Annotated in this window: 54 protein-coding genes and 2 pseudogenes (1 of these 56 cut by a window edge); 36 read left to right on the top strand and 20 right to left on the bottom strand. The window is 70.3% G+C overall.

Annotated elements, in window-relative coordinates; all coding sequences use genetic code 11:
* Positions 1–513, top strand: the 3' portion of a protein-coding gene (locus tag OH735_RS16615; RefSeq protein WP_406382325.1) for a DUF2786 domain-containing protein. It extends 714 nt beyond the left edge of the window; the window shows 513 of its 1227 coding nt (coding positions 715–1227); its start codon lies off the left edge, out of view; its stop codon occupies positions 511–513.
* Positions 514–578: 65 nt separating this feature from the next.
* Positions 579–2747 (top strand): FUSC family protein, encoded by a 2169-nt coding sequence (locus OH735_RS16610; RefSeq protein WP_406382323.1) that lies wholly within the window; start codon positions 579–581, stop codon positions 2745–2747.
* 97 nt (positions 2748–2844) lie between these two features.
* Here OH735_RS16610 and OH735_RS16605 read toward each other — a convergent pair whose 3' ends face one another.
* A complete protein-coding gene (locus OH735_RS16605; protein WP_406382322.1) occupies positions 2845–3333 on the bottom strand; it encodes a hypothetical protein in 489 nt (162 codons plus the stop codon).
* A 276-nt stretch (positions 3334–3609) separates the two neighbouring features.
* Between OH735_RS16605 and OH735_RS16600 the strand changes: the two genes are divergently transcribed.
* A complete protein-coding gene (locus tag OH735_RS16600) occupies positions 3610–3852 on the top strand; it encodes a DUF397 domain-containing protein (protein WP_266746995.1) in 243 nt (80 codons plus the stop codon).
* 71 nt (positions 3853–3923) lie between these two features.
* Here OH735_RS16600 and OH735_RS16595 read toward each other — a convergent pair whose 3' ends face one another.
* Complete coding sequence (locus tag OH735_RS16595) at positions 3924–4424, bottom strand: ATP-binding protein (RefSeq protein ID WP_406382320.1); 501 nt, start codon at positions 4422–4424, stop codon at positions 3924–3926.
* A gap of 325 nt (positions 4425–4749) precedes the next feature.
* Here OH735_RS16595 and OH735_RS16590 point away from each other — a divergent pair, with 325 nt between their 5' ends.
* The 6 genes from OH735_RS16590 (at position 4750) to OH735_RS16565 (ending at position 10286) form a co-directional block, all read left to right on the top strand.
* Entirely contained in the window at positions 4750–5631 is an 882-nt protein-coding gene (locus tag OH735_RS16590) for a helix-turn-helix domain-containing protein (protein WP_406386595.1), read from the top strand.
* Positions 5632–5685: 54 nt separating this feature from the next.
* On the top strand, positions 5686–7143 hold the full coding sequence (locus OH735_RS16585) for an aldehyde dehydrogenase family protein (RefSeq protein ID WP_406382319.1): 1458 nt from the start codon (positions 5686–5688) through the stop codon (positions 7141–7143).
* Between the two features lie 123 nt (positions 7144–7266).
* Positions 7267–7818 (top strand): DinB family protein, encoded by a 552-nt coding sequence (locus OH735_RS16580; RefSeq protein WP_406382318.1) that lies wholly within the window; start codon positions 7267–7269, stop codon positions 7816–7818.
* Between the two features lie 18 nt (positions 7819–7836).
* Positions 7837–8478 carry a PadR family transcriptional regulator gene (locus OH735_RS16575; protein ID WP_406382316.1) on the top strand — a complete coding sequence of 214 codons (642 nt, stop codon included), beginning with the start codon at positions 7837–7839 and terminating at the stop codon, positions 8476–8478.
* Positions 8479–8556: 78 nt separating this feature from the next.
* A complete protein-coding gene (locus OH735_RS16570) occupies positions 8557–9504 on the top strand; it encodes an ATP-binding cassette domain-containing protein (RefSeq protein ID WP_406386593.1) in 948 nt (315 codons plus the stop codon).
* Positions 9501–10286: an ABC transporter permease gene (locus OH735_RS16565; protein WP_406382315.1), complete on the top strand. Its 786-nt coding sequence runs from the start codon at positions 9501–9503 to the stop codon at positions 10284–10286. Before OH735_RS16570 ends, OH735_RS16565 begins: the two co-directional genes overlap by 4 nt.
* A gap of 15 nt (positions 10287–10301) precedes the next feature.
* On the opposite strand, the gene OH735_RS16560 is transcribed toward OH735_RS16565, so the two are convergent.
* The 3 genes from OH735_RS16560 to OH735_RS16550 all read right to left on the bottom strand — a co-directional run bounded on the left by OH735_RS16560 (position 10302) and on the right by OH735_RS16550 (position 13908).
* On the bottom strand, positions 10302–11726 hold the full coding sequence (locus tag OH735_RS16560; RefSeq protein WP_406382314.1) for a glutamate decarboxylase: 1425 nt from the start codon (positions 11724–11726) through the stop codon (positions 10302–10304).
* Between the two features lie 71 nt (positions 11727–11797).
* Positions 11798–12421, bottom strand: coding sequence for an NAD(P)H:quinone oxidoreductase (wrbA, locus tag OH735_RS16555; protein WP_406386592.1), 624 nt, complete (start codon positions 12419–12421; stop codon positions 11798–11800).
* A 200-nt stretch (positions 12422–12621) separates the two neighbouring features.
* Positions 12622–13908, bottom strand: a complete 1287-nt coding sequence (locus OH735_RS16550) for an ion channel protein (protein WP_406382313.1) — start codon at positions 13906–13908, stop codon at positions 12622–12624.
* Positions 13909–14045: 137 nt separating this feature from the next.
* Between OH735_RS16550 and OH735_RS16545 the strand changes: the two genes are divergently transcribed.
* Positions 14046–14804: a MerR family transcriptional regulator gene (locus tag OH735_RS16545; protein ID WP_406382311.1), complete on the top strand. Its 759-nt coding sequence runs from the start codon at positions 14046–14048 to the stop codon at positions 14802–14804.
* Between the two features lie 56 nt (positions 14805–14860).
* Here the strand turns inward: OH735_RS16545 and OH735_RS16540 are convergent, their stop codons facing one another.
* Positions 14861–15226 (bottom strand): YbjQ family protein, encoded by a 366-nt coding sequence (locus OH735_RS16540; RefSeq protein WP_406382310.1) that lies wholly within the window; start codon positions 15224–15226, stop codon positions 14861–14863.
* Positions 15227–15372: 146 nt separating this feature from the next.
* Between OH735_RS16540 and OH735_RS16535 the strand changes: the two genes are divergently transcribed.
* On the top strand, positions 15373–16068 hold the full coding sequence (locus OH735_RS16535) for a DedA family protein (protein ID WP_406382309.1): 696 nt from the start codon (positions 15373–15375) through the stop codon (positions 16066–16068).
* Between the two features lie 24 nt (positions 16069–16092).
* Here OH735_RS16535 and OH735_RS16530 read toward each other — a convergent pair whose 3' ends face one another.
* Together OH735_RS16530 and OH735_RS16525 are read right to left on the bottom strand one after the other, a co-directional pair.
* Positions 16093–17802, bottom strand: coding sequence for a threonine/serine exporter ThrE family protein (locus tag OH735_RS16530; protein ID WP_406382308.1), 1710 nt, complete (start codon positions 17800–17802; stop codon positions 16093–16095).
* Between the two features lie 187 nt (positions 17803–17989).
* Complete coding sequence (locus tag OH735_RS16525) at positions 17990–18484, bottom strand: inorganic diphosphatase (RefSeq protein WP_003968257.1); 495 nt, start codon at positions 18482–18484, stop codon at positions 17990–17992.
* Between the two features lie 86 nt (positions 18485–18570).
* Here OH735_RS16525 and dacB point away from each other — a divergent pair, with 86 nt between their 5' ends.
* From dacB to folE, 6 genes are all read left to right on the top strand, one after another.
* Positions 18571–20076: a D-alanyl-D-alanine carboxypeptidase/D-alanyl-D-alanine-endopeptidase gene (gene dacB / locus OH735_RS16520; RefSeq protein ID WP_406382307.1), complete on the top strand. Its 1506-nt coding sequence runs from the start codon at positions 18571–18573 to the stop codon at positions 20074–20076.
* Positions 20077–20125: 49 nt separating this feature from the next.
* Complete coding sequence (locus OH735_RS16515; RefSeq protein WP_406382306.1) at positions 20126–21259, top strand: zinc-dependent metalloprotease; 1134 nt, start codon at positions 20126–20128, stop codon at positions 21257–21259.
* 199 nt (positions 21260–21458) lie between these two features.
* Complete coding sequence (gene tilS, locus OH735_RS16510) at positions 21459–22541, top strand: tRNA lysidine(34) synthetase TilS (RefSeq protein ID WP_406382304.1); 1083 nt, start codon at positions 21459–21461, stop codon at positions 22539–22541.
* A 100-nt stretch (positions 22542–22641) separates the two neighbouring features.
* On the top strand, positions 22642–23181 hold the full coding sequence (gene hpt / locus OH735_RS16505; RefSeq protein ID WP_406386591.1) for a hypoxanthine phosphoribosyltransferase: 540 nt from the start codon (positions 22642–22644) through the stop codon (positions 23179–23181).
* Between the two features lie 212 nt (positions 23182–23393).
* Positions 23394–25424 carry an ATP-dependent zinc metalloprotease FtsH gene (gene ftsH / locus OH735_RS16500; protein WP_406382302.1) on the top strand — a complete coding sequence of 677 codons (2031 nt, stop codon included), beginning with the start codon at positions 23394–23396 and terminating at the stop codon, positions 25422–25424.
* A 148-nt stretch (positions 25425–25572) separates the two neighbouring features.
* Positions 25573–26178 carry a GTP cyclohydrolase I FolE gene (gene folE, locus OH735_RS16495; RefSeq protein ID WP_406382300.1) on the top strand — a complete coding sequence of 202 codons (606 nt, stop codon included), beginning with the start codon at positions 25573–25575 and terminating at the stop codon, positions 26176–26178.
* 200 nt (positions 26179–26378) lie between these two features.
* Here the strand turns inward: folE and OH735_RS16490 are convergent, their stop codons facing one another.
* The 6 genes from OH735_RS16490 to OH735_RS16465 all read right to left on the bottom strand — a co-directional run bounded on the left by OH735_RS16490 (position 26379) and on the right by OH735_RS16465 (position 31339).
* A complete protein-coding gene (locus OH735_RS16490) occupies positions 26379–26861 on the bottom strand; it encodes a DUF3180 domain-containing protein (RefSeq protein WP_406382298.1) in 483 nt (160 codons plus the stop codon).
* A gap of 109 nt (positions 26862–26970) precedes the next feature.
* Positions 26971–27582, bottom strand: a complete 612-nt coding sequence (gene folK / locus OH735_RS16485; RefSeq protein ID WP_406382297.1) for a 2-amino-4-hydroxy-6-hydroxymethyldihydropteridine diphosphokinase — start codon at positions 27580–27582, stop codon at positions 26971–26973.
* Complete coding sequence (gene folB / locus OH735_RS16480; protein WP_189546133.1) at positions 27579–27938, bottom strand: dihydroneopterin aldolase; 360 nt, start codon at positions 27936–27938, stop codon at positions 27579–27581. The genes folK and folB overlap by 4 nt, the downstream gene beginning before the upstream one ends.
* 192 nt (positions 27939–28130) lie before the next feature.
* On the bottom strand, positions 28131–28610 hold the full coding sequence (locus tag OH735_RS16475; protein WP_406382295.1) for a nuclear transport factor 2 family protein: 480 nt from the start codon (positions 28608–28610) through the stop codon (positions 28131–28133).
* Positions 28607–29404 (bottom strand): dihydropteroate synthase, encoded by a 798-nt coding sequence (folP, locus tag OH735_RS16470; RefSeq protein WP_406386590.1) that lies wholly within the window; start codon positions 29402–29404, stop codon positions 28607–28609. The genes OH735_RS16475 and folP overlap by 4 nt, the downstream gene beginning before the upstream one ends.
* 93 nt (positions 29405–29497) lie before the next feature.
* Positions 29498–31339 carry a phosphatidylglycerol lysyltransferase domain-containing protein gene (locus OH735_RS16465; protein ID WP_406382294.1) on the bottom strand — a complete coding sequence of 614 codons (1842 nt, stop codon included), beginning with the start codon at positions 31337–31339 and terminating at the stop codon, positions 29498–29500.
* A gap of 139 nt (positions 31340–31478) precedes the next feature.
* Between OH735_RS16465 and OH735_RS16460 the strand changes: the two genes are divergently transcribed.
* A complete protein-coding gene (locus OH735_RS16460) occupies positions 31479–32600 on the top strand; it encodes an alpha/beta hydrolase (RefSeq protein WP_406382292.1) in 1122 nt (373 codons plus the stop codon).
* A 35-nt stretch (positions 32601–32635) separates the two neighbouring features.
* Here the strand turns inward: OH735_RS16460 and OH735_RS16455 are convergent, their stop codons facing one another.
* Positions 32636–33829, bottom strand: coding sequence for an ABC transporter ATP-binding protein (locus OH735_RS16455; protein ID WP_406382291.1), 1194 nt, complete (start codon positions 33827–33829; stop codon positions 32636–32638).
* A gap of 161 nt (positions 33830–33990) precedes the next feature.
* Here OH735_RS16455 and OH735_RS16450 point away from each other — a divergent pair, with 161 nt between their 5' ends.
* From OH735_RS16450 to OH735_RS16435, 4 genes are all read left to right on the top strand, one after another.
* Positions 33991–34713, top strand: a complete 723-nt coding sequence (locus OH735_RS16450) for an ABC transporter permease (RefSeq protein WP_406382290.1) — start codon at positions 33991–33993, stop codon at positions 34711–34713.
* Between the two features lie 3 nt (positions 34714–34716).
* Positions 34717–35391, top strand: coding sequence for an ABC transporter permease (locus OH735_RS16445; protein WP_406382289.1), 675 nt, complete (start codon positions 34717–34719; stop codon positions 35389–35391).
* 69 nt (positions 35392–35460) lie between these two features.
* Positions 35461–36447 (top strand): ABC transporter substrate-binding protein, encoded by a 987-nt coding sequence (locus tag OH735_RS16440; RefSeq protein WP_406382288.1) that lies wholly within the window; start codon positions 35461–35463, stop codon positions 36445–36447.
* Positions 36448–36539: 92 nt separating this feature from the next.
* Positions 36540–37550, top strand: coding sequence for a hypothetical protein (locus tag OH735_RS16435; protein ID WP_406382287.1), 1011 nt, complete (start codon positions 36540–36542; stop codon positions 37548–37550).
* 32 nt (positions 37551–37582) lie between these two features.
* Here the strand turns inward: OH735_RS16435 and OH735_RS16430 are convergent, their stop codons facing one another.
* A complete protein-coding gene (locus OH735_RS16430; protein ID WP_406382286.1) occupies positions 37583–38725 on the bottom strand; it encodes an NADH-quinone oxidoreductase subunit D in 1143 nt (380 codons plus the stop codon).
* 48 nt (positions 38726–38773) lie between these two features.
* The gene (locus OH735_RS16425) at positions 38774–39751 is read right to left on the bottom strand and encodes an SAM-dependent methyltransferase (RefSeq protein WP_406382285.1); all 978 of its coding nucleotides are present in this window, start codon (positions 39749–39751) and stop codon (positions 38774–38776) included.
* Positions 39752–39847: 96 nt separating this feature from the next.
* Here OH735_RS16425 and OH735_RS16420 point away from each other — a divergent pair, with 96 nt between their 5' ends.
* From OH735_RS16420 to OH735_RS16410, 3 genes and pseudogenes are all read left to right on the top strand, one after another.
* Positions 39848–41050, top strand: a complete 1203-nt coding sequence (locus OH735_RS16420; protein WP_406382284.1) for a sensor histidine kinase — start codon at positions 39848–39850, stop codon at positions 41048–41050.
* A 144-nt stretch (positions 41051–41194) separates the two neighbouring features.
* Positions 41195–41878 (top strand): response regulator, encoded by a 684-nt coding sequence (locus OH735_RS16415; protein ID WP_406382283.1) that lies wholly within the window; start codon positions 41195–41197, stop codon positions 41876–41878.
* A gap of 12 nt (positions 41879–41890) precedes the next feature.
* Positions 41891–41995: pseudogene (locus tag OH735_RS16410) on the top strand (ATP-binding protein); the annotation flags it as partial.
* Here the strand turns inward: OH735_RS16410 and OH735_RS16405 are convergent.
* A pseudogene (locus tag OH735_RS16405) lies at positions 41996–42129 on the bottom strand (DUF5937 family protein); the annotation flags it as partial.
* A 639-nt stretch (positions 42130–42768) separates the two neighbouring features.
* Positions 42769–44040 (bottom strand): threonine aldolase family protein, encoded by a 1272-nt coding sequence (locus tag OH735_RS16400; protein WP_406382282.1) that lies wholly within the window; start codon positions 44038–44040, stop codon positions 42769–42771.
* A 190-nt stretch (positions 44041–44230) separates the two neighbouring features.
* Here OH735_RS16400 and OH735_RS16395 point away from each other — a divergent pair, with 190 nt between their 5' ends.
* From OH735_RS16395 to OH735_RS16350, 10 genes are all read left to right on the top strand, one after another.
* Positions 44231–45181, top strand: a complete 951-nt coding sequence (locus OH735_RS16395) for a Rossmann-like and DUF2520 domain-containing protein (RefSeq protein WP_406382281.1) — start codon at positions 44231–44233, stop codon at positions 45179–45181.
* Between the two features lie 131 nt (positions 45182–45312).
* Positions 45313–46356: a pantoate--beta-alanine ligase gene (gene panC, locus OH735_RS16390; RefSeq protein ID WP_406382280.1), complete on the top strand. Its 1044-nt coding sequence runs from the start codon at positions 45313–45315 to the stop codon at positions 46354–46356.
* Complete coding sequence (locus OH735_RS16385; RefSeq protein WP_406382279.1) at positions 46353–48095, top strand: L-aspartate oxidase; 1743 nt, start codon at positions 46353–46355, stop codon at positions 48093–48095. Before panC ends, OH735_RS16385 begins: the two co-directional genes overlap by 4 nt.
* A gap of 2 nt (positions 48096–48097) precedes the next feature.
* The gene (gene nadC, locus OH735_RS16380) at positions 48098–49141 is read left to right on the top strand and encodes a carboxylating nicotinate-nucleotide diphosphorylase (protein ID WP_406382278.1); all 1044 of its coding nucleotides are present in this window, start codon (positions 48098–48100) and stop codon (positions 49139–49141) included.
* On the top strand, positions 49141–49938 hold the full coding sequence (locus OH735_RS16375) for a type III pantothenate kinase (protein ID WP_389994719.1): 798 nt from the start codon (positions 49141–49143) through the stop codon (positions 49936–49938). The genes nadC and OH735_RS16375 overlap by 1 nt, the downstream gene beginning before the upstream one ends.
* A gap of 140 nt (positions 49939–50078) precedes the next feature.
* Complete coding sequence (locus OH735_RS16370; protein ID WP_406386589.1) at positions 50079–50666, top strand: hypothetical protein; 588 nt, start codon at positions 50079–50081, stop codon at positions 50664–50666.
* 59 nt (positions 50667–50725) lie between these two features.
* Positions 50726–50905 carry a hypothetical protein gene (locus OH735_RS16365; protein ID WP_406382277.1) on the top strand — a complete coding sequence of 60 codons (180 nt, stop codon included), beginning with the start codon at positions 50726–50728 and terminating at the stop codon, positions 50903–50905.
* 145 nt (positions 50906–51050) lie between these two features.
* The gene (locus OH735_RS16360) at positions 51051–51611 is read left to right on the top strand and encodes a BlaI/MecI/CopY family transcriptional regulator (RefSeq protein ID WP_406386588.1); all 561 of its coding nucleotides are present in this window, start codon (positions 51051–51053) and stop codon (positions 51609–51611) included.
* Between the two features lie 9 nt (positions 51612–51620).
* Positions 51621–52178 (top strand): amino-acid N-acetyltransferase, encoded by a 558-nt coding sequence (locus OH735_RS16355; protein WP_406382276.1) that lies wholly within the window; start codon positions 51621–51623, stop codon positions 52176–52178.
* A 144-nt stretch (positions 52179–52322) separates the two neighbouring features.
* Positions 52323–52658, top strand: a complete 336-nt coding sequence (locus tag OH735_RS16350) for an Lsr2 family protein (RefSeq protein WP_266746953.1) — start codon at positions 52323–52325, stop codon at positions 52656–52658.
* Here OH735_RS16350 and OH735_RS16345 read toward each other — a convergent pair.
* Positions 52637–53245, bottom strand: a complete 609-nt coding sequence (locus tag OH735_RS16345) for an SCO3374 family protein (protein WP_406382275.1) — start codon at positions 53243–53245, stop codon at positions 52637–52639. The genes OH735_RS16350 and OH735_RS16345 overlap by 22 nt on opposite strands.
* 428 nt (positions 53246–53673) lie before the next feature.
* Here OH735_RS16345 and OH735_RS16340 point away from each other — a divergent pair, with 428 nt between their 5' ends.
* On the top strand, positions 53674–56202 hold the full coding sequence (locus OH735_RS16340; protein WP_406382274.1) for an ATP-dependent Clp protease ATP-binding subunit: 2529 nt from the start codon (positions 53674–53676) through the stop codon (positions 56200–56202).
* Positions 56203–56373: the final 171 nt, after the last annotated feature.

The following is a 56373-nucleotide window of genomic DNA, read 5'->3' as shown; positions in this document are numbered from 1 at the left end:
TGGAACAGCGACCTCGGCTTCTCCACGGTGGTCGGCTTCGAGCCGGACCTGGAGGCCGCGGAGCTGCTGTACACCTCCCTGCTGATCCAGGGCACGGCGGCGATGACGAAGGCGGAGGCGGGCCAGCGCGCCGGCGGACGCAAGCGGACCAAGACGTTCCGGCAGTCCTTCCTGATGGCGTACGCCCAGCGCCTGGGCAGCCGGCTCGCCGCCGACACCGCCCGTGTCACCGCCGCCGCCGAAGCGGGGACGGAATCCGTGGCCGGGATCGAATCCGGGATCGAATCCGGCGCCGAATCCGGGGGATCCGCCATCCCGCATCTGCTCCCGGTCCTCGCCGCCCGCGACCTGGCCGTCACGGACGCCGCCGAACGGATGTTCCCCGAGACCGCGACCACACGCGTCCGGGGCGCCACCGACCTCGACGGCTGGACCCATGGAACGGCCGCCGCGGACCGGGCGAGGACGGGTGGCCTGGGGCCGGGGATCCCCGGCAGGCGCGGGCAACGGTAGAAACGTCGAAAGCCCTGAAACTCCCGCAACTCGGGCTTATCGGTGATTCCGGCTAGGCTCTGGGCATGAGCTGGCTCCGGGCGCTGAAGGAGACGGCCCGCTCGGGGCTGAGGATCGAGCGACGGCGTCTCGAACCGCTCATCGCCATCCGCGGTGCGGCCGGGCTCGCCCTCGTCATCGGGATCGGCCTCGCGTTCTTCGGGCCCGTCGTCGCCGCGAGTTCCGCGTTCGGCGCGTTCCAGGCGGCCATCGCCACGTTCCAGCGCAGTTGGCGCCCCCGGCCCGTCCTCGCCCTGGTCTCCGGGGCGAGTCTCGCCGTATCGACGTTCCTCGGCTATCTGACCGGCTCCCGCCTGCCGCTGTTCCTGGCCCTGCTGGTGATCTGGACGTTCCTCGCGGGCCTCGCCTGGGCGGCGGGGCCGACGGGCGGCATCATCGCGTCGTCCAACGTGGCGATCATGCTGGTGACGGTCACGCTGCCCACCTCCGTCGCGAACTCGGCCGTGCACGCCGCGATGATCCTGTTCGGCGGTGTGGTGCAGGCGGTGCTGATCGTGCTGTTCCCGGTACGGAGATGGGGCGCCCAGCGCGACGCCCTCGCCGACGCTCTGGCCGCGGAGGCGGACTACGCCCGGCGGCTGCGCCACGACCCGCTCGCCGCCTTCGACCCGGTGCCGCTGATGACGGCCCGCAGCGCGGCAGCGGTCACCCCGCGTCAGGCCCGGCGCCGGCCGCCCGAACTGCGTGGCTCGCGCGGTGTCGCCGAGCGGATCAGGCCGGTGCTCGCCTCGCTCGCGGACCCGGCGATGGGTGTTTTGTCCGAAGGGCCGGAGCGGGACCGGGTCCGCGAGCTGCTCGCGGCCGCCGGGTCCGTGCTCGACTCGGCGGCCCGCGCGATCCGCAACGGCGATCCGGTGAAGCTCTCCCCGGCCGCCGTCGCCGTGCTGCGGACCCCCGACACCGGCACCCTCCTCACCGGCCCGCCGCGCCGCGCCGCCGACCGGCTCGGCGCGCTGCTCTGCGACGTCATCGAGACGGCCGAGGGCGAGGGGACGAAGGAGGAACAGGCCAAGGCCGAGGCGGCGGAGGCCATCAAGACCACCGGGGAGGAGCCGCCCGCCGCCCCGCACCGCCGAAGGCCCACCCTCCCGCGGATGATCCCCGTCGTCATGAAGGCGATGCGCGCCGAACTGCGCCCCGGTTCACCGATCCTGCGGCACGCCGTCCGGGTCTCCGCCGTCGCCGCCGTCGGCTATCTCATCGGCACCGCGCTGCCGTTCGGCCACGGCTACTGGGCGCCGATGGCGGCGGTGATGGTGATGCGGCCGGAGTTCTCCAAGACGTACGCGCGTTCCGTGGCCCGCTTCGGCGGCACGATCGTCGGCGTCTCGCTCGCCACCGCGATCGTCCAGACCGCCCACCCCGGCGTGACCTCGTCCGCGATGATCTCCGTGCTCTGCGCCCTGCTGATGTTTCTGCTGATGCGCACCGGGTACGTGGTCGGCCAGGCGTGCGTCTCCGCGTACGTCGTCTTCCTGCTCGGCATGGCGGGCGACAACTGGTCGCAGACCGTGCTCGAACGCGTCGTCCTCACCCTCGTAGGCGGCCTCCTCGCGATGATCTCGTACGCCGCCTACCCGGCCTGGGAGACCCCGAGGCTTCCCGGCAGGCTCGGCGACTGGCTGAAGGCGGACGGGCGGTACGCCGCCACGGTCGTCGATCAGTACGCCGACCCGGCCGAGCGCGGCCGCGACGACGTCCGTGCCGCCCTGCTCTACACCCGCGAGGCTCGCGTCGCCTGGCAGGAGGCGCTGGCCACCGCCCAGTACGAACCGGTGCGCAACCGCGGCCTCTCCCGGACCGCGGCCGCCGACACCCAGCACGCCCTCGCGCAGTTCGGCCGGGCCGCGATGCTGCTGGAGGCCCACCTCCCGTGCGGCGGTGCCACCCCCGTACCGGCCGCCGCGCGCCTGGCCGAGGCGCTGCGCCGGGCCACCGAACAGGGCGCGAAGGAGGTGCGGCAGCGGCGCGTACCGGACTGGGCGGAGGTGCGCGAGGTGCTGGCGCAGTGGGACGCGCGGCAGCGGACGGACGCGGGGGAGGCGGCCCCGTTCGTACGGAACGGGGCCGGCCTCCTCCTCGAAGCCCTGGACGAGTTCTCCCGCGGGCTGGACGGCACGCCGAAACCAAAACCGAAACGGAAGCCGAACCCGCCCTCGGGCCGAGCGGCTTGAGGAACGAGCGGCTCGAGGTGCGAGCGGCTCGAGGTGCGAGCGGCTCGAGGTGCGAGTGCTCGAGGTTCGAGCGGAAGAAGGCGGCGCAGCCGTGCCGTCAGCGGGTCGGCAGGTCCGGGAGCCCTGACGGGAGTGCTCCCGGGGCGGTCTTGGCCAGGGTGTCCTTCGTCCCGCTGTCCCAGGACACGACGACGGTCTTGCCGTCGTTGGACTCGATGGCCCCCGTCGTGCGCCGGGTGTCACCGTCGGCGCACTTCAGCGTCAGCATCACCTTGCCGGTGTCCTGCACCGTGCCGGTGCAGGCCTGCTGCTCGGTGACGAGCACGGCCTTCCCGGATGCGACGGAAAGGATCACCGCCTTGCCGTCGGTCTTCCCGGCCCAACCGCCTTCCAGCGCCGCGGTGCCGGCCCCGGAATCGCCGCCCCCACCACTGCTGCCGCTGTCGCCGGGAGCCTGGCTGGACTTCGAGGCATCGGCACCCTTGCCCGAGTCACTCTTCTCGCTGTCACTGCTGCAGCCGGTCAGTGCGACGGCGGTGACGAGTCCGGCGACGGCCACGACGCCGGCACGTAGGACTTTGCGCATGTGGAATTCCCCCTTGTCGATGAAAGACCGCGCCAAGTTACCAGCGCGCGGTCCCGGGATGGAGGGCCCGACTCGGGGTGGACGCAGCCCGATGGAGCCGAACGGACAACCCGTACGTCCATCTCTGCGTCCAAAGCTGTAATCGCACAGCTGTAACCACGGGAACACCCCGCGTGCACGTGCATCAGCGCATGCATCTGCTCATGCAGGGATATTTGAACAGAGCTATGATCCGAGACAGTTGACACTTGCACCTTGCAACTCGGGGAGCGTCCTGTGCACCACGTGTACAACGGCATGGCGGCCACAGAGCTTCGCGGAGTCGTCTGGCAGAAGAGCAGACACAGCAACTCCCAAGGTTCCTGCGTGGAGTTCGCGAAACTGCCCGGCGGGGATGTGGCGATGCGGAATTCGCGCCACCCCGACGGGCCGGCCCTGGTCTATACGCCGGCCGAGATAGAGGCGTTGTTGCTCGGGGTGAAGGACGGGGAGTTCGACCACCTCATAGCAGGCGGCTGATCACAACCCACGGGTCGGCGACCGGCCGGCCCATCCCTCTCCGCCCGCCGCTCACCGTCGGGCCGCGCGGGTCACGCGTAGTCGGACAGCCGGAACAGCGCCCAGACCACTTTGCCGCGCGGTGCCGCCACGCCGTCCGGGCTCTCCGCCCCCATGGCGGGGGTGGGATGCCAGCCCCAGGAGTCGCTGAAGGACTCCACCAGGAAGAGGCCGCGGCCCGACTCCGCGGAGTCGGGAGCCTCGGAGGCGATGGGGCTCCTCCGGCTGGGGTCGCGCACGGCGCACACCAGGCGCGAGCTCCAGCGCATCAAGTGCAGCCGTACGGGCGGTATCTGAGGATCCGGCGCCATGTCGGAAGGCAGCGCGTGCCGCAGGGCGTTGGTGACGAGTTCGGAGACGACGAGCGCGACATCGTCGAAACGCTCGTCCAGACCCCAGCCGTTCAGCGTCGTCCTGGTGAACCGCCTTGCCCCGCCAACGGCTTCGTACTGGGCGGGCAGCGTGCAGGTCGCCGATCCGGAGACGGCCGAGGGATCGATGGGGGGAAGCCCCTGCCGTAACGGCTCGAGCATCGTCGATCCATTCGTCCCCATGCGAGGCACTCCCGGGATTCGCGGCTGTATCGGCACTACGGGTACAGCGGCACAACACGAACGAGCACGCAGGTGCGCGAGGACCATGGTTCCGAATGCGCAGGGCAGATGCAAGGGCAGATGCACGTGCACGCGCCGGACCTGTCCGAACCCGTGCCGGTTCTTGGTCATTTCTTCCTGCGGGTATTTTTGTAGCTTTACGGGAGTCTTCTCATTTCCGTAATCGAATGAGTACGGGCTGAAGCGTTTTGATGGCAGAATCCGGCACTTGGGGTTCAGGGGGAGCCCCGGTGTCCAGGAAGCGATGGGGAGGACCGGACCAGTGGCGGCAGGCGAGTCGAGTGGATCTGTGGTGCGGCGCATCCTGCTGGGCTCGCAGCTCAGGCGGCTGCGCGACTCACGTGGCATCACCCGTGAGGCGGCCGGCTACTCCATCCGGGCTTCCGAATCGAAGATCAGCCGCATGGAGTTGGGACGGGTGAGCTTCAAGGCCAGGGACGTCGAGGACCTGCTCACGCTCTACGGTGTCACGGACGAAGCGGAGCGCGACGCCCTGCTCGGCCTCGCCCGCGAGGCCAATGTGGCGGGCTGGTGGCACAGTTACGGAGACGTACTGCCCGGCTGGTTCCAGACGTACATCGGTCTGGAGGGTGCGGCGTCACTCATCCGTGTATATGAAGTCCAGTTCGTACACGGCCTGTTGCAGACCGAGTCCTACGCGCACGCGGTCGTCACCCGGGGCATGGGCGACGCGCCCGCCGCCGAGATCGACCGCCGCGTGGCGCTGCGGCTGGAGCGGCAGAAGGCCCTCGTCTCCGAACGCGCACCCCAATTCCACGCCGTACTGGACGAGGCGGCGCTGCGCCGGCCGTACGGCGACCGTGACGTCATGCGCGGGCAACTGCGGCACCTGATCGAGATGTCCGAGCAGCCCAACATCACTCTTCAAGTGATGCCCTTCAGTTTCGGCGGGCATGCCGGTGAGAGCGGTTCTTTTACGATGCTCCGATTCCCGGAATCCGATCTGTCGGACATTGTCTATTTGGAACAGCTGACAAGTGCGCTCTATCTGGACAAGGCCGAAGAAGTCGCTCAGTACGAAAAGGCCATGAGGCGACTTCACGAGGACAGTCCTGGTCCGGAGGAGAGTCGCGATCTGCTCCGCGGTCTGCTCCAACTGACGTGATTTATCAGTACGATGACGGTTCGACGGGAGTCTGCACCTGAGTTAAGGGATCGCATGTCCTTCTTCTACGAGCTGGCCGACCAGTACATCGACGGTGAGTGGCGGACCGGAACCGGCTCGTGGGACATCATCGATTTCAATCCCTACAACGGAGAGAAACTCGCCGCGATCACCATCGCGACCGCGCAGGAGGTCGACCTCGCCTACCACGCCGCGGAACGCGCCCAGCAATCCTGGGCTGCCACCGGCCCGTACGAACGCCGCGGCGTTCTGGAACGTGCCCTGCGCATCATCGAGGAACTGCACGACGGCATCGTCGAGGCGATCGTCGACGAACTGGGTGGCACCCGCCTCAAGGCGGAGTACGAGGTCCGGGTCGCCAAGGAGTTCCTGCGCGACGCGATCAATTGGGCGCTGCGCCCCGCGGGCCGCGTCCTGCCCTCCGCGGTGGACGGCAAGGAGAACCGTGTCTACCGGCAGCCCGTCGGCGTCATAGGGGTGATCAGCCCCTTCAACTTCCCCTTCCTGGTGACGATGAAGTCCGTCGCGCCGGCCCTCGCGCTCGGCAACGCGGTCGTCATCAAGCCCAATCAGAACGCCCCGGTCGTCGGCGGCGGGCTGATCGCCAAGATCTTCGAGGACGCCGGGCTGCCCGCGGGACTCCTCAACATCGTGATCACCGACGTCGCCGAAATAGGGGACGCGTTCATCGAACACCCCGTACCCAAGGTGATCTCCTTCGCGGGCACGGACCGGGTCGGCCGCCACGTCGGTGCGACGGCGGCCGGGCACTTCAAGCGGACGGTCCTCGAACTCAGTGGCAACAGCGCCCTGGTGGTGCTGGAGGACGCGGACATCGACTACGCGGTCGACTCGGCCGTCTTCAGCCGCTTCGTGTACCAGGGGCAGGTCGGCATGGCCGCCAACCGCATCCTGGTGGACCGCCGGGTGGAACGGGAGTTCACCGAGAAGTTCACCGCCAGGGTGGCCGCGCTGAGGACCGGCGACCCGCGCGACCCGGAGACCCAGATCGGCCCGGTCATCAACACCTTCCAGGCCGACGCCCTGACCGCCCTGGTCGACCAGGCGCTCGCCGAGGGGGCCACCGCGCTCGTACGGGGCCGGACCCGCGGCAACCTCGTGGAGCCGACCGTGCTCACCGGGCTCCCCGAGGACTCCCCGCTGCTGTCCCAGGAGATATTCGGCCCGGTGGCGCTGCTGGTGCCGTTCGACGGCGAGGACGAAGCCGTACGGATCGCCAACGACACTCCGTACGGGCTGAGCGGCGCCGTGCACACCCGAGGCGCCGAACGCGGGGTGCGGTTCGCGCGGCGCGTCGTCAGCGGGATGTTCCACGTCAACGACTCCACCGTCCAGGACGATCCGCTGGTGGCCTTCGGCGGCGAGAAGTCCTCCGGGATCGGCCGGCTGAACGGCGAGGCGACCGTGGACGCCTTCACCACCCAGAAGTGGATCTCCATCCAGCACGGCCGGAGCGCGTTCCCCTTCTGACAGCTCTGCTGCCGGGTCTTCTCTGCTGCTGGTCCTCCGGAATCGAGGACAGAAGCTGACCGCAAGGGTCCGTAGCTTGGTCGGTGTCAGGAAGAAACCGGCACAGCCACAAGGGCGGACACCATGGTCACTCACGTTCCCGCGGAAGCCACCGGCGACGAGCGCGGCGCGCTCCTCTCCTTCGTCGAGGCGCAGCGCGGCGCGATCCGGCGCTCACTGATCGGACTGACCGAGGAGCAGGCGGCGAGCCGGCCCAGCGCCAGCGAACTCTCCCTCTCCGGACTGCTCAAGCATGTCGCCGAGACCGAGCTGAACTGGCTGCGGATGGCCCAGCAGCGGCCGAACGAAGCCGCCCGCACCGAGGAGACCTGGGCGGAGAGCTTCCGGCTCGTCGGCGACGAGACCGTGGAGCAGATGCTGGAGTTCTGGGACGGCATCGCGGTCGAGGTCGAGAAGTTCATCCGCTCGGTGCCCAGCATGGACGACACCTTCCCGCTGCCGGAAGCGCCCTGGTTCCCGAAGGGCGAGCGGTGCTCGATGCGGTGGCTGCTGGTCCACCTCGTCGAGGAGATCGCGCGGCACGCCGGGCACGCCGACATCATCCGGGAGTCCCTGGACGGCCGCACCGCGTTCGAGCTGATCGCCGACGCGGCCCGCTACGCTGATCAAAGTTGAATAGAAAGGGTGCGTGACATGTCCGCGATCCGGCTGCTGGTCCTCTGCGCCGTGCGCCAGCACGGCCGGGCGCACGGCTATCAGGTCCGCAACGACCTGGAGTACTGGGGCGCCCACGAGTGGTCCAATGCCAAGCCCGGGTCGATCTATCACGCGCTGAAACAGATGGCGAAGCAGGGGCTGCTGGTCGCCCACGAGACCGCTCCGAGCGCGGCGGGCGGCCCGCCCCGTACCGAGTACGAGATCACCGCGCGCGGCAACGAGGAGTACCTCGCGCTGCTGCGCGCGGCGCTGACCTCGTACGACCAGAAGCTGGACGTGCTGTCCGCGGGCCTCGGCGGCATCGTCGACCTGGAGCGGGCCGAGGTGATCGCGCTGCTCAAGGAGCGGGTGGCCGGTCTGGCGGCCTGGCGGGCCTCGGTCACCGGCTACTACACGCCGGAGGCCGGGCCCGAATCGCTCGGCCACATCGGCGAGATCATGAACATGTGGGTCCATTCGGCGGACGCCGGGGCGGATTGGACGCGCGGGCTGATCGCCCGCATCGAGGGCGGGGCGTACACCTTCGCGGGGGAGGGTGAACCCTTCGTCGGCGTGCTCGCCGAGGGGCAGGAGAACCCGTACGCGACGGGTGTCCCGGATCCCGGCGACGACGAGTAATCAAGTTTGACGAATAGGGACGGTGGGGTTACCTTCGAGCCTGCTAGTCAAGTTTGACTACGGGAGGGTGTGGCGATTTTGACCGACGCGATCGTTGTCGAAGGTGTGCACAAGCGGTACGGGGAGAAGCGCGCCCTGGACGGTCTGGACCTCAGGGTCGCCCGCGCCACCGTCCATGCCGTGCTCGGCCCGAACGGTGCGGGCAAGACCACGGCCGTACGCATCCTGTCGACGCTGCTGCGGCACGACGAGGGACGAGCCGAGGTGGCGGGTTTCGACGTACGGGACCGGGCCGGCGAGGTCCGGCGCCGCATCGGGCTGCTCGGGCAGCACGCGGCGGTCGACGAGGAGCTCGGCGGCCGGCAGAACCTGGAGATGTTCGGCCGGCTGTACCACCTGGGCGCACGCCGGGCGGGTGTCCGGGCGGACGAACTGCTGGCCCGCTTCGGGCTCGCGGACACCGGCCGGAAACCGGTCAAGCAGTACAGCGGCGGCATGCGGCGACGGCTCGACCTGGCCGCCTCGCTGATCACCGACCCGGAGGTGCTCTTCCTGGACGAGCCCACCACCGGACTCGACCCGCGCGGCCGGGCCGAGGTGTGGGCGGCGGTGCGGTCACTGGTGGGCGGCGGCACGACCGTCCTGCTGACCACGCAGTATCTGGAGGAGGCCGATCAGCTCGCGGACCGGATCTCGGTGATCGACGCGGGACGGGTGGCCGCCGAGGGGACGCCCGACGCGCTGAAGGCGATGGTGGCCGGGGACCGCATCGATGTCGTCGTCCGGGACGGGGCCCGACTGGCGGCGGCGGCACGGCTGCTGGGCGACGACGTGGTGGTCGACACGGACCGGCGGCTGATCGGGGCACCGGCCCCGGACCGGATGGCGGCCCTGACCCGGACCGTACGGGCGCTGGAGGAGGCGGGCATCGAGGCGGAGGACATCGCGGTGCGGCGCCCGACGCTGGACGAGGTCTTCCTCGCGCTGACCGACCGGAAGCCCGAGCCCGCGGAGGTGCCGGCATGAGCGCGATGAGCTGGGCGGTTTCCGACTCCTGGACGATGACCCGGCGCGAACTGGCGCACTGGGCGCGGCAGCCGGTGCGGATCGTCGTCGGCCTGGTCTTCCCCGTGATGCTGCTGCTGATGTTCAACTACCTGGTCGGCGGCGGACAGGGCGTCGACGGCGACAACACCGAGTTCCTGGTGCCCGGCATGCTCGCGCTCACCATGGCCTTCGGCCTGGAGTCGACCATGCTCGCGGTCACCCAGGACCTCGACAAGGGCGTCATCGACCGGTTCCGCGCCATGCCGATGGTCTCCGGTTCGGTGCTGGTCGGCCGGAGTGCCGCGGACATGCTCCAGTCGGCGGCCGCACTCGCCGTGCTGACCGGCGTCGGCTACGCGGTCGGCTGGCGCTGGCACCATGGGCCGGCCGCGGCGCTGGGGGCGGTGGGGCTTCTGCTGCTGTTGCGGTTCGCGATGCTGTGGATCGGCATCCACCTGGCGCTGGTGGCCGGGAAGCCGGAGCTGGTGCAGGCGGTGCAGATCCTGGTCTGGCCGGTCGGCTTCCTCTCCAACGTCTTCGCCACCCCCGAGTCGATGCCGGGGTGGCTGGGTGCGGTCGTCGAATGGAACCCGATGTCGGCCACGGCCACGGCGGTACGCGGCCTGTTCGGCAACCCCGGCGCGGCCGGCGGCACCTGGGCGTCCGGCCATGCCGAACTGCTCGCGGTGGTCTGGCCGTTGGTGCTGCTCGCGGTGTTCTTCCCGCTGGCGGTACGGAGGTTCGCCCGGATCGGCCGCTGAGGTCTTCCCCGGCCCTCAGTGGTGGAAGGACGTCGCCGCCTGTTTGTCGTGGCTCAACGGGTGCGGCTGGCGGCGCAGGTCGGGCAGGATCAGCCGGAGGTCCTCCAGCAGCAGCTCGGCGAGGTCCGACGAGAAGCCGTTGCGGCACACCACCCGCAGCACCGACAGGTCCTGCCGGTTGGCGGGGAAGGTGTACGCGGGCACCAGCCAGCCCTGCTCGCGCAGCCGGCGGGACACGTCGAAGACGTCGTACGCCTCCACGTCCGGCGCGGTCGTGAGCGCGAAGACGGGCAACTGGTCGCCTTGGGTGAGGAGCTGGAAGTCGCCGAGCTTCCCGATCTGCTGCGCCAGTCCGGTCGCGACGTCCCGAGAGGCCTGCTGAACGGCCCGGTAGCCGTTCCGGCCCAGCCGCAGGAAGGTGTAGTACTGCGCCACCACCTGTGCGCCGGGCCGGGAGAAGTTCAGCGCGAAGGTCGGCATGTCGCCGCCCAGGTAGTTGACCCGGAAGACCAGCTCCTCGGGCAGCTCCGCGGTCGAGCGCCACAGCGCCCAGCCGACGCCCGGGTAGACCAGGCCGTACTTGTGCCCGGAGGTGTTGATCGAGGAGACCCGGGGCAGCCGGAAGTCCCACACCAGGTCCTCGTCCAGGAACGGCGCCACCATCGCACCGGACGCCCCGTCCACATGGACGGGGATGTCCAGGCCGGTGCGTTCCTGAAGGGCGTCCAGGGCCGCGCAGAGCTCCGCGATCGGCTCGTAGGAACCGTCGAAGGTGGAGCCCAGGATGCCGACGACGCCGATGGTGTTCTCGTCGCAGAGAGCGGCCGCGGCCTGCGGATCGAGATGGAAGCGGTCTCCCTCCATCGGGACCAGCCGCGGCTCGACCTCCCAGAAGTTGCAGAACTTGTCCCAGCAGACCTGCACGTTGATGCCCATGACCAGGTTCGGCCGGGCGGTCGCCGGGTAGCGGTCGGCGTTCCTGGCCGACCAACGGCGTTTCAGCGCCAGTCCGGCGAGCATGCAGGCCTCGCTGGAACCGGTCGTCGAACAGCCCACGACGGTCGAGGGGTCGGGGGCGTTCCACAGATCGGCGAGCATCGCCACGCACCGCCGTTCCAGCTCGGCGGTGCGTGGGTACTCGTCCTTGTCGATCATGTTCTTGTCGCGGCACTCGCCCATCAGCACCCCGGCCTGGGGCTCCATCCAGGTGGTGACGAAGGTGGCCAGGTTGAGCCGTGCGTTGCCGTCGAGCATCAGCTCGTCATGGACCAGGCCGTAGGCGATCGAGGGCGGCATCGGTCCGTCGGGAAGTCGGTGCCGGGGCGGCGCCGACTCCATTCCGGCGATCGGGTCGGCCTCTCCGTAGAACGGGTTGAGGGCGAGCCTGCGGCGCTTCTCGGACGGCTCCGTGCCGTGCGGCGAACCCTTGTGGAGAGGCATCGGTGAACAGCCTTTCTCGGTTCTCGGCGGTCTTTGGTGAACCGTCACGGTCCTGTGGACGTGCGGTGCGTTCAGCTCTCGGCGGCGAGGCCGTCCTTGATGGCCCGGGCGAACCTGACGACGCGTTCGGCCTGGACCCGGGCAGCGGTCAGGGTCTGCACACCGACCGGGATGTCGCCCTGACCGGCCACGTGCGAGGTGCCGTACGGATTGCCGTCGACGAACTTCGACGGGTCTGTGTAACCGGGGGCGACCAGGATGCCGCCGAAGTGGTGGACCGTGTGGTAGAGCGCGAGCAGCGTGGACTCCTGGCCGCCGTGCGCGGTGCTGGTGGAGGTGAAGCCGCTGTAGACCTTGTCGGCCAGACGGCCCGCCTGCCAGAGGCCGCCGAGGGTGTCGATGAACTGCTTGAGCTGGGAGGTGACATTGCCGAACCGGGTCGGCGTACCGAAGATCACGGCGTCCGCCCAGATCATGTCGTCGGGCGACGCCTCGGCGATGTCCGTGGTCGCCTTCGCGTTGGCGGCCCAGGCAGGGTTGGAGTCGATGGCCGCCTGCGGGGCGAGCTCGCGGGCCTTGCGCAGCCGTACCTCCGCACCGGCCTTCTCGGCATCCTGCGCGATGGCCCTGGCCATCGCGGCGACGGTGCCGGTCGACGAGTAGTAGATGACGGCTACGTTGACGGGCGTGGGCATGGCGGAAACCTCCGGCAGCGCCTTACGGGATGTATCCATGCGTATCCATACGGATGTGACGATACGGAAGAAGGGGGCGTCCGGCGCGTCGAGCGGCGGCGCAGGGTGACGGCTCGGGACACTGTCCGGGGCACGGCTCCGGGACGCTGTCCGGGCCACGGCTTCGGGACACTGCTCCGGGCCATGACTCCGGGACGGGCTCACCTCAGCGGCGTACCGTCCTCGCGCAGTTGCATCTGCGGCCGCCCGGTCACCAGCAGCCAGGCCGGCAGCGAGGCGACGCACAGGACCGGGAGCACGGCCGCGTCACCGACCAGCACCGCCGCGGTGAACAGGCTCAGCCAGCCCTGCCGGGTGATGGCCAGCAGAATTCCCAGCACCGCACAGGTCACCGCGAGCGCCACCGGCACTGACGGGACCAGGGCGTGGGCGCAGAGCCCCAGCGCGACCCCCACGAAGACGGCGGGGAAGATCCGGCCGCCCCGGAAGCCGCAGGTCGCCGCGATCAGCAGCGCGGCCGTCTTCACCACGGCCATGACCGCGAACTGCCCGGCCGACCAGCCGCTCGGATCGGCGGCGAGCTCCTTCACCTCGTCGAGCCCCTTGAACAGGGTGAGGTGACCGCCCAGCGCGCCCAGCAGACCCAGCAGCAGCCCGCCGAGGGTCAGTGCCAGGACCGGATGCCTCAGGGCCCGGAAGAACCGGTGCACGCACGGGAAGGCGTACACCGCCACCAGGCCCAGCACCGCGCCCGCCAGGGCGATGACGACCGAGGAGAGCAGGTCGCCCCAGTGCGGGTGGGTGTAGGCGGGCAGCGACAGGTCGAAGCTGGGCTGGGCCAGCAGCGTCATGGTGAGCGCACCGGCGGTGCCCGCCGCGAGCGGGCCGAAGAGCCGGTCCCAGAGCGCGCCCGGTCCGGCGCGGGAGGCGAGGGTCTCGGAGAGGATCAGCGCGGCGGCGACCGGGGTGCCGAACAGTGCGCCGATGGTGCCGGCCGCCGCTAGGGAGACCCACAGTTTCGCCGTTGTGCCCGGCGTGAACCGGCGGCCGAGCCAGTACGCCAGCGCGATGTTGGCGGCCGTGATCGGATTCTCCGGACCGAGGCTGACCCCGCTCGCCAGGGTGAGGGCCGTGACGAGCAGCAGCCCGGGAACCACGCCCGGCGCGAGCGGCGGGTCGACCAGTCCGGTGGTCGCCGGATCGGGACCGGCACGGCCGGGCACCACCCGGATGAGCAGCCCGATCACCAGCCCGCTCGCGGTGAGCATCACGATCATCCAGAGGCTGGAGTAGCGGCCGACGGAGAGCGCGTCGGGGAGCGTTTCCCAGAGGACGTCCTGCAGCTTCTCCGCGAGCAGGCTGATGCCCAGCAGGATGAGGGCCGATGCGATGCCGACGACCAGGGCGGGCACGATGACGGGCAGCAGCCGTTGCGCGGGGGTGGGCTCGGGAGCGGTTCCGGTCGGGGCCGGAGAATCTGTGGCCATCGGCTCACCCTATAGACGCAAAAGCCGCATAACCCCTCGAATGGCGCCGGAATGCGTGGCGTTTCGGGCTTGCACCTCACGTCGCGTCAGGACTCAGGCTCGGTACGTACCGGGAACGGAGAAGGGAGCGGGGAGTCGTGGACTACTCCGTGGGACAGGTCGCGGGATTCGCCGGGGTGACGGTGCGCACTCTGCACCACTATGACGGCATCGGGCTGCTGTCGCCCGGCGGGCGCAGCCACGCGGGCCACCGCCGCTACGACGAGGCCGACCTCGACCGGCTGCAGCAGATCCTGTTCTACCGGGAGCTCGGCTTCCCGCTCGACGAGATCGCGGTACTGCTCGACGACCCGGCCGCGGACCCGCAGGAGCACCTGCGCCGCCAGCACCGGCTGCTGACCGGCCGGATCGCCGAGCTCCGGAAGATGGCAGCCGCCGTCGAGACAGCCATGGAGGCACGGAAGATGGGCATCAACCTCACGCCCGAGGAGAAGTTCGAGGTGTTCGGGGGCAAGGACCCACAGGAGCACGCCGAGGAGGCCGAACGCCGCTGGGGCGGCACCGCCGCCTACGCCGAGTCGCAGCGCCGGGCCGCCCGCTACACCAAGGAGGACTGGAAGCGGATGCAGGCGGAGGTCGCCGACTGGGGCGCCGCCTACGACGCGCTGATGGAGGCCGGCGAACCCGCCACCGGCGAGCGCGCGACGGAGCTGGCCGAGGCGCACCGGCTCCACATCACCAAGTGGTTCTACGAGTGCACACCCGAGATGCACCGGGGGCTCGGCGAGATGTACGTGTCCGACCCGCGGTTTCGCGCGTACTACGAGTCGATGCGGACGGGCCTGGCCGAACACCTGAGGGCCGCGATCGACGCCAACGCTGAGCGCCTCTCGTAACTCGTGCCGCACGGCCGGTACGGGAGAGGGTGTCCCTGCCCCGTACCGGCCGTCGCTCAGATCTTGCTGATCACGGCCGCCGTACCGTACGCGCAAACCTCGGTGCCCGCGTCGGCCGCCTCGGTCACGTCGAAACGCATCATCAGCACGGCGTTGGCGCCCCGGGCCCGTGCCTGCTCGACGAGCCGCTCCATCGCCTGGTTCCGGGTCTGGACGAGCGTCTTGGTCAGCCCCTTCAGCTCGCCGCCGATCATGGACTTCAGCCCGGCGCCGATCTGGCTGCCGAGGTGGCGGGACCGTACCGTCAGGCCGAACACCTCACCGATCACCCGGGTCACCTGGTAGCCCGGTACGTCGTTCGTGGTGACGACCAGGACGTCCGACTGGTCCGCCTGCCCGCCGCCGAAATCCTCGATACTCATCGTGTGGCACCTCCTGGAGAGAGCTTTGTCCCGGTTGGCCCGGTGCGCATGTTCGCGCGGGCCACTGGAACCCGGGGCCGTCATTCTGCGTTGATAGCTTTGGGCGGCCACGCAGCCGTCATCGATCGATCCAGGAGCCCGGACCCTTGAATACGCTTGCGCTCGGACCGAGCTGGCTGGACCCGGACCATCTGATCAACACGTTCGGACTCCCCGGCGTCCTCCTCATCGTCTTCGCCGAGTCCGGACTGCTGATCGGCTTCTTCCTGCCCGGTGACTCACTGCTGTTCACCACGGGCCTGCTGGTGACCACGGGCCAGCTGAAGACCCCGTTGTGGGTGGTCTGTCTCCTGGTCGCTCTCGCGGCGATCATCGGCGACCAGGTCGGGTATCTCTTCGGCCGCAAGGTCGGCCCGTCGCTCTTCAAGCGCCCGGACTCCCGCCTCTTCAAGCAGGAGAACGTCGAGAAGGCCCACGAGTTCTTCGAGAAGTACGGGCCGAAGTCGCTGGTCCTGGCCCGCTTCGTGCCCGTCGTGCGTACGTTCACGCCGATCATCGCCGGTGTGAGCCGGATGAACTACCGCTCGTTCATCACGTTCAACATCATCGGCGGCGTCCTCTGGGGCGTCGGCGTCACGCTGCTCGGGGCCGCGCTCGGCAAGATCGAGTTCGTGCACCAGAACATCGAGGCGATACTCATCCTGATCGTGCTCATCTCGGTGGTGCCGATCGCGATCGAGTTCCTGCGCGCCCGCTCCAAGTCGAAGAAGGAAATGGCGTCCGGCGACGGGGAGGGCTCCGGCCCCTCCACGGCGCAGCGCGGCCGTCACGCCAAGCGCTGACCGCGGGCCGCACCGTCGGCGGTGTCAGAAGCCGCGCGTCCGCTTGGCCGCGCGGCGGTTCGCTCCGCCGACCGCTCCCGGCACCCGCATGAACAGCCGGGAGATCTCACTTCCCAGGTTCACCCCGATCGCGATCGCCAGCGCCGTCGCCACCGCGGTCGACAACGAGGCGAGCCCGGCGTTCACATTGCCCTGGGCCACCCCCAGCAGACCGAAGTACGTGGCCGAACCGGGCAGCAGCGGACCGATCGCCGCCGTGATGAACGGCAGCGACGAGGTGTACCGGTAGCGCGAGAACAGTTGCCCGAACAGGCCCACCAGACCGGCCGCCGTCGCTGTCGCCAGCACCGGCGAGATGTTGCCGGTCCTGGCCATCGCCCCGTAGATCACCCAGGCCACACCGCCGTTGAGCGTCACCGCGAGCACCGTGGACCGGTCCTGCTGGAGCAGGATCGCGAAGGCGAGACAGAGCGCCATCGAAGCCAGGATCTGCACTACAGGCCGGTCATGGGCGACGAACCTGGTCTCGGGGTTCAGCTGGGCGCCCAGCTGAAGCCCCATGTACAGCACGAGCAGCACACCGACGACGATGCCGATGAAGAGGTACATGACTTCGAGCAGGCGCGCGGCGGCCGTGATGTAGAAGCCGGTCAGCCCGTCCTGCACGCCCGCCACCAGGGCCCGCCCCGGCAGCAGCGCGAACAGCCCACCGGTGATCACCGCGGACGGCCGTACGTCCGACCAGTGGGTGAGGGTCAGCGCCACGCCCATCGCGGCGGGCGGCATGGCCGCCGCCACGAACTGGTAGAACTCCGGCAGCCCCCGCCCGGCGCAGAGCCAGGCGAGCCGGTCGCCGAGCATCGCGCCGATCGCGGCCGCCACGAAGACCAGCGCGCCACCGCCGACCAGTACCGATGCCGCCCCCGCGAGACCGCCGCCGGCCAGCGTCAGCACCCAGCCGGAGTACGGGTGCCGGTTGCGCCGGATCTCCGCCAGGCGCCGGTAGGCCTCCTCCAGCGAGACGTCGACATCCTCGGTGGTGATGTCGTCGATGAGCCGGAAGACGGCGGCCAGCCGGGTGTAGTCGGTGCCCCGACGGCGTACGGTGCGGCTCGCCGTCACCGGGTCGTCGACCAGCGACGGCTGGTGCGAGATCGACAGCAGGGTGAAGGTGACGGTGGGCTCGGAGCGGTCGAGGCCGTAGCTGCGGGTCACCGCGAACATCGCCGCCTCGACGTCCTCGGCGCCCTCACCGCCCGCGAGCAGCAGCTCCCCGATACGCAGCGTGAGGTCGAGCACCCGCGGCACCGAGGGCCCCGCCTCGTCGGGCTTCTGCACCAGCTCGGGCGCGGGGCGCTCGGCGACCGGCATCCGCAGCATGGTGCGCATTCGGTCCTGCCAAGGGGCCTCCTTGGCCAGCCGGATCATCGGGCTGCCGTGCGCAGGGGTGAAGGCGGGCGGCGCGTGCTGGGCGCTGTACGTGCTCGGGGGGACGAAGGCGGAGCCGATCGTGTCCGAGCCGGAGGTGGTACCGGAACCGGAGCCCGAAGCGGAAGCCGGGCCCGGTCCTTGGGGCTCGGTCGTCAGACCGGTCGGGATGGCGAATTCCGAGGTCGGGTGGTCGTCCTCGGACGCAGACGTCCGCCGCCCCACCCCGGCCGGCGGGACGAAGGCGCTGCGCGCCTCGTCGGACTGGGGCTTCTGGTCCTCCGGACCGCCCGGTTCCGCCACCACTCGACCTCGCTCCTCATCGGCTGCGCGTCTTCGGTTGCGCTTGTGCCCAGTATGGCCACGGACAAGGGGGCAGACGCGAAGTGGGCGGCACTCCCTCCGAGGGAGTGCCGCCCACTTCCGGCACGGAACCGTAAACGGAGCCGTGCGACGTAACCTCAGCCGGAATCCGGCCGCGACCCGCAGATCGTCAGTGCGCGCCGCCCTGCGCCTCGAGGCGCTTGTAGGAGGCCTCGATCTCGGCCTCCGCCTCGGCGCGGCCGACCCAGTCGGCGCCCTCGACGGACTTGCCGGGCTCCAGGTCCTTGTAGACCTCGAAGAAGTGCTGGATCTCCAGGCGGTCGAACTCCGACACGTGGTGGATGTCGCGCAGGTGCTCCACCCGGGGGTCGGAGGCCGGCACGCACAGCAGCTTGTCGTCGCCGCCGGCCTCGTCCGTCATCCGGAACATGCCGATGGCGCGGCACTTGATGAGGCAGCCGGGGAAGGTCGGCTCGTCCAGGATGACCAGCGCGTCCAGCGGGTCGCCGTCCTCGCCGAGGGTGTTCTCGACGAAACCGTAGTCCGCCGGGTAGCTGGTCGAGGTGAAGAGTCGACGGTCCAGGCGGATCCGACCGGTCTCGTGGTCCACCTCGTACTTGTTCCGCGAACCCTTCGGGATCTCGATGGTGACGTCGAACTCCACGGGTGGCTCCTCCATGATCAACACATACGACTGGTGATTAAGTGTCCCCCACGCAGATGTGTGCTCGCGAAAGGGGCTGGTCAACGGTGGACGAGCCGGCGAAAAGACCATCGGTCAACCCGCTGGACAAGCTGAGCAGGCTCGCCCGGCCGGGCGGCGTGATCGGATTGCGGGGGCTGAGCGATCGGCAGTTCGCGGCTGTCTCCGCCGGGCTGGGCCTGATCCTCGCGGCCGGCGTCGTCCTTGCCGCCGGCCCCTGGGACTCGGGTCAGCGTAAGGCCGAGCAGGACTGGGCCGCCGCCCGCAACCGTACAGGTGGCGCAGATCACGAACCCCGTACGCCGTCCGGACCCGCACCCGCACCCAGCGCCCCGGCCGTCCTCGCCCCGCTCTCCGCCGCGGTCGACAACGCCGCCCCGGACGCCCGCGGCACCCAGGACGGCGCGGCGGCCGCCCTCCGCGCCACCCTCGGCCCCCTGCTGAAGACCCCCGCCCTGGGCACCGTGCGTACCGCCGTCGTCATCGACACCGCCACCGGCGAGCGGCTCTACGGCCAGGGCGCCGACACGCCCATGACGCCCGCCTCCACCGTCAAGATCGCCACCTCGGTCGCCGCCCTGAGCGCGCTCGGCCCCGGCCACCGCATCGCCACGACGGTCCGGGCATCCCCCGACTCCCGCGGCCTCACCCTCGTCGGCGGCGGCGACCCCACCCTCGACAAGGCCGCCCTGCGCAAGCTGGCCGCCGACACCGCCCGCGCCCTGAAGGACCGGGGCGTGAAGACGGTCCGCCTCGCGTACGACACGTCCCGCTACTCCGGACCCGCGCGGCACCCGATCGGCCCCAACGAGAACATCGCGCCCGTCACCGCCCTGATGACCCGCGAGGGCAGGCTCGACGACACCGACAGCGGACCCGCCCCGCGCAGCGACGACCCGGCCCGTGACACCGCCCGGACCTTCGCCGGGCTGCTCCACGACGCCGGGATCTCCACCGGGTCCGGCCCGGCGCCCGGCCGCCCGGCCGACGGGTCCCGGCCGGTCGCCGAACACCTCTCCGCCCCGCTCTTTGCCCTGGTCGAACGGGCCCTGACCAACAGCGACAACGACATCGCCGAGGCACTCGCCCGGCAGACCGCCCTGGCCGCGGGCGAACCGGCCGACTTCGCGGGTGGGCGACGGGCCGTCACCGCCCAGCTCAAGAAGCTCCACCTGCCGCTGACCGGCGCGGACTTCGCCGACGGCAGCGGGCTCAACCGCAAGGACAAGGTCACCGCCGGACTGCTGGCCGGTCTCCTCGCCCGCGCCGCCGACCCGCACCACCCCGAACTGCGCCCCGTCCTCACCGGCCTTCCCGTGGCAGGGTTCAGCGGCACCCTCAGCGGCCGTTACACCGAGAAGTCCGCGGGCACCGGCCTGATCCGCGCCAAGACCGGCACCCTCACCGGAGTGAATTCCCTCGCCGGTACGGTCGTCGACCGGCAGGGGCGGCTGCTCGCCTTCGCCTTCCTGGCATCCGGTACGACATCCCCCTCCGCGGCTCAGTCCTCCCTCGACGCCCTCGCCACCAGCCTTGCCACCCGAACCCGGTGAGCCTGTCGACACCACACCGCGGACGGACCCGAGCACGTACCGTTGACGCATGACGAGCATCGGTGGTGCCGAGATGGTCGACTGGAATCTCGCGGTGGCGACCGCGACCCGACTCGTGCGGCCGGGGCCCGAGATCAGCCGGGAGGAGGCCCGCGAAGTCGTCGCGGAGCTCCGCCGGCATGCCAAGGCCTCGGAGGAGCACGTCCGTTCCTTCACCCGGATGATCCCCGAGGGGACCGAGCCGGAGGACACCCCGGTCCTGATCGTGGACCGGGCCGGCTGGATCAAGGCCAACGTCGCGGGCTTCCGCGAACTGCTCCGCCCCCTGCTGGGAAAGATGCAGGAGCGGCGCGGCGGCGGCCCCGGCGGCGCCGTGCTCGGCGCGGTCGGCGGAAAGGTGACCGGCGTCGAGGTGGGGATGCTGCTGTCGTTCCTCGCCTCCCGGGTCCTCGGCCAGTACGAGACGTTCGCCCCGGTCACCCGCGAACTCCCGGCCTCGGCCGATGGCGGCGGCAGGCTGCTGCTCGTCGCCCCGAACATCGTCCACGTCGAGCGCGAACTGGACGTCGACCCGCACGACTTCCGGCTCTGGGTCGCCCTCCACGAGGAGACCCACCGCACTCAGTTCACCGGGGTGCCCTGGCTGCGGGACCACCTTCAGGGTGAGATCCAGTCATTCCTGGAGCAGACCGACGTCGACCCGGTGACGGTGCTGGAGCGGCTCCGCGAGGCGGCCCAGTCCCTGGCCGGGGGCCGCCCCGAGGGCGAGGAGGGCGAGGACGGCGGCCGGAGCCTCGTCGAACTCGTCCAGACACCCGCCCAGCGCGAGATCCTCGGCCGGCTCACCGCCGTGATGTCCCTGCTCGAAGGACACGCCGACTACGTGATGGACGGCGTCGGCCCGGAGGTCGTCTCCTCCGTCGGCGAGATCCGGGAGAAGTTCCAGCAGCGCAGGGCGCGCGGCGCGAGCCGGCTCGACCAGGCGCTGCGCAAGCTCCTCGGTCTCGACGCCAAACTGCGCCAGTACCGGGACGGCGAACGGTTCGTCCGCGCCGCGGTCGAAGAGGTCGGCATGGACGGCTTCAACCGGGTCTGGACCTCGCCGAACACCCTCCCCACCAAGGCGGAGATCGCGAAGCCGGCGGACTGGATCGCGAGGGTGCACCGTAAGGCAGAGTCCTGATCACGACGGGCCGGAGGGCGTACGACAGGACAAGAACGCGCCGGTAATCACCCATCCGAGGGACCGTAGGGGCATGGGAAGGCGTGCAATGCTCGATGAACGGCTTGCCTCTGTCACCATCGACGCACTCTGAGTGATGGCACACTTCCCGTTCCGGCACTCCGAGGCACCTCCCGAAACTTCACGAAGGGCACCGGACATGGGTCCCCATCCTGCGGTCGCGGCGATACGCCTGGCGGTCCGCCGCGTACTCCACGACGTACTCACCGAACACACCCGGTGCGCCGAACACACCCGGCGCACCCCGCACCCCGAGCTCGCCGAAGCCGGCGCGGGCAGGCAGCGCGCCGCACTCCCCGAACGCCCCGATACCCCCCTGGTGCTGGTGGCATGCTCCGGCGGCGCCGATTCCATGGCACTCGCCTCGGCCCTCGCCTTCGAAGCCCGCAAACTCGACGTCCGGGCCGGCGGCATCACCGTCGACCACGGCCTCCAGGACGGCTCCGACACCCGGGCCGCCGAGGTCGTCGACCGCCTCACCGACATGCGTCTCGACCCGGTCGAGTCCGTCGCCGTGCGGGTCGGCCAGGAGGGCGGACCGGAGGCCGCGGCCCGCGACGCCCGCTACGCCGCCCTCGACGCGGCCGCCGAGCGGTACGGCGCCGCCGCCGTCCTGCTCGGCCACACCCGTGACGACCAGGCGGAGACGGTGCTGCTGGGCCTCGCCCGCGGCTCGGGCATCCGCTCGCTCTCCGGCATGGCCGCCGCGTCGGGACCGGCGGGCCGCTACCGCCGCCCCTTCCTCCAGGTCGACCGGCAGACCGCCCGCAAGGCCTGCCTCGTCCAGTCGCTGCCCGTCTGGGACGACCCGCACAACATCGACCCCGCCTACACTCGCTCCCGACTGCGTCACGAGGGCCTGCCCGCCCTGGAGAAGGCGCTGGGCAAGGGCGTCGTCGAGGCTCTGGCCCGTACGGCGCAGCTCTCCCGCGACGACGCCGACGCCCTGGACACCTGGGCCGCCGAGGCCGACCTCGCCGTTCGGGACGACGTGGGCCGGCTGGAGTGCGCCAAGCTGTACGCACTGCCGTCCGCCGTCCGCCGCAGGGTGCTGCGCCGGGCCGCCATGGAGGCGGGTTCCCCGGCCGGTTCCCTCTTCGCCCGGCACATCGAGGAAGTCGACCGTCTGATCACCGGCTGGCGCGGCCAGCGGGCCATCAACCTGCCCGGCCGGGTGGAAGCCAGGCGGCAGGGTGGCAGACTGGTGATTCGGCAGAGCTGAAGCATGAGCGGCTGACAATGCAGGCGAGCGGCCGCGCAGGTACGGGGTATCACCCCGGACCGGGCAGGCAGAGAAAGAGACGCGGGTGAACGAGAAGGACATGGGCACCGACCTTCAGTCGGTGCTCATCACCAAGGAAGAAATCGACGCGAAGCTCGTCGAGCTGGCCGCGAAGATCGACGCGGAGTACGCGGGCAGGGACCTGCTCATCGTCGGCGTCCTCAAGGGCGCGGTGATGGTGATGGCGGACCTGGCGCGCGCGCTGTCCACCCCCGTCACGATGGACTGGATGGCCGTCTCGTCGTACGGCGCGGGCACCCAGTCCTCCGGAGTCGTCCGGATCCTCAAGGACCTGGACACCGACATCAAGGGCAAGCACGTCCTGATCGTCGAGGACATCATCGACTCGGGCCTGACCTTGTCCTGGCTGATGTCGAACCTCGGTTCGCGCGAGCCCGCGTCCCTGGAGATCTGCACCCTGCTGCGCAAGCCGGACGCGGCCAAGGTCGCACTCGACTGCAAGTGGGTCGGATTCGACATTCCCAACGAGTTCGTCGTCGGATACGGGCTGGACTACGCGGAGAAGTACCGCAACCTCCCCTTCGTCGGCACGCTTGCCCCGCACGTCTACGGCGGCTGACCGCCTCCCGGTCCCGGGGGGCCGGCCCGACCGGGACGGGGCGCCGGGAACCTTTCACGGGATTCCCGCCGTTGAGCCTTCGAAGGCAGGTTTTGACAGACGTCCCCGGCAGTCGCGGGTGACAATGCTGGGGTACCGTCCGAAGAACAGTCTTTTCTCACAGCAGCATTTACCTACGGGCAGGAGGGACGGGGCGTCATCGCCCCGTATGGATGGACGTGAAGCGATACTTCCGTGGGCCGGTCATGTGGATCGTGCTGGCCGTCCTCGCCGTGGTCGTGTTGATGCAGGTCGTCGGCTCGTCGGGCGGCTACGAATCGGTGGACACCGGCAAGGTGATCCAGGCGATCAGCAAGGACCAGGTGGCGCAGGCCAAGCTGACCACCGGTGACGAACAGATCATCAAGATCGAGTTGAAGAAGGACCAGAAGCTTTCGGGCGAGTCCGGCAGCAAGTTCCAGGCGAGCTACATCGGCGACCAGGGTGTCCAGCTCGCCGACACGCTGCAGCAGAAGTTCGAGAGCGGCAAGATCGACAAGGGCTACACCGTCTCGCCGTCGAAGCAGTCTCCGTTCATCTCGATCCTCCTCTCGCTGCTGCCCTTCGTCCTGATCGTGGTCGTCTTCCTGTTCCTGATGAACCAGATGCAGGGCGGCGGCTCCCGAGTCATGCAGTTCGGGAAGTCCAAGGCCAAGCTGATCACCAAGGACACGCCGAAGACGACGTTCGCCGATGTGGCGGGGTCGGACGAGGCCGTCGAGGAGCTCCAGGAGATCAAGGAGTTCCTCCAGGAGCCGGCGAAGTTCCAGGCCGTCGGCGCCAAGATCCCCAAGGGTGTCCTGCTGTACGGGCCTCCCGGTACCGGCAAGACGCTGCTCGCACGCGCCGTCGCGGGCGAGGCGGGCGTCCCGTTCTACTCGATCTCCGGTTCCGACTTCGTCGAGATGTTCGTCGGTGTCGGTGCCAGCCGGGTCCGTGACCTCTTCGAGCAGGCCAAGGCGAACGCCCCGGCGATCGTCTTCGTCGACGAGATCGACGCCGTGGGACGCCACCGCGGCGCCGGCATGGGCGGCGGTCACGACGAGCGCGAGCAGACGCTGAACCAGCTGCTCGTCGAGATGGACGGCTTCGACGTGAAGGGCGGCGTCATCCTGATCGCCGCCACGAACCGGCCGGACATCCTCGACCCGGCGCTGCTGCGCCCGGGCCGCTTCGACCGGCAGATCGCGGTCGACCGGCCGGACATGCAGGGCCGTCTCGAAATCCTCAAGGTGCATCAGAAGGGCAAGCCGGTAGCGAAGGACGTCGACCTCGGCGCCGTCGCCCGTCGTACGCCCGGTTTCACCGGTGCCGACCTGTCGAACGTGCTGAACGAAGCGGCGCTCCTCACGGCGCGCAGCAACCTGAAGCTGATCGACAACAAGATGCTCGACGAGGCCATCGACCGCGTCGTGGCGGGCCCGCAGAAGCGGACCCGGATCATGTCCGAGAAGGAGAAGAAGATCACCGCGTACCACGAGGGCGGACACGCCCTGGTCGCGGCGGCTTCCCCCCAGTCGGACCCGGTCCACAAGATCACGATCCTCTCCCGCGGCCGCGCCCTCGGTTACACGATGGTGCTCCCGGAGGAGGACAAGTACTCCACGACGCGCAACGAGATGCTCGACCAGCTTGCCTACATGCTGGGCGGGCGCGCGGCCGAGGAGTTGGTCTTCCACGACCCGACCACCGGCGCTGCGAACGACATCGAGAAGGCCACCGCAACGGCCCGCGCGATGGTCACGCAGTACGGCATGACGGAGCGGCTCGGCGCGATCAAGTTCGGCGGCGACAACACCGAGCCCTTCGTGGGCCGGGAGATGGGCCACCAGCGCGACTACTCGGAAGAGGTCGCGGCCCTCGTCGACGAAGAGGTCAAGAAGCTCATCGAGACCGCGCACAACGACGCGTGGGAGATCCTCGTCGAGAACCGCGACGTGCTGGACGCCCTCGTTCTCCAGCTCCTGGAGAAGGAGACGCTCGGCAAGGAGGAGATCGCCGAGATCTTCGCCCCGATCGTGAAGCGCCCGTCCCGTCCGGCATGGACCGGCTCCGCCCGGCGTACCCCGTCGACGCGGCCGCCGGTGCTCTCGCCGAAGGAGCTCGCCCTCACCAACGGCGCCGCCGCGGCGAACGGCTCGGTCGTCCCCACGGACACCGTCCCGGCCACAGAGGTGATCCCGGAGGACCAGCCCGAGGCATAGAAGCCCCGGTGTGGCCCCTGTCACGGGGTCCGCACCGGGTCCGGAATGGATGCCGCGCCCCCACAGGTTCTAGCCTGTGGGGGCGTGGTTTTTTCGTATGTCCGTGCGGACGCGTGTGCGGGTGACAGCTCAAGGGAACGAGGCACAGATGACCGACCCGGTGACGTTGGACGGCCAGGGTCCGATCGGCGAGTTCGACGAGAAGCGGGCCGAGGCCGCCGTACGTGAACTCCTTTTCGCGGTGGGCGAGGATCCGGACCGTGAGGGACTGCGCGAGACACCGGGCCGGGTGGCAAGGGCGTACAAGGAGATATTCGCGGGCCTCTACCAGGAGCCCGAGGACGTCCTGACGACCACGTTCGACCTGGGCCACGACGAGATGGTGCTGGTCAAGGACATCGAAGTCTTCAGCACCTGTGAACACCACCTGGTGCCGTTCCGGGGCGTCGCGCACGTCGGGTACATCCCGGCGACCAGCGGCAAGATCACCGGTCTTTCGAAGCTGGCCCGCCTCGTCGACGTGTTCGCCCGGCGTCCGCAGGTCCAGGAGCGGCTCACCACGCAGATCGCCGATTCGCTCATGGAGATCCTGGAGCCGCGCGGCGTCGTCGTCGTCGTCGAGTGCGAGCACATGTGCATGTCGATGCGCGGTATCCGCAAGCCCGGCGCCAAGACGCTGACCTCGGCGGTCCGCGGGCAGCTCCGCGACCCCGCGACGCGCGCCGAGGCCATGAGCCTGATCATGGCGCGCTGAGGCCCTTCCGCCGAGGCCCTTCCGGTGTCGGCCGCGCCTCACCGGGACCACGGACGAGGGCCGGCAGATCCTGAGATCTGCCGGCCCTCGGGTCCGGGGAAGTGCTTTCCGGACCACTTGTACTTGTACGTGGCGTGGGCCACGGTGTTCACCGGCCACCAGAAGTCACCGCCGGGTTTCTACCGACTGCGGAGCAGCTGTTACGCGGGCGCCGAGCTCTTGTCCTTGTCCTCGTCGTCCGGGAGCTTGCAGATGCGTTCGAGCCAAAGGGCCGCGGCCACCACCGCGATGCCGGCGAGGACCGCGAAGCCCGCGTAGATCGCCTGGTCGCGGCGGGCCGGGATGTCGAGGGAGCCGAGCAGGAAGACGCCCGTGCCGCCGTACATGCCGGAGACCAGGGAGACGACCAGGGCGCTGGCCTGGCCGAAGACGACTGCCCGGGCCACCATCAGGGGCTCGACGCCCTTGGCCCCCGGCCGGCGCTCGCGCTGCGCGCGCAGTCGGGAACGGATGGAGAGTGCCGTCGCGAGCAGGATGGCGGCGATCACCGCGAGCACGATCGGCGCGGCGAGGGGAACGCTCGGCAGGCTGCCCAGGGAGTCCCAGAGGCGGGCGCCGCCCCAGGAGAGCACCCCGGCCGCGGCGAAGAGGCCGGCCAGTATCCCGAGCCGTAGTTGCTTCACCGAGTGATCCGCCCTTCGCCGTCGATAGGTCTGTGCCGTCAGTGGTCAGTGGCCGGTCGGTCGTCCGTGGTGCGTGTCGCCACCGGTCCGTATCCGTTGAGCCTAGCGACTACTCGGGCAGCCGGAGTTCCAGATCGGTCCGGGGCAGTACGCCCTCACGGCCGAGACCGGCCAGCAGTTCCGCGACGGGGCCGGCGCCGGGCAGTTGGGCCTCGGGGTCGACGTCGTGCCACGGGGCGAGGACGAAGGCCCGCTCATGGGCCCGGGGGTGGGGGAGGGTGAGCGACGGGTCGTCGGAGACGACGTCCGCGTACGCGACGATGTCGACGTCGATGGTGCGCGGGCCCCAGCGCTCCTCGCGGACCCGTTCGAAGGCCTCTTCGACGGCCTGGCCGCGTTCCAGGAGCGAGGACGGGGGGAGCGTCGTCTTCACCACGATCACCGCGTTGAAGTACGAGGGCTGGGAGCCGGGATCGACGCCCCAGGGCTCGGTCTCGTAGACCGGGGAGACCGCTTTGACCCGCAGGCCGGGGGTGTCCTCCAGGGCGTCTATCGCGCCTTGGAGGGTCTCCAGGCGGTTGCCGAGATTGGAGCCCAGGGAGATCACGGCGCTTTTGGGGTTGGAGAGGGTGATGTCCGCGGCGTCCACCTGCTCGACCACGGAGGCGGGCACCGGCTGTACGGTCGGGTCGCTCTGCCCTTCGGTGGAAAATGCACTCATACTCGGCTCCGGGTGATGGTGATGGTCACATCGTCGAAGGGGACGGTGATCGGCGCGTCCGGCTTGTGCACCACGACCTCCACCTCCTCGACTCCTTCGTGCTTGAGGCACTTCTGGGCGATGCGTTCCGCGAGCGTTTCGATCAGGTCGACCGGTTCCCCCTGCACCACGTCGACGACTTCCTCGGCGACGATGCCGTAGTGCACGGTCTTCGTCAGGTCGTCGGCGGCTGCCGCGGGGCGGGTGTCGAGGCCGAGTACCAGGTCCACGATGAACGTCTGGCCCTCTTCCCGTTCCCGGGGGAAGACGCCATGGTGTCCACGGGCCTTGAGGCCGCGCAGCGCGACACGATCCACGCGAATCACTCCTGCTGTCGTTGGGCGTAGAGACACGGGGCCGCGTGCGGACGGCCTTGTTCTCACTCTCGAATCTACCTGCGAGCACCGACAGTGCCCGCCTGCGGGGGCTATGGACACGGCCCCGTGGGACTGGTATCCGCTACTACCCCCATCGCCCGCTTCCAACCCCCCGTCGCGTGGATGTTCCGGTCAGGACGGGCTTTCTTCCTCGTCCTCGTCATCGGATTCGGTGAGTACGGGCGAGCCATGGTGGGACCAGAGCTTCCAGCCGTCCGGCGTGCGCCGGAACACATTGGTGGCCACGACGAGTTGGCCGACCAGCGGTCCGAGCGCGTTGCCGTCCTCCGCGGGGCCGCCGCTGAGGATGTTCTCGGTGCAGGTCACCAGGGCCGTGTCGCCGGTCATCGAGACCCCGACATCGGTCAGGAAGAACTGGATGTACTCGGTGTTCGCCATGATCAGGGCGTAACTGCGCAGTACCTCGCCGCGCCCGGTGAGCACCGGCCAGCCGGGGTGGACACAGGAGACGGTGAGGTCCTCGCCGGGCAGCCAGAGCCCGGAGAGCTCCTCGAAGTCGCCGCGTTCCATCGCTTCGTAGAAGGCGGTGTTGGCCTGCTCGACGGCCGCGATGTCGGCGGCCGCCTCCGCGTGCTCGTCGCGCCCGCTCACGCGGCTCCCTCGACGGCGCGGGCGACCCGTACGGCATCGGCCGTGGCCCGGACCTCGTGGACCCGGACGGCCCAGGCGCCGGCGTGGGCGGAGAGCGCGGAGATCGCCGCGGTGGCGGCGTCGCGTTCGCGGGCGGGGGGCGGGGCGGCGCCCTCGCCGGCCAGTACATGGCCGAGGAAGCGCTTGCGGGAGGCGGCGACCAGCAGCGGGCGGCCCAGGGCGCGCAGCTCGTCGAGGTGGGCGACGAGGGCGAGGTCGTGGCCGGCGTCCTTGGCGAAGCCGAGACCGGGGTCGATCACGATCCGTTCCGGGTCGACACCGCCCGCGATCACGGCGTCCATCCGCTCCCGCAGTTCCGTGACGACTTCGGCGACGACGTCCTCGTACACCGCCCGGCTGTTCATGGACTCGCTGAAGCCGCGCCAGTGCATCACCACGAACGGCGCGCCGGCCGCCGCGACGACATCGATCATGTCCGGGTCGGCGAGACCGCCGCTCACGTCGTTGACCAGGGCGGCTCCCGCCGCGACCGACTCCTCGGCGACCCGGGCCCGCATGGTGTCGACGGAGACCGTGACCCCTTCGGACGCCAGGCCCCGGACCACCGGGACCACGCGCCGCAGCTCCTCCGAGGCGTCCACCCGGCTGGCGCCGGGGCGGGTCGACTCGCCGCCGACATCGATCAGGTCGGCGCCCTCGGCGACCAGGTCGAGGCCGTGTTTGATCGCGGCCGTGGTGTCGAACCAGCGGCCCCCGTCGGAGAAGGAGTCCGGGGTCACATTGACGACACCCATGACCGCGCAGCGGTCCCACTCCGGCAGGCCTCGGACCGTGCCTCGTCCACGCAACGTACTCATGCGACCAGCGTAGGCCCGCACGGCGTGCAGTCACGCCGCGCGGGCGTGGTGCTCCTGGCCCGGCGCCGGGGTGTGGGCGCAGGGGCGGGGCCGGCGGCGCGGGAACCGGCGGGCGAAGGGACGGGGCAGCGCGAGGTTCACGAAGCCCTCCGCCTGCATGGCGGCGAGGGAGATGCGGGGCAGGTCGCGGGCGGCGCTGTACACCACGAAGCGGGGCTCCCAGCGGGGCCGGAACTTGGCGTTGAACTTGTACAGCGACTCGATCTGGAACCAGCGCGACAGAAAGATCAGCAGTCCCCGCCAGGTCCGCAGCACCGGTCCCGCGCCCAGCTTCTCGCCGCGGGCGAGCGCCGAGCGGAACATCGCGAAGTTCAGCGAGACGTGTTCGACGGAGAGCCGGGAGGACGCCTCCAGGGCGGCGACGATCAGCAGCTCGTTCATGCCGGGGTCGGCGGAGCGGTCGCGGCGCATCAGGTCGAGTGACATGCCGTCGAGGCCCCACGGGACGAAGTGGAGCACGGCCTTCAGGTCGCCGTACGGGGAGTCGGTGGTGTGTTCGTCGGCCTTGTGGGCGGTGGCGATGACGCAGTCCCCGTCGGCCGGGTCGCCGATCCGGCCGAGAGCCATGGAGAAGCCGCGCTCGTTGTCCGTGCCGCGCCAGTCGGCGGCGGCCAGCCGGATGCGGTCCAGTTCGGCCTCGCCGATGTCGCGGACGCGCCGGACCCGGGTCTCGTAGCCAAGTCGTTCAATGCGCTTCACCATCTGGCGTACGTTGCGCATCGCGCGCCCGGCGAGCGAGAAATCCGCGACATCCACCACCGCCTCGTCGCCCAGCTCCAGGGCGTCGAGTCCGGTCTCGCGGGTCCAGACCTCGCCGCCGGTCTCGCTGCAGCCCATCACGGCAGGGGTCCAGGAGTGGGCCTTGGCCTCGTCCATGAAGCGCTCGATGGCGCCGGGCCAGGCCTCCACGTCACCGATCGGGTCGCCGCTCGCCAGCATCACCCCCGACACGACGCGGTAGCAGACGGCGGCCTTGCCGCTGGGGGAGAACACGACGCCCTTGTCGCGGCGGAGCGCGAAGTGGCCGAGCGAGTCGCGGCCGCCGTGCTTCTCCAGCAGGGCGCGCAGCCGGGCCTCGTCGTCCTCGGTGAGGCGGGCGGCCGGATGCTCGGGGCGGAAGGCCAGGTAGATGGTGGTGACGGCGGTCAGCAGACCGAGGGCGCCGAGCGAGTACGCCACGGTCCAGGTGGTGACTCCGGCGTACTCGACGGGCCCCTCGAAGCCGAACAGCCCGTACAGCACGTGCTGGAGACGGTCGGCGACGCTGGGGCTCCCCACGACGCGGCCGGGGTGGACGCTGACGATGATCAGGCCCAGCCCGAGCGAACCCGCGCCGAGGAGCACGAAGTTTGCCAGGGCCCGCCAGCGGCTCCTGGGGTCGGGGAGCGCGGCGAATTCACCGCGATGGCGGACCACCAGCAGGCAGAGCGCGAGCGAGACGAGCGTGCCGATCAGCGAATGCCGGTAGACGAACTGCGCCAGCGCACCGGCCGGCAGCAGCACGACGGCCGCCCGCCAGGCCCGCCGCTTGCGCCGCTTCAGGCCGTGGGCGAGGAGCAGCAGCAGGACGCCCGCGCTCAGGGAGAGAGCGGCGGTGAACGGTCCGAGGGCGCCTGGGAGCACCTCGGCGAGGGTATGCATCCGGCTGTTCCGGAAGCGCGGGAAGACACCCGCGGCGACATCGACCAGGCCGACGACGGCGCAGGCGGTACCGACCAGTGCCGGTACGGATTCGGGGCGCGGGCCCCGTACGAACTTACGTACAGGACTCGGAACCGATCCCGATTTATCCCCATCTAGCGTGACAGACATCGCTTCCCGTGGTTCCGCGAGAGATTCCTGAGTCCTTCGGCCGAGGGCCTTCCGGACGATGTGCGACCTGTAGGACGAGGCTTCCGCGGCGGGGGTTCACCCGTTGGCCGGAAAATTCCAGACAAGAGAGCTCACCTCCATGGGTCTTACCAGCAAGACGTTCTTGGCGCTGGCCATCGTGCTGGCCATGGTGTTCTTCGGTGCCACGGTCTGGCTCTGGCCGCGACTGGCCCGGCGCAGCGTGTCCGCGGTGTTCGGCAGGGTCGGCCTGCTGCTGGCGACTCAGGTGACGCTCTTCGTCACCGTCGGGCTGGTGGCCAACAACTCCTTCCTCTTCTACGGTTCCTGGGCCGATCTGTTCGGGCAGAAGCAGGATCTGGGCGTGGTCACGGACCACGCGGCCGGAACGCTGGCGGCCAAGAACATCGTCCGGGTCGGGGTGCAGCGGCCGGACGGGCTGGGCAGTTCGCAGCCCGCGGTGAGCGGCCGGATCGACAAGGTCGTGATCTCGGGGCGGAAGTCGAAGATCGAGAGTTCGGCGTACGTGTATCTGCCGCCGGAGTACTTCCAGCCGGCGTTCGCCCGCCGGAAGTTCCCCGCGGTGGTGGTCCTCACCGGCTACCCGGGTGTCGCGGAGAACCTTCTGAAGGGCCTCGATTATCCGCGGACGGCACACGACCGGGTGGAGGCCGGCCGGTCGCAGCCGATGATCCTGGTGATGTTGCGGCCGACGGTGGCGCCGCCGCGGGACACCGAGTGCGTGAACGTGAAGGGCGGGCCGCAGACCGAGACGTTCTTCGCCGAGGATCTGCCGCGGGTGGTCTCGAATGCGTACCGGGTCGGAAAGCAGCCCCGCAACTGGGGCATCATGGGCAATTCGACCGGCGGCTACTGTGCGCTGAAGATCGGCCTCCACTACCCGGACCGGTTCGCCGCGAGCGCCGGGCTCTCCGCGTACTACAAGGCGGCCGAGGACCCGACGACCGGCGACCTCTTCCACGGCGACCAGGGCGCGCGTGACCGCGCCGATCTGATGTGGAGCCTGGACAACCTGCCGCAGCCCGACTCGTCGTTCCTGGTCACGACCTCCAGGCACGGCGAGGGGAACTACCACTCCACGATGCGGTTCCTCAGCAAGGTGAAGCCGCCCGCCCAGGCATCGTCGATCGTGCTCGACAGCGGCGGGCACAACTTCAACACCTGGCGGCGGGAGATTCCTTCGGCGCTGGACTGGATGAGCAGCCGGCTGAGCGAGAACTGAGCCGGGGGCGGGCTCGCCATTCCCCGGCCCGCGGCTCAGCGCGAGGCGGTCTTGGCGATGCTCTCCACCGTTTCGACGGCCACCTCGGCCCGCGGGACGTCCTGCGCGTCCGCGTCGATCGAGCGGCGCAGGGCCTCATGGAGCCGGGCCGGGGTGAGTACGCCGAGGAAGCGGCCGGTGCTGTCCTTGTCGATGACGGCGATCCAGCCGGCGTCGTGCTGGAGCATGGTGGCGAACGCCTGTTTGAGCGGGGCGCCGACGGGCAGCCACGCCTCCATCCTGCGGGCGTGGGCGCGCACCGTGTCCTTGGTCGCGGTGGTGGCGGCGGAGCCGTCGGCCGGGATCCAGCCGTGCAGATTGTCCTCGCCGTCCAGTACGACGGCCCAGCGCGCGCCTTCGGCCCGCAGCCGTTCGGTCGCCCTCGCCAGGGAGTCGTCGAGGTGGACGACCGGCGGCTGGTCGAGATCGCCCTCCTCGATGGGGGTCACGGAGAGGCGTTTGAGGCCGCGGTCGGCGCCCACGAAGTCCGCCACATAGGGGGTGGCGGGTGCGCCGAGCACGGTCGCCGGGGAGTCGAACTGCTCGATCGAGCCCTGTCCGTAGACGGCGATACGGTCTCCGAGCCGGACCGCTTCCTCGATGTCGTGCGTGACGAACAACACGGTTTTGCGGACCTGTTCCTGGAGATTCAGGAATTCGTTCTGGAGTCGTTCCCGTACGACGGGGTCGACCGCGCCGAAAGGCTCGTCCATCAGCAGTACGGGCGGGTCGGCGGCCAGCGCCCTTGCCACGCCCACGCGTTGGCGCTGACCGCCGGAGAGCTGTTCCGGATAGCGGTCGCCATAAACGGAAGGGTCGAGTCCGACCAGGTCGAGGAGTTCTGCCGCGCGCTCGCGGCCCTTTCCCCGTTTCCAGCCGAGGAGATGGGGAACGGTCGCGGTGTTTTCCAGGACCGTACGGTGCGGGAAGAGGCCCACCTGCTGGATCACATAGCCGATGCGGCGGCGCAGTTGGACGGGGTCGATGGCGGATATGTCGTCCCCGTCGAGGAATATCCGGCCCCCGGTCGGTTCGATCAGCCGGTTCACCATCTTCATGGTGGTTGTCTTGCCGCAGCCCGACGGCCCGACGAGCGTGACCAGTTCACCCTCGGCGACCTCGAAGGAAAGGTCGTCGACGGCGGTGGTGCCGTCCGCGTACCGCTTGGTGACGTGCTCGAAACGGATCATGGTTCCCCATTGTCGCGCGTGTTCTGTGAAGGACATGTTGCTGGAATACAACGGCCTCGGCGATTGTCAGTGGTCGGGGATAGGGTCGCCGGACATCGGTACTTCGGTACGCCGGTGCTTCGGCACTTCGGTACGAGCGGTAATCGGGAGGTGGGGGGCGGATGACCGCTGCACAGAACTGCGTGGTCACGAACGACTGGATCTGCGGGGAGTATCTCCGTTCCCGCAGCCAGGAGTTGACCGATGCGACGGTCCAGCACATCTGGATCACCGTGGTCTCGGTGCTGATCGGGCTCGCGGTGGCCTTTCCGCTGGCGCTGCTCGCCCGCCGCAGCCGCCGCTTCGCCGGACCGGTGCTGGGGCTGACGACGGTGCTGTACACCGTGCCGTCCCTCGCGATGTTCTCGTTGCTGCTGCCGCTGTTCGGGCTCTCCGCGGCGCTGGTCGTCACCGGCCTGGTGCTGTATTCGCTGACCATTCTCGTACGGAACATCCTGGCGGGCCTCGAAGCGGTTCCGCAGGAGGCGAAGGAAGCCGCGAAGGGGATGGGCTACGGGTCGGTCCGGTTGCTGTGGGAGGTCGAACTCCCCCTTGCCATGCCCGCGTTGATGGCCGGTGTGCGGATCGCCACGGTCTCGACGATCGCGCTGACGACGGTCGGATCGATCATCGGCAGGGGCGGCCTGGGCAACCTCATAGGGGACGCCCTGCCGAGCTTCTTCAAGGCCCAGGTGCTCACCGCCTCGGTCCTGTGCGTACTGCTCGCGGTCGTTGCCGATCTGCTGCTGCTGGGCCTCCAGCGGTTGTTGACGCCCTGGACCCGAATACGCATCACGCACGCGGCCGAGACCGCGGTCGCGGATGCCACGGCAAAGGCGGTCTGAACGATGGGAGTTCTCGGCGAGGCCTGGACCTGGCTCACGACCGGCGCCAATTGGACGGGGGAGAGCGGGGCGGCCCACCGGCTCGCCGAGCATCTGTACGTCAGCGGCGTCGCGCTCGCCCTGGCCTGCGCGGTCGCACTGCCGGTCGCTCTGTACCTCGGGCACATCGGGAAGGGGGGCGCGCTTGCCGTCAACATCTCCAACGTGGGGCGGGCGGTCCCGGTCTTCGCGGTGCTGGCACTCTTCATGGTCTCGCCGCTGCGCAATGCCGGATACGTTCCGACGATCACCGCGCTGGTGCTGTTCGCCGTACCGCCGCTGCTCACCAACGCCTACGTCGGGATGACGGAGGTCGACCGGTCGGTGGCCGAGGCGGCGCGGGGCATGGGAATGTCCGGCGGCCAGCTCTTCGTACGGGTCGAGCTGCCGCTGGCCTACCCGATGATCATGACCGGGTTGCGTTCGGCCGCGGTCCAGGTGGTCGCCACGGCGACGATCGCCGCGATGGTCGGCCAGGGCGGCCTCGGCCGGATCATCACCGCCGGATTCAACACGTACAACACGCCGCAGGTGGTCGCGGGGGCGTTGCTGGTCGCCGTACTCGCCCTGCTGGTGGAGGCGGTGCTGGTGGGTCTGGACCGGCTGCTGTCACCGCTGCGCCGCCGCAGGACGGCATGACGCCCCCCGATCCCCCGATCCCTGGATCTCATCTCAAATAGCCCTGTTGCTGTGGACGGAGAACACCTCATGAGCAAGACCTCGCGAATAGCGGGCGCGGCCATCGGCATGGTCGCGCTGGCCGGCTCGCTCGCCGCCTGCGGCGGCGACAGCCTGGAGAAGGACAAGGCGGGCTCGGCGTCCTCCGGCGGCGGCTCCGGCTCCGGCAAGAAGGGTTCGCTCGTCGTCGGCGCGGCGTCCTTCACCGAGTCCAAGGTCCTCGCGGAGCTGTACGCGCAGATCCTGGGCGAAGCCGGATACAGCACCTCGGTCACCACGGTGGCCAACCGGGAACTGTACGAACCGTCCTTGGAGAAGGGCGAGATCGATGTCGTCCCCGAATACGCCGCGACGATCGCCGAATTCCTCAATGCCAAGGTGAACGGGGCGAAGGCGGCCGAGAAGAAGCCGGTCGCCTCCGGTGACGCGGCCGCCACGGTCGCGGCGCTGGAGAAGCTCGCCACTCCGCGCGGACTGAAGGTCCTCCCGGTCGGCGGAGCCGTCGACCAGAACGCCTTCGCGGTGACCAAGGAATTCGCCGCGAAGAACAAGCTCGAGACCCTTTCGGATCTCGGCAGGTCGAAGGCCGAAGTGAAGATCGCGGCAGGTGACGAGTGCGAGGTGCGGCCGTTCTGCGCGCCTGGCCTGAAGGAGACGTACGGCATCAATGTCACCGGTATCGACCCCAAGGGAGTCGGTACGCCGCAGTCCAAGCAGGCCGTCAAGGACGGCAAGGACCAGCTGGTCCTCACCACCACCACGGACGCGGTGCTCGACAGCTACGGCCTGGTGCTCCTGGAGGACGACAAGAAGCTCCAGAACGCGGACAACGTTCTGCCGGTCGTCAATGCCAAGGACGCGGGTTCCCAGGACATTGCCGACGCACTCGGCAAGCTCACCAAGGCCCTCACCACCGAGGATCTCGCGGAACTGAACCGCAAGGTGGACGCCGAGCGCGCAAAGCCCGCCGACGCGGCCAAGGACTATCTGCGCTCGAAGGGCCTCATCAAGAACTAGAGATCGGGGATTGGGGACCGTCAGGTAACCGGGTGGGAACAGATTGGCCGGCGGCTCCCCAAGTGCCACCTACACACGGTAAATTTCAGGCCATGCCACGTGGACGTCATCGCCATTCGCCACCTCTGCACAGAATCCTTCCGCCCTCGGCTGTTGTCGCAGTGTCGGTTCTCTGTGCCGGGGGCGCCTGGCTGCTCGCCGAGCCCCTGATCCTGCGCGGTCTGGTGGCCGCCGCGGCGGCCGCGGCCGTGACCGGCGCGTATCTGATGCGCAGCTGGGACCGGGACGCGGGCCGCCGTATCGCGGAGCTGACGCGCGCCCGAGCCGGTGACGAATGGCGGGCCGAGGAGCGCATGGCCGAGCTGGAGGCCGACCTCGAGGAGTCGCGGGAGCTGCGTGCCCGGCTGGAGACGAAGCTGCGCCGCAAGCGCGTGGAGCTCGCCAACCTGCGCGGGGAGCACGCCGCGCTGCTGCGGCGGTACGCCAACGCCGAGACCGAGCGGGCCAGCGCGCTGGAGGGCCGCAGGCAACTCGCGCTCGAAGCCGCGGCTCCGCGGGAACTGCCCGCGGCGCGCAGCACACCGACACCGGCCGCGTATCTGCGCGCCGCCCAGGCGCTGGAGGACCTCTCGCGCAACGGGGCCCTCCAGGAGGCGCGCCGTACCGCCGAGCAGGCCAGAAAGCGGGATCTCGCGGAGCGGGCCCGGGAGGCGGAGGAGCGGCAGGGGAAGCACGCGGCGGCTCCGGACGCCTCCGGGGCGCAGCACCTCCGTCCGACGACCGACCTTCCGGCACCCCGGCCGTCCGCCGCGCTGCCCGCGGCGCGTGCCATGCCGGCCGCCAGCCCGGTCGCTCCGCACGCGGCGCCCCGCCGCCATCCGGTGCCGCAGGGCAGCTTCGACTTCTTCGGTACGCAGAAGGCGCGCGCCGCGATCGAGTCCGTGCAGAACGAGGACCTCGCGGACGTGGTGGGCGAGGAGGCACTGGCCGCGCACCGCACGGACGAGACCAGGAACCGGGTCGTCGGCAAGGTCATCGACCTGACCGCGCACGACGAGACCGGGCAGTTGGACGTGGTGGGGCTGCGCAGCGCAATCTCGTAGGCGCCGCGCGCCCGGGGCCGGTCCGGTCCGGCCTACTTGTCGATGTCGCCGACGACGAAGAAGAGCGAGCCCAGGATCGCCACCATGTCGGCGACCAGCGTGCCCGGCAGCAGCTCGGTGAGCGCCTGGATGTTGTTGTACGAAGCGGAGCGGAGCTTCAGCCGGTACGGAGTCTTCTCGCCCTTGGACACCAGGTAGTAGCCGTTGATGCCGAGCGGGTTCTCGGTCCAGGCGTAGGTGTGGCCCTCGGGGGCCTTCAGCACCTTGGGCAGCCGCTGGTTGATCGGACCGGGCGCCAGGCCGGCCATCCGGTCCAGGCAGGCGTCCGCCAGATCCAGGGCGTTGTGCGTCTGCTCCAGCAGGCATTCGAAGCGGGCCAGGCAGTCGCCCTCGGCGCGGGTGACGACCTCGAGGGTGTCCTGGAGTTCCCCGTACGCGAGGTACGGCTCGTCGCGCCGCAGATCGAAGTCGACGCCCGAGGCGCGGGCGATCGGCCCGGACACCCCGTACGCGTGCACGGTCTCGGCGGACAGCACACCCACGCCACGGGTGCGGCCCCGGAAGATCTCGTTGCCGAGCACCAGGTCGTCGTACACGTCCATCCGGGACCGGACCGAGGCGACGGCGTCCCGGGCGCGGCCGAGCCAGCCCGCGGGGAGGTCCTCCTTCAGGCCACCGACCCGGTTGAACATGTAGTGCATCCGGCCGCCGGAGACCTCCTCCATCACGGCCTGGAGCTCCTCGCGCTCGCGGAAGGCGTAGAACACCGGGGTGATCCCGCCGAGTTCGAGCGGGTACGAGCCGAGGAACATCAGATGGTTCAGGACCCGGTTCAGCTCGGCGAGCAGGGTCCGCGTCCAGACCGCGCGCTCCGGGACCTCCATGCCGAGCATGCGCTCGACGGCCATCACGACGCCCAGCTCGTTGGAGAACGCCGACAGCCAGTCGTGGCGGTTGGCGAGCATCACGATCTGCCGGTAGTCGCGGGCCTCGAACAGCTTCTCCGCGCCGCGGTGCATGTAGCCGATGACCGGTTCGGCGTGCTGGATGCGTTCGCCGTCGAGGACGATGCGCAGACGGAGCACGCCGTGGGTGGAGGGGTGCTGGGGGCCGATGTTGAGCACCATGTCGGTGCTCTCCGCTGCGCCGCCGATGCCGACTGTCGTCTCCGTCATACGGCCAGTATTCCCTGACCGTCCGGGGCGGGGCCCCGGACCCCGGGCCTAAAGGCCGACCGGCCTTCGGTGCATCAGCCAGCCGAAGTCGCCCAGGCCGCCCCGGGCCGTCAGCTCCGCCGCCTCGCCCGCCGAGGCGAGGGCCCGTACGTAGCCGGCCGGATCGGTCGAGGCCAGGGCCAGGGGTGGACGCCCGCCGCTGATGCCCAGGCCGTGCAGCGCCTCGCGCTGGGGGAGCACCGTCCCGCCCCCGGCCGCCGCCGCGCACGCGTCCAGGGCCACGTGCGAGGTGAGATCGCAGCTGCAGTCCGGCACCGGTCGCACCTCGCGGCCGGACCGGAAGCCGGTCAGCGTGCCGAAGGGGGGCCGCGCCTCCCGTACGTGGGCGTAGTCCACCGCCACCGCGAGCCCCTCGGCCAGCGTGGACACCGCCCGCGCCCAGGCCTCGTCGCGCGGGCGGCCGATCTCGGCCCGGCTGCCCGGTCCGGCCGACGGCCACCAGCGGCGCAGCCACGCGGCGTCGGCCCCGGACACCGGCCCGCCCAGCCGTTCCGCACCGTCCGCCGTCCGGACGAGGACATACCGGTCGACGCCGTCCGCGTCGGTCTCGGCGACCTCGGTCGGGACGTTGTCCAGCCACTCGTTGGCGAACAGCAGACCGCGCGTCCCCGGCGGCGGCTCGGCGCACCACTCGATCCGGGGGTCCAGACCGGCGGGGCGGGCGGCGAGCTCCACGGCGTACGCCCGTACGGCCAGACCGTCGGCGCCCACGGCCGACAGGGCCGCCAGCACCCCCGTCAGCAGTTCGCCCCGCCCCGCCCCCAGGTCCACCAGGTCGACCGAGTCGGTGCCGAGCTCCTGCGCCGTCCTGACCAGCAGCCGGGCGACGGCCGAGGCGAACAGCGGGGACGCGTGGACGGAGGTACGGAAGTGGCCCGCCGGCCCTTCCGGGCTCCGGTAGAACCCCCCGTCTCCGTACAAAGCGGTCTCTGCCGCCTCCTGCCACCCACGCCACTCATCCGTCACGTTTCCAAGTCTCCACCTTGGGGAGTACGGTCCCTGGAGCCGGATCGGCCCTCCGGCTGACCCGTGCACCTGTCGCCTGTCCCTACGCTGGGTTACGTGCAGCGCCTCTACGACTTCATCCGCAGACACCCGACGGGCGTCGACAGCTTCTGGGCTGTCTGCCTCCTCGGGCTCTCCGGCCTGTCCATGGTGGCGCCTGTGGATCGCGCGGGTGGGCGGTTCGCTGCCCTGCTGATCAGCATCGGGCTCTGCACCGTCGTCGCGTTGCGCCGGCGTGCGCCGGAGAAGATGCTGCTGCTCACTATCGTGATGGGTGTCGCGCAGCTGGTGTTCGGGGTCGGACCGGGCGTGGCGAACTTCGCGATGCTGGTGATCGTCTTCACCGTGGCCACCCTCGGGGAGCGCTGGGCGTCCCGGCTCGCGCTGGTCTGCGCCCTGTGCGCGGCCGGCCTCTCCCAGATGCGTTGGCCGCAGGACGTACCGCACACCAGCTGGCCCCAGCAGGTCTTCGTCGTCATCGTGATGACGGTGCCGTTCGTGCTCGCCTGGGTGCTCGGTGACTCGATGCGGACCCGGCGCGCCTACTTCAGCCAGCTGGAGGAGCGCGCGGCCCGGCTGGAGAGGGAGCGCGAGGCGCAGTCGAAGGTCGCGGTGGCCGCCGAGCGGGCCCGTATCGCCCGCGAACTCCACGACGTCGTCGCGCACAACGTCTCGGTGATGGTGGTGCAGGCCGACGGCGCGGCGTATGTCATGGACGCGGCCCCCGACCAGGCCCGGCAGGCCCTGGAGACCATCTCCAGCACCGGCAGGCAGGCCCTCGCGGAGATGCGGCGGCTGCTCGGGGTGCTGCGGACCGGGGACGCGCAGGAGAGCGGGGAGTACGTCCCGCAGCCGGACGTCGAGCAGATCGAGGACCTCGTCGAGCAGGTCAGGAAGACGGGGCTGGCCGTCGACTTCAAGATCGAGGGCACCCCGCGGCCGCTGCCCAGCGGGGTCGAGCTGACCGCGTACCGCATCGTGCAGGAGGCCCTGACCAACACCCGCAAGCACGGCGGTCCGGACGCCGGGGCCAGTGTGCGGCTGGTCTACTTCGACGACGGGCTCGGGCTGCTGGTCGAGGACGACGGGCGGGGCGCGGCGCACGAGCTGTACGTGGACGGCGGCGCCGACGGCGCGGGCCACGGAATGATCGGCATGCGCGAACGGGTCGGCATGGTCGGCGGCACGCTGGACGCCGGGCCACGGCCCGGCGGCGGGTTCCGGATCAGCGCCTTGTTGCCGCTCAAGGCGGCCCACTAGACCTCCGGCATTTTCCGGGCCCGGAACGGGCGCGGTACGGAGACGCAGTACAGGCGCAGTACAGGCGTAGGACAGAAACGCAGTACAGGCGCGACAGACAAACGCCGTAAACAGGCGCAGGACAGACAGGAGACAGGACCCCTCATGGCGATCCGCGTGATGCTCGTCGACGACCAGGTGCTGCTGCGCACCGGCTTCCGGATGGTGCTCGCCGCCCAGCCGGACATGGAGGTCGTGGCCGAGGCCGGCGACGGCGCGGAGGCGATCGGGATCCTGCGCGCCACCGCCGTCGACGTGGTGCTGATGGACGTCCGGATGCCGAGGCTGGACGGTGTCGAGGCCACCCGGCGGATCTGCGCGCAGCCGGATGCGCCCAAGGTGCTCATCCTGACCACGTTCGACCTCGACGAGTACGCCTTCTCCGGGCTGAAGGCCGGGGCCAGCGGCTTCATGCTCAAGGACGTGCCGCCCGCCGAACTGCTCGCCGCCATCCGCTCCGTGCACAGCGGCGACGCCGTCGTCGCCCCGTCCACCACCCGTCGGCTCCTCGACCGCTTCTCACCGATGCTGCCGAGCGGCACCGGCGAACCGCAGCACAAGGGCATCGCCAGGCTCACCGAACGTGAACGCGAAGTGATGCTGCTGGTCGCGCAGGGGCTGTCGAACGGCGAGATCGCGGCACGCCTGGTGCTTTCCGAGGCGACTGTGAAGACGCACGTGGGCCGCATCCTCACCAAGCTGAGCCTGCGCGACCGGGTGCAGGTCGTCGTCCTCGCGTACGAGACGGGGCTGGTCAGGGCGGGCGGCGGTGCCGGCGGGATGGGCTGAACCGTGGGCGCGCTGCTCTGGATCAACGGGCCGTTCGGCGGCGGCAAGACGCACACGGCGTACGAGCTGAACCGGCGACTGCCCGGCAGCGTGGTCTGCGACCCCGAGCACGTCGGGCGCCGTCGCCCGGCCGTGCAGCCCGGGTGGTGTCCGGGCTCGGAGAGGGCATGCAGGGCCAGTCCCAGCTCGGCAAGGGGAGAGGTCTCGAAGACGATGCTCTCGGGCGCCGGCCCCACGATGTCGATGTGCACGCTCACCGTTCCTAGCCAGTGTGCATGAGTGAGTCCTGGACCCACTGATGTGTACTGGGCGCATCCCGAACGGTGTTGGATGCACTCGGTCCCCGCTTTCGCGTCCCGTTCGGCGGCACGCCTCCGGGGGCGTGGTCCGTTGCGGGTGGGCGGGTTCCGTCACGCCACGAAGGGCGCGGCCAGCTCCCGTACACCACCCACCACAACACCCCCCACGAGACCGGACACCTGCTACCCAGTTCAACGAGCACCAGCCGCCAAGGTCACCCATTCGGCCCCAGAACTCCCGTTCCCACCCCATGAAGCCGCCGACAGGACCCACTCCTGCTCACTACAACTCACTTCAGCTCAGCAAACCGACAGCAGCTCACAACCCCTCCATAGTGCGGGGTGAGCATGGAAGGCCACGCGCCACTTGACGCTGCTCGTCAATCGACGAGCGGCGTGGGCCGGGACCGGCCCACGCCGAGGCCATGAACGCCCTTCAACAGCACATGATCGACAGCTACCGCGCGGCCCGGCACGGCGAACCGCCGCCGCCACCGCCGGGCCGGCACGACCGGTCCGTACTGTGCGGGCCGTCCGGGACCACTGCGACCGCTACCGCCGCCGCACCCGGTCCGCACGGCCCGACGGACGTCAGTGGGACGAACGGAGCTGAGCCTCCACCCGGTTCATGAACTCCGCCACCGCCCCCCGTACGTCTTCCGCCGTCCACTCCAGCCCTTCCCGGCCCACCGTGACCTCGGTGAACGCCACTGCGGGCGGTCCGGCGGCCGCGGGGCGCCAGTTCTGGAAGAGCACCACGCCGGTCTCCTCCGCCTGCCGCACCGCCGCCTCCGTCAGGACGTCCGCCCCGTACGGCAGCCACACCTGGAACTGGTGCGTGTGCGGGGGTTCCGGATGCACCCGGAACCACCCGGCGCCGGCCGCCGCGAAGCCCTCGGCCAGCGCCCCGGCCACCACCTTCGCCTGTGTCACGTACGACGGCAGCAGCGGCAGCTCCTGGTCCAGGCCGATCAGCGCGGCGAGCGCCGCCGGGAACTGCTGGAAGAGCTGCCCGCCGTACCGGTGGCGCCAGGTGCGGGCCTCCTCGATCAGGGACTCGGGACCGGCGAGCGCGGCCCCGGAGATGCCGCCGAGGGTCTTGTAGAACGAGACGTACACGCTGTCCGCGAGCGCCGCGATCTCCGGCAGCTCCCGCCCGAAGTGGGGGGCGCACTCCCACAGCCGCGCGCCGTCGACATGCACCACCGCATCGCGTTCCCGGGCGGCCACCACCACGGCCTCCAGCTCCTCCCACGTCGGCAGGACGAAACCGGCTTCGCGCAACGGCAGCTCCAGCATCAGCGTGCCGAACGGCTCGGCGAAGTCGCGGATCTCCTGTGCCGTGGGCGGCCGGGGCTCGGACGTCGGATGGACGGTACGCAGCCCGCTCACCGCTCCCAGCGCGCCGCGCTCGTGCACCTCGGGGTGGGCCAGGGGATGCAGCGCCACGGTGGAATTTCCGGTCCGCCCGGCCCAGCACCGCAGCGCGACCTGCTGCGCCATCGTCCCGGTCGGGAAGAACGCGGCGGCCTCCATGCCCAGCAGGTCCGCGATCCGCCGCTCCAGCTCGGCGACGACGCCGTCGCCGTATATGTCCGCAGGACGGCCGAGATCGGTGACCGCTGAGGCCCCCGCCGCCAGCGCGGCCAGCCGTTCACCGAGCGGGAGGTGCATGGGCGGCCTGATCAGGACCCGCTCGGCCGCCCGCCGGGCCTTGAACCTGCGCAGCCGCTCCGCGTCGTCCTGCGGCTGTTCCCGTTCCTGTTCCTGCGTCTGCCCCTGCGCCTGCGCCTGTTCCTGCGCACCCCCCGCCGAGTGTCGTGCCTGCTCTTCCGTGCTCGCCATGTCTGCCATGTCTGTCATGGGACGATCATCATGCAGGACGCAGCCGGAGCCCGCACGGTTTTCGGGCTCACAGGGACCCCGGACCGCGCACCCGCCGGGACTTTTCCCACAGGCTGTGGACAGCCAGGAGCCCGGACGAAACGCTGGCGTAGCATGCAGAGAAATCGTCCGGTACCCCCCGCGGACTGGAACGGAAGGCCACCGCCGCGTGAATGCATCAATCCCCAAGGAGCCCCTCGACGCGAGGGACCGCCCCGCCCGACTCACCGTCGGCGTCGTGGGCGCGGGCCGTGTCGGCCCCGCTCTCGCCGCGTCCCTGCAGCTCGCCGGGCACCGACCGGTCGCTGTGTCGGGCGTCTCCGACGCGTCGGTGCGCCGGGCGGCCACCCTGCTCCCCGACGTACCGCTGGTGCCGCCCGCCGAGGTGCTCGCGCGCGCCGAGCTGGTGCTGCTGACCGTTCCGGACGACGCCCTGCCCGGCCTGGTCGAGGGCCTCGCCGAGACGGGCGCGGTGCGGCCGGGACAGCTGCTCGTCCACACGTCGGGGCGGTACGGGACACAGGTGCTCGACCCGGCCAGGCGGGCCGGTGCCCTGCCGCTCGCCCTGCACCCGGTGATGACGTTCACCGGCACCTCCGTCGACGTCCAGCGGCTGGCCGGCTGCTCCTTCGGCGTGACCGCCCCCGAGGAGCTGCGGCTCGCCGCCGAGGCGCTGGTCATCGAGATGGGCGGCGAGCCCGAATGGATCGCGGAGGAGTCCCGCCCGCTCTACCACGCGGCGCTCGCCCTCGGCGCGAACCACCTGGTCACGCTGGTCGCCCAGTCGATGGAGCTGTTGCGTACGGCCGGGGTCGCCGCCCCCGACCGGATGCTCGGCCCCCTTCTCGGCGCCGCCCTCGACAACGCCCTGCGCTCCGGCGACGCCGCCCTGACCGGCCCGGTGGCCCGAGGCGACGCCGGTACGGTCGCCGCGCACATGCGCGAGCTGCGCCGACACGCTCCGCAGGCCGTGGCCGGCTACCTCGCGATGGCCCGCGCCACGGCCGACCGCGCGCTCGCCCACGGCATGCTCAAGCCCGAGCCGGCCGAGGCACTGCTCGGCGTGCTGGCCGACGGCGCCGACAACGCGGGCGGCACGGGATCACAGGAGCCCCGATGACCCACATGACCGGTGGGCCCGACGCACCGCACACGCGGGACACCACGCCTCCGACAGCCCAGCCGCACAAGCCCACCCCACCTCCCCGGCCCGCTCAGCCCCCCAGGCCCGCCATGACCCACACCCCCCGCATGCCCCACACCGCCGCCCCGTCACAGGCCCCCGGCTCCGCCCCCGCGGCCACCCTTCTCCGTACGGCTGCCGAGCTCGCCGGGTTCGCGCCGCTCAAGGGGGTGCGGGCCGTCGTCATGACCATGGGCGCCCTCCACGAGGGCCACGCCACCCTGATCCGTACCGCACGCGCGGCCGCGGGCCCGAACGGCCAGGTCGTCGTCACCGTATTCGTCAACCCGCTCCAGTTCGGCGAGGCCGCCGACCTGGAGCGCTACCCCCGGACCCTCGAAGCCGATCTCGCCGTGGCCGGCGCCGCCGGGGCGGACGCGGTCTTCGCGCCGTCCGTCGACGAGGTGTACCCCGGCGGCGAACCGCAGGTCCGGATCTCGGCGGGCCCGATGGGCGAGCGGCTCGAAGGCGCGTCCCGGCCGGGGCACTTCGACGGGATGCTCACCGTCGTCGCCAAGATGCTGCACCTCACCCGCCCCGATGCCGCGTTCTTCGGGCAGAAGGACGCCCAGCAGCTGGCGCTGATCCGCCGCATGGTGCGCGATCTGAACTTCCCCGTGGAGATCGTCGGCGTGGAGACGGTCCGCGAGCCGGACGGCCTCGCGCTCTCCAGCCGCAACCGCTTCCTGGACGCCGAGGAGCGGCACACCGCCCTCGCCCTGTCCCGGGCCCTGTTCGCGGCGCGGGACCGGCTCGCCGCCCAGCAGGCGCTGCACGCCCGCGCGCAGACCACCGCGGCGACCACCGGCCGGGCCGCCGCGCTCACCGCGCTCGGCGAGACCCGGGCGGCCGCCGACACCCAGGCGGTGGCCCTGGCGCGTCCCGTGGACGGACCCGCCGCGGTGCGCGCCGCCGCGCGACTGATCCTCGACGACGCGTCCGCCGAACAGCCGCCGCTCGCCCTGGACTACCTGGCACTCGTGGACCCGGCCGACTTCACCGAGATCCCCGACGACCGAACCACCGGCGAGGCGATCCTCGCCGTCGCGGCGAAGGTCGGCAAGACCCGCCTCATCGACAACATCCCGTTGACCTTCGGAGCCACCACGTGACCGGAATACGGCTGACCGCCCCCGCCCCCGGCTGGTCCATCGACGCCGATGTCGTGGTCGTCGGATCCGGCGTGGCCGGTCTCACCACCGCGTTGCGCTGCGCCGCCGCGGGTCTCGCCACCGTCGTCGTCACCAAGGCCCGCCTCGACGACGGCTCCACCCGCTGGGCGCAGGGCGGCATCGCCGCGGCCCTCGGCGAGGGCGACACGCCCCAGCAGCACCTGGACGACACCCTGGTCGCGGGCGCGGGCCTGTGCGACGAGGCCGCGGTACGGACCCTGGTCACCGAGGGCCCCGACGCCGTGCGCCGGCTGATCGGGACCGGCGCCCACTTCGACACCACGGACAACGGCGACATCGCGCTGACCCGCGAGGGCGGCCACCACCGCCGCCGCATCGCCCACGCGGGCGGTGACGCGACCGGCGTCGAGATCTCCCGCGCCCTGGTCGAGGCGGTCCGCGAAGCCGCCCTGCACACCGTCGAGAACGCCCTCGTCCTCGACCTCCTCACCGACGACGAGGGCCGTACCGCGGGCGTCACCCTGCACGTCATGGGCGAGGGCCAGCACGACGGCGTCGGCGCGGTCCGCGCCCCCGCCGTGGTCCTCGCCACCGGCGGCATGGGCCAGGTCTTCTCCGCCACCACCAACCCGGCGGTCTCCACCGGCGACGGCGTGGCCCTGGCGCTGCGGGCCGGCGCGGAGGTCTCCGACCTCGAATTCGTCCAGTTCCACCCGACGGTCCTCTTCCTCGGCGCCGGCTCCGAGGGCCAGCAGCCCCTCGTGTCGGAAGCGGTACGGGGCGAGGGCGCCCATCTCGTCGACGCGTCCGGTACGCGCTTCATGACCGGGCAGCACGAACTGGCGGAGCTGGCCCCGCGCGACATCGTCGCCAAGGCCATCACCCGCCGGATGCAGCTGCACGGCACCGAGCACATGTATCTCGACGCCCGTCACTTCGGCGCCGAGATGTGGGAACAGCGCTTCCCCACCATCCTGGCGGCCTGCCGCGCCCACGGCATCGACCCGATCACCGAACCCATCCCCGTCGCGCCCGCCGCGCACTACGCCTCCGGCGGCATCCGCACCGACCTGCGGGGGCGTACGACCGTGCCCGGTCTGTACGCCTGCGGCGAGGTCGCGTGCACCGGCGTGCACGGCGCGAACCGGCTGGCGTCCAACTCCCTCCTGGAGGGCCTCGTCTTCGCCGAGCGCATCGCGGCGGGCATCGTCGAGGACCGGCCCCGCGCGGGCGCCGCGACCGCCGGCCGACTCCCCCTCCCGGCCCCGTTGCCGCTGCTCGCCCCCGAGGCGCGCGGCACGATCCAGCGGATCATGACCCGGGGCGCCGGAGTCCTGCGCTCCGCCGAGAGCCTGGCCACCGCCACCGAGGAGCTGGAGGCCCTGCACGACAGTGCCGCCGGCGAGGCCGAGCCCAAGGTCGCGGTGCCCGGCGTCGAGTCCTGGGAGACCACCAATCTGCTGCTCGTCTCGCGCGTCCTGGTCGCCGCCGCCCGTCGGCGCGAGGAGACCCGCGGCTGCCACTGGCGCGAGGACCGGCCCGAGCGCGACGACGAGAACTGGCGCCGCCACCTCGTCGTCCGGCTCACCCCGGAGCGTCAACTCGTCCTCCGTCGGACGGAGACCGAGGCATTTGGGCCCGTACGCCCGGCGCAGGCACCAGACTGCCCAGCAGCAGCACCCCTGATTCACCCCGTAGACCTCACCGAGGAGCCGTAACCGTGAGCACGCCCGAAGAGAATCCGCGCCCCACACCCGTGGACGTACCGCTGATCCAGATCGGCGCGCCCGCACCGTCCCAGGGCGGCTGCGGGGACGGCTGCGGCTGCGGTGAGGACGAGTACTACCAGATCAACCCCCTGGAGTGCGGCCTCGACCCCGACCTCGCCCAGCTCCTGGCCGACGCGGGCCTGGACCCGGTCCAGGTCGAGGACGTCGCGCACGTCGCCATCGAGGAGGACCTCGACGGCGGTGTCGACGTCACCACCGTCGCGACCGTCGCCGAGGACGCCGTGGCCACCGGCGACTTCACCGCCCGTGAGGCGGGCGTCGTGGCCGGTCTGCGCGTCGCCGAGGCCGTCCTGTCCATCGTCTGCACGGACGAGTTCGCGGTCGAGCGCCATGTCGAGGACGGCGACCGCGTCGTCCCCGGCCAGAAGCTGCTGACCGTCACCACTCGCACCCGCGACCTGCTCACCGGCGAGCGCAGCGCGCTCAACCTGCTCTGCAGGCTCTCCGGCATCGCGACCGCCACCCGCGCCTGGGCCGACGTCCTCGAAGGGACGAAGGCGAAGGTCCGCGACACCCGCAAGACCACCCCGGGCCTGCGCGCCATGGAGAAGTACGCGGTGCGCTGCGGCGGCGGCGTCAACCACCGCATGTCGCTGTCGGACGCGGCGCTGGTCAAGGACAACCACGTGATCGCGGCCGGCGGCGTGGCCGAGGCCTTCAAGCGGGTACGGGACGAGTTCCCGGACGTACCGATCGAGGTCGAGGTCGACACCCTGCAGCAGGTCCGTGAGGTCCTCGACGCGGGCGCCGACCTGATCCTGCTGGACAACTTCACCCCGCTGCAGACCGCCGAGGCGGTCGCCCTGGTCGGCGGCCGCGCGGTCCTGGAGTCCTCCGGCCGGCTCTCCCTGGACACCGCACGCGCCTACGCGGAGGCGGGCGTCGACTACTTGGCCGTCGGCGCGCTCACCCACTCCTCGCCGATCCTCGACATCGGCCTGGACTTCCGCGACACCGACGGGGTCGGCGCCTGATGCTGCTCACCATCGACGTCGGCAACACCCACACCGTCCTCGGCCTGTTCGACGGTGAGGAGATCGTCGAGCACTGGCGGATCTCCACCGATGCCCGCCGTACCGCGGACGAGCTCGCGGTGCTGCTCCAGGGCCTGATGGGCATGCATCCGCTGCTGGGCATGGAGCTGGGCGACGGCATCGAGGGCATCGCGATCTGCTCCACGGTCCCGGCCGTCCTGCACGAGCTGCGCGAGGTGACCCGCCGCTACTACGGCGACGTCCCCGCGGTCCTCGTCGAGCCGGGCATCAAGACCGGGGTGCCGATCCTGATGGACAACCCGAAGGAGGTCGGCGCGGACCGCATCATCAACGCGGTCGCCGCCGTCGACCTGTACGGCGGTCCGGCGATCGTCGTCGACTTCGGCACGGCCACCACCTTCGACGCGGTCTCCGCCCGCGGCGAGTACACCGGCGGTGTCATCGCGCCGGGCATAGAGATCTCGGTCGAAGCGCTCGGCGTCAAGGGCGCCCAGCTCCGCAAGATCGAGCTGGCCCGGCCGCGCAGCGTGATCGGCAAGAACACGGTCGAGGCGATGCAGGCGGGCATCATCTACGGCTTCGCCGGCCAGGTCGACGGTGTCGTCACACGGATGAAGAAGGAGCTGGCCGCCGACCCCGACGACGTCACCGTCATCGCGACGGGCGGCCTTGCGCCGATGGTGTTGGGCGAGTCCTCCGTCATCGACGAGCACGAGCCCTGGCTCACCCTCATCGGTCTGCGCCTGGTGTACGAGCGGAACATCGCCCGGATGTAGCTGATAAGGGGCGTACCTGCGGGAACGGCGCGGCGGCGGATCGGGGGCGCCGCCGCGCCGCCGACGACCCGTTAAGCGGATTTTGTCCATTTAGCACGTATTGTCGCGTCATGCCCACGCCTTACGGATCACGCGGCGGTATGGCGTTCAGCGCGGACGAGCTGCGTGTGCTCCGACGCGCCCTCTCCACCGCCCTTCACCCCACGCCCCTGCCCGACGAGGACGTCCAGGACTGCCTGCGGCTGGCGGGTGCCGTGGACGAGGCGGTCGGCGAGGCGGGACGGCTGCGCACGTTCCTGCTCGCCGACCTCGTCCGCTACCGCAACGCCCTCCCCGGCTCCGTCAGCGGCTACCTGGAGCTGCTCCAGGACGCTCTGGCGGGCGGATACGACCCCCGTCCCGACGACCTTGCCGCGCTGCGCGCCCTGCGCCACAGACCGGTGGCCGCGGCCCTCCTGGAGCGCTGTCAGGTGCTCGCGGAGCGCTCGGTACGGGCCCGCCTCGCCGGCCGCGCCGTGCCGGCGGTGGCCCCCGCGCCCCGCAGTCGGCTCCTCGCCCTGCCCGGCGGCCGGGCCGACGAAGCCGAACCCGAACGGCCGAAGGCCCCGGCGGCCCCGGCCCGGCCTGCCCGGCCCGCCCCGTCCCCCGGACGCCCGGCACCCAAGCCCTCCGAGGTCTTCCCGCCCCGCCGCCCGGTCCCGCCGCCGCAGCAGCGCGCCGCGGGATAGCCGCGCCGGACCCGGAGGGGCGCGCGGAAGTCCGTACCGGCCTCGCTACTCTGGATGCCATGGACTACGTATCTGCGCTCGTGCCCCCCGTGGTGATGGCCGCCTTCTTCATCGGCCTCGTCGTGACGATCGTCAAGAGCCAGGGCGGTCCCAACAAGGCCAAGGAGGATGCGGCGGTGGACTCGTTGCTCGGCCGCGCCGAGTCCGTCCAGCAGGCCCCACGGGCCGACGGAGTCTGATACTCCACTTCTCGCAGCACGCAAAGGGCGCACGACTCGTCAGGAGTCGTGCGCTCTTTCGCTGCGTAAATAACCGAGCATTCCCGGCATCTGGCACTAAAGTGACATTGTGCCCCGCCAATTGGGAGATCTGGAAGACGCCGTGATGACGCGGGTCTGGCAATGGAACCGTCCGGTCACCGTGCGGGAAGTCCTCGAGGACCTTCAGCAGGAACGCTCCATCGCCTACACCACCGTCATGACGGTAATGGACAATCTCCATCAGAAGGGCTGGGTGCGCAGGGAAGTCGACGGCCGCGCATATCGATATACGGCGGTCTCCACCCGCGCCGCATACTCGGCCGCACTGATGAACGAGGCCTGGTCGCGCAGCGACAACCCCGCCGCTGCTCTCGTCGCCTTCTTCGGCATGATGTCCGCCGAACAGCGCGAGGCGCTCCGGGACGCCATGCGGATCGTCCGCCCCGACTTGCCCGGGGCCTCCGAGTCCTCGACGCGGGAAGCGGCCGATGAAACCGCGGACGAAGGCAAACATGAAGCCGCCGATGAAGGCGAGCGCGAACCAGTCGATGAAGGCGAGCGCGAACCAGTCGATGAAGGCGAGCGTGAACCCGCGCACGAAGCCGCGGACGAACCGACCGATGAACAGGCCGGAGATCCGGCTGGAGATCCGGCCGATGGAGCGGGTCCGGAGTCCGGGCGATAGCGTCGGGGTATGTCCTCAGAGCTTCCACATACCGATTTGCGTACCGAACCGTCGGTTATAAACGTGGCCATCACCGTCCGCCGTGCCAGGACCAGCGATGTGACATCGGTCCGCCGTCTCCTCGACGGGTACGTACGTGAAGGCATCCTCCTGGACAAAGCGACGGTGACCCTTTACGAGGACATCCAGGAGTTCTGGATCGCGGAACGCGACGAGGACGCCCGGGTCATCGGCTGCGGTGCACTGCACGTGATGTGGGAAGACCTGGCCGAAGTGCGCACTCTCGCGGTCGACCACAGCATCCGGGGTGCCGGAGTCGGACATCAAGTACTGGACAAGTTGCTACAGACCGCCCGCTGGCTGGGCGTACGCCGGGTTTTCTGTCTCACCTTCGAAGTCGACTTCTTCGCGAAGCACGGCTTCGTGGAGATCGGAGAGACGCCGGTCGACGGAGATGTCTACAGCGAGCTGCTGCGTTCCTATGACGAGGGTGTAGCAGAGTTCCTGGGTCTCGAACGAGTGAAGCCGAACACCTTGGGCAACAGCCGGATGCTTCTGCACCTGTGACCGCCACAAGAAGCCGTAGCTCTATGTCCGAATCGCGCACGTTTCCCGTCTTCTTGCGATCGGGAACCTCTCCCGAGGGTTTGTGTTTTTCGGAGAAAAGCGGTTTCCTTTCCGCGTACTGCATTTTCGATGAAAGGAAATCCGGTGGCGCAGAAGGTTCAGGTCCTTCTTGTCGATGACCTCGACGGCGGCGAGGCGGACGAGACCGTCACGTTCGCTCTGGATGGCAAGACGTACGAGATCGACCTCACCACGAGCAACGCGGACAAGCTCCGTGGTCTTCTTGAGCCGTACACCAAGGGTGGCCGGCGTACGGGTGGCCGCGCGGCGGCCGGTCGCGGCAAGGGTCGCGCTGTTACGGGTGGCAACAAGGACACCGCGGAGATCCGTAAGTGGGCGCGCGAGAACGGTCACAATGTGAATGACCGTGGTCGTGTTCCCGCGGACATCCGTGAGGCTTACGAGAAGGCCAACGGCTGAGCTGTCGACTCATCGGTCGACCGCCCCGTTCGGGCGCGCATCAACTGGACCCGGTGGCATTCCGTCGCCACCGCGTCCACGAGCCGTACGAGATCGGGAGCACCCCCACCCCTGCTCCCGAGGCCGCCCAGGGCCGGTAGCTCCGGCTCTTCCTCGTGCCGCAGCCCGGGGGGCCGCAGCCATACGGCGGCCCCCGGCCGGCTCGGCACCCCGCCGGGCGGCACCGGCGCGATGATCCGGCCGCCCGCACCGATGGCGGTCAGCGAGAGGGCGACCCCGCCCCACTCCAGCCAGTCGAGCAGCCCGGGCAACTCGTCGGCGCTTCCCGCCGCGACCAGCAGGCTCATTCGCGTGCCTGCCAGTGCCACCGGCCCGCTGCGGCCGACCCGGCGCAGCGCCGCACGGCCGACGGCCGCGGGCACCTCCAGGACGTCGAACCGCAGCCCTGTCAGCAACCGCACCGGTGTGATGCCCTCCGTTGCCCAGCCGAGTTCGCGTTCGTACCACTGTGCCCACCGCGCGCAGGCGTCGAGGCCCTTCCGCCCGTCGGCGAACGACGGCGGGGGAGGCGGGACGGTGATGGCCATGCCGGAAGAACGCCCGGGCAGCATCAACGGTTACGCGGAGTCCGCAACCGGGTGCGCAGTGTGTCCGAGATGGGGGCGTAGAGGCGTATTCGGGAGCGTAAATATGTTCGCCCATAGCGGAGGGAACCGGCGTGCGCCGCATGGACTGTCTGTAATAGCGGGTAAGACATCCCTAGTGGGGAGGGGCGACACGCAGGCCCGGGCATCTCACGTTCGCCATCGGCGTACTGACGAAAGGCGTATCTGTCTGGCCTGCGGGAACATCGTCTCGCACCATCGGGTTGGAGCAGATGTCGGCGTTCGGGGCAGGAGGCCAAGGACGGTGTCGGCAGTTGGAATGAGCGGTCCCCGCTTGCGGGACTAAGCTGCGGAAGGACAGGGAGGGGACCGACCCCTTACTGCCTGACCGCTCTGAGGAGCGATTAACGATGTTCGAGAGGTTCACCGACCGCGCGCGGCGGGTTGTCGTCCTGGCTCAGGAAGAAGCCCGGATGCTCAACCACAACTACATCGGCACCGAGCACATCCTCCTGGGCCTTATCCACGAGGGTGAGGGTGTCGCCGCTAAGGCCCTGGAGAGCCTCGGGATTTCGCTCGAGGCGGTCCGCCAGCAGGTGGAGGAGATCATCGGCCAGGGCCAGCAGGCCCCGTCCGGGCACATCCCCTTCACCCCCCGGGCCAAGAAGGTCCTGGAGCTGTCGCTCCGTGAGGCCCTCCAGCTCGGCCACAACTACATCGGCACCGAGCACATCCTGCTCGGCCTGATCCGCGAGGGTGAGGGCGTCGCCGCCCAGGTCCTCGTGAAGCTGGGCGCCGACCTGAACCGGGTGAGGCAGCAGGTCATCCAGCTGCTCTCCGGGTACTCGGGCGGCAAGGAGGCGGCAACCGCGGGCGGCCCCGCGGAAGGCACGCCCTCCACGTCCCTGGTGCTCGACCAGTTCGGCCGGAATCTCACCCAGGCCGCTCGTGAATCCAAGCTCGACCCGGTCATCGGGCGCGAGAAGGAGATCGAGCGGGTCATGCAGGTGCTGTCCCGTCGTACCAAGAACAACCCGGTTCTCATCGGCGAGCCCGGCGTCGGCAAGACGGCGGTCGTCGAGGGACTGGCGCAGGCCATCGTCAAGGGCGAGGTGCCCGAGACCCTCAAGGACAAGCACCTCTACACCCTCGACCTCGGTGCGCTGGTCGCCGGCTCCCGCTACCGCGGTGACTTCGAGGAGCGCCTGAAGAAGGTCCTCAAGGAGATCCGCACCCGCGGCGACATCATCCTGTTCATCGACGAGCTCCACACCCTGGTGGGTGCGGGCGCCGCCGAGGGCGCGATCGACGCCGCCAGCATCCTGAAGCCGATGCTGGCCCGCGGCGAGCTGCAGACCATCGGTGCGACGACGCTCGACGAGTACCGCAAGCACCTGGAGAAGGACGCCGCGCTGGAGCGCCGCTTCCAGCCCATCCAGGTCGCGGAGCCGTCGCTGCCGCACACCATCGAGATCCTCAAGGGCCTGCGCGACCGCTACGAGGCCCACCACCGCGTCTCCATCACGGACGAGGCGCTGGTCCAGGCCGCGACGCTGGCCGACCGGTACATCTCGGACCGCTTCCTGCCGGACAAGGCGATCGACCTGATCGACGAGGCCGGTTCCCGGATGCGCATCCGCCGGATGACCGCGCCGCCGGACCTCCGCGAGTTCGACGAGAAGATCGCTGGCGTGCGCCGCGACAAGGAGTCCGCGATCGACTCGCAGGACTTCGAGAAGGCCGCGTCCCTGCGTGACAAGGAGAAGCAGCTCCTCGCCGCGAAGACCAAGCGCGAGAAGGAGTGGAAGGCCGGCGACATGGACGTCGTGGCCGAGGTCGACGGCGAGCTGATCGCCGAGGTCCTGGCCACCGCGACCGGCATCCCGGTCTTCAAGCTGACGGAGGAGGAGTCCTCCCGGCTGCTGCGCATGGAGGACGAGCTCCACAAGCGCGTCATTGGCCAGAAGGACGCCATCAAGGCCCTCTCGCAGGCGATCCGCCGTACGCGAGCCGGTCTGAAGGACCCGAAGCGCCCCGGTGGTTCGTTCATCTTCGCCGGCCCGTCCGGTGTCGGTAAGACGGAGCTGTCCAAGACGCTCGCCGAATTCCTCTTCGGTGACGAGGACGCGCTGATCGCCCTCGACATGTCGGAGTTCAGCGAGAAGCACACGGTTTCCCGCCTCTTCGGTTCTCCCCCCGGTTACGTGGGTTACGAAGAGGGCGGCCAGCTCACCGAGAAGGTGCGTCGCAAGCCCTTCTCCGTCGTCCTCTTCGACGAGGTCGAGAAGGCCCACCCCGATATCTTCAATTCCCTGCTCCAGATTCTGGAAGACGGTCGGCTGACCGACTCCCAGGGCCGGGTCGTGGACTTCAAGAACACGGTCATCATCATGACGACCAACCTCGGGACCCGGGACATCTCCAAGGGCTTCAACCTGGGCTTCGCCGCCCAGGGCGACGTCAAGACGAACTACGAGCGGATGAAGGTCAAGGTCAACGAAGAGCTCAAGCAGCACTTCCGCCCCGAGTTCCTCAACCGTGTCGACGACACGGTCGTCTTCCACCAGCTCACCGAGGAAGACATCATCCAGATCGTCGACCTCATGCTCGCCAAGGTGGACGAGCGCCTGAAGGACCGCGACATGGGCATCGAGCTGAGCTCGGAAGCCAAGTCGCTCCTGGCGAAGAAGGGCTACGACCCCGTGATGGGCGCCCGGCCGCTGCGCCGGACGATCCAGCGCGAGATCGAGGACATCCTCTCCGAGAAGATCCTCTTCGGTGAGCTGCGCCCCGGTCACATCGTGGTCGTCGGCATCGAGGGCGAGGGTGAGGAGAAGAAGTTCACCTTCCGCGGCGAGGAGAAGTCGGCGCTGCCCGACGTCCCCCCGATCGAGCAGGCGGCGGGCGGCGCGGGGCCGAACATGTCGAAGGACGTGTGAGGACGCGCCGAAGCGTGTGAGCGCTTGAGTGCCTGAGCGCCTGAAGGGGCTGCCCCGGAACCGTGAGAAACGGTCCGGGGCAGCCCCTTTTGCTGTGCCTGTGCCGTACCCGTGCCCGTGCCCGTCCATGCCCCCGTACCCGCCCGTGCCGTGCCCGTGCCCGTCCGTGCC

The sequence above is a fragment of the Streptomyces sp. NBC_01618 genome (assembly GCF_045209435.1).
GTDB lineage: Bacteria > Actinomycetota > Actinomycetes > Streptomycetales > Streptomycetaceae > Streptomyces.
Note: the sequence above shows the minus strand (reverse complement) of the source record. Positions and strands in the feature narration are given on the sequence as shown.

Excerpts from the sequence above, each read along its gene's own strand:
- OH735_RS16610 (WP_406382323.1), top strand. The coding sequence starts at position 579 with ATGAGCTGGCTCCGGGCGCTGAAGGAGACGGCCCGCTCGGGGCTGAGG.
- OH735_RS16605 (WP_406382322.1), bottom strand. The coding sequence starts at position 3,333 with ATGCGCAAAGTCCTACGTGCCGGCGTCGTGGCCGTCGCCGGACTCGTC.
- OH735_RS16595 (WP_406382320.1), bottom strand. The coding sequence starts at position 4,424 with ATGCTCGAGCCGTTACGGCAGGGGCTTCCCCCCATCGATCCCTCGGCC.
- OH735_RS16590 (WP_406386595.1), top strand. The coding sequence starts at position 4,750 with ATGGGGAGGACCGGACCAGTGGCGGCAGGCGAGTCGAGTGGATCTGTG.
- OH735_RS16585 (WP_406382319.1), top strand. The coding sequence starts at position 5,686 with ATGTCCTTCTTCTACGAGCTGGCCGACCAGTACATCGACGGTGAGTGG.
- OH735_RS16580 (WP_406382318.1), top strand. The coding sequence starts at position 7,267 with ATGGTCACTCACGTTCCCGCGGAAGCCACCGGCGACGAGCGCGGCGCG.
- OH735_RS16575 (WP_406382316.1), top strand. The coding sequence starts at position 7,837 with ATGTCCGCGATCCGGCTGCTGGTCCTCTGCGCCGTGCGCCAGCACGGC.
- OH735_RS16565 (WP_406382315.1), top strand. The coding sequence starts at position 9,501 with ATGAGCGCGATGAGCTGGGCGGTTTCCGACTCCTGGACGATGACCCGG.
- OH735_RS16560 (WP_406382314.1), bottom strand. The coding sequence starts at position 11,726 with ATGCCTCTCCACAAGGGTTCGCCGCACGGCACGGAGCCGTCCGAGAAG.
- wrbA (WP_406386592.1), bottom strand. The coding sequence starts at position 12,421 with ATGCCCACGCCCGTCAACGTAGCCGTCATCTACTACTCGTCGACCGGC.
- OH735_RS16550 (WP_406382313.1), bottom strand. The coding sequence starts at position 13,908 with ATGGCCACAGATTCTCCGGCCCCGACCGGAACCGCTCCCGAGCCCACC.
- OH735_RS16540 (WP_406382310.1), bottom strand. The coding sequence starts at position 15,226 with ATGAGTATCGAGGATTTCGGCGGCGGGCAGGCGGACCAGTCGGACGTC.
- OH735_RS16515 (WP_406382306.1), top strand. The coding sequence starts at position 20,126 with ATGACGAGCATCGGTGGTGCCGAGATGGTCGACTGGAATCTCGCGGTG.
- tilS (WP_406382304.1), top strand. The coding sequence starts at position 21,459 with ATGGGTCCCCATCCTGCGGTCGCGGCGATACGCCTGGCGGTCCGCCGC.
- hpt (WP_406386591.1), top strand. The coding sequence starts at position 22,642 with ATGGGCACCGACCTTCAGTCGGTGCTCATCACCAAGGAAGAAATCGAC.
- ftsH (WP_406382302.1), top strand. The coding sequence starts at position 23,394 with ATGGACGTGAAGCGATACTTCCGTGGGCCGGTCATGTGGATCGTGCTG.
- folE (WP_406382300.1), top strand. The coding sequence starts at position 25,573 with ATGACCGACCCGGTGACGTTGGACGGCCAGGGTCCGATCGGCGAGTTC.
- folK (WP_406382297.1), bottom strand. The coding sequence starts at position 27,582 with ATGAGTGCATTTTCCACCGAAGGGCAGAGCGACCCGACCGTACAGCCG.
- folP (WP_406386590.1), bottom strand. The coding sequence starts at position 29,404 with ATGGGTGTCGTCAATGTGACCCCGGACTCCTTCTCCGACGGGGGCCGC.
- OH735_RS16465 (WP_406382294.1), bottom strand. The coding sequence starts at position 31,339 with ATGTCTGTCACGCTAGATGGGGATAAATCGGGATCGGTTCCGAGTCCT.
- OH735_RS16460 (WP_406382292.1), top strand. The coding sequence starts at position 31,479 with ATGGGTCTTACCAGCAAGACGTTCTTGGCGCTGGCCATCGTGCTGGCC.
- OH735_RS16455 (WP_406382291.1), bottom strand. The coding sequence starts at position 33,829 with ATGATCCGTTTCGAGCACGTCACCAAGCGGTACGCGGACGGCACCACC.
- OH735_RS16450 (WP_406382290.1), top strand. The coding sequence starts at position 33,991 with ATGACCGCTGCACAGAACTGCGTGGTCACGAACGACTGGATCTGCGGG.
- OH735_RS16445 (WP_406382289.1), top strand. The coding sequence starts at position 34,717 with ATGGGAGTTCTCGGCGAGGCCTGGACCTGGCTCACGACCGGCGCCAAT.
- OH735_RS16440 (WP_406382288.1), top strand. The coding sequence starts at position 35,461 with ATGAGCAAGACCTCGCGAATAGCGGGCGCGGCCATCGGCATGGTCGCG.
- OH735_RS16435 (WP_406382287.1), top strand. The coding sequence starts at position 36,540 with ATGCCACGTGGACGTCATCGCCATTCGCCACCTCTGCACAGAATCCTT.
- OH735_RS16430 (WP_406382286.1), bottom strand. The coding sequence starts at position 38,725 with ATGACGGAGACGACAGTCGGCATCGGCGGCGCAGCGGAGAGCACCGAC.
- OH735_RS16415 (WP_406382283.1), top strand. The coding sequence starts at position 41,195 with ATGGCGATCCGCGTGATGCTCGTCGACGACCAGGTGCTGCTGCGCACC.
- OH735_RS16400 (WP_406382282.1), bottom strand. The coding sequence starts at position 44,040 with ATGACAGACATGGCAGACATGGCGAGCACGGAAGAGCAGGCACGACAC.
- panC (WP_406382280.1), top strand. The coding sequence starts at position 45,313 with ATGCCCCACACCGCCGCCCCGTCACAGGCCCCCGGCTCCGCCCCCGCG.
- OH735_RS16375 (WP_389994719.1), top strand. The coding sequence starts at position 49,141 with ATGCTGCTCACCATCGACGTCGGCAACACCCACACCGTCCTCGGCCTG.
- OH735_RS16370 (WP_406386589.1), top strand. The coding sequence starts at position 50,079 with ATGGCGTTCAGCGCGGACGAGCTGCGTGTGCTCCGACGCGCCCTCTCC.
- OH735_RS16365 (WP_406382277.1), top strand. The coding sequence starts at position 50,726 with ATGGACTACGTATCTGCGCTCGTGCCCCCCGTGGTGATGGCCGCCTTC.
- OH735_RS16360 (WP_406386588.1), top strand. The coding sequence starts at position 51,051 with ATGACGCGGGTCTGGCAATGGAACCGTCCGGTCACCGTGCGGGAAGTC.
- OH735_RS16355 (WP_406382276.1), top strand. The coding sequence starts at position 51,621 with ATGTCCTCAGAGCTTCCACATACCGATTTGCGTACCGAACCGTCGGTT.
- OH735_RS16345 (WP_406382275.1), bottom strand. The coding sequence starts at position 53,245 with ATGGCCATCACCGTCCCGCCTCCCCCGCCGTCGTTCGCCGACGGGCGG.
- OH735_RS16340 (WP_406382274.1), top strand. The coding sequence starts at position 53,674 with ATGTTCGAGAGGTTCACCGACCGCGCGCGGCGGGTTGTCGTCCTGGCT.